Annotated in this window: 48 protein-coding genes, 2 tRNA genes and 2 rRNA genes (2 of these 52 cut by a window edge); 12 read left to right on the top strand and 40 right to left on the bottom strand. The window is 55.1% G+C overall.

What is annotated here, in order from left to right; all coding sequences use genetic code 11:
* From GRX64_RS09350 to GRX64_RS09305, 10 genes are all read right to left on the bottom strand, one after another.
* Window positions 1-2,494: ribosomal RNA gene (locus tag GRX64_RS09350) — 23S ribosomal RNA — on the bottom strand (it extends 401 nt beyond the left edge of the window).
* 338 nt (window positions 2,495-2,832) lie between these two features.
* Window positions 2,833-2,908: transfer RNA gene (locus GRX64_RS09345), tRNA-Ala, on the bottom strand.
* Between the two features lie 237 nt (window positions 2,909-3,145).
* A tRNA-Ile gene (locus GRX64_RS09340) sits at window positions 3,146-3,222 on the bottom strand.
* Window positions 3,223-3,330: 108 nt separating this feature from the next.
* Window positions 3,331-4,871: ribosomal RNA gene (locus GRX64_RS09335) — 16S ribosomal RNA — on the bottom strand.
* The 16S and 23S rRNA genes sit together here with 2 tRNA genes alongside, the layout of an rRNA operon.
* Before the next feature lie 411 nt (window positions 4,872-5,282).
* Window positions 5,283-5,807 carry a protein-methionine-sulfoxide reductase heme-binding subunit MsrQ gene (locus tag GRX64_RS09330; protein WP_235937603.1) on the bottom strand — a complete coding sequence of 175 codons (525 nt, stop codon included), beginning with the start codon at window positions 5,805-5,807 and terminating at the stop codon, window positions 5,283-5,285.
* Window positions 5,808-5,911: 104 nt separating this feature from the next.
* Window positions 5,912-6,886: a protein-methionine-sulfoxide reductase catalytic subunit MsrP gene (gene msrP, locus GRX64_RS09325; protein ID WP_166266491.1), complete on the bottom strand. Its 975-nt coding sequence runs from the start codon at window positions 6,884-6,886 to the stop codon at window positions 5,912-5,914.
* Window positions 6,887-6,985: 99 nt separating this feature from the next.
* The gene (gene pssA / locus GRX64_RS09320) at window positions 6,986-7,807 is read right to left on the bottom strand and encodes a CDP-diacylglycerol--serine O-phosphatidyltransferase (RefSeq protein ID WP_166266489.1); all 822 of its coding nucleotides are present in this window, start codon (window positions 7,805-7,807) and stop codon (window positions 6,986-6,988) included.
* A 112-nt stretch (window positions 7,808-7,919) separates the two neighbouring features.
* Entirely contained in the window at window positions 7,920-8,936 is a 1,017-nt protein-coding gene (gene ilvC / locus GRX64_RS09315) for a ketol-acid reductoisomerase (RefSeq protein ID WP_166266487.1), read from the bottom strand.
* 63 nt (window positions 8,937-8,999) lie between these two features.
* Window positions 9,000-9,491 carry an acetolactate synthase small subunit gene (gene ilvN / locus GRX64_RS09310; RefSeq protein WP_166266485.1) on the bottom strand — a complete coding sequence of 164 codons (492 nt, stop codon included), beginning with the start codon at window positions 9,489-9,491 and terminating at the stop codon, window positions 9,000-9,002.
* Between the two features lie 5 nt (window positions 9,492-9,496).
* Window positions 9,497-11,215: an acetolactate synthase 3 large subunit gene (locus GRX64_RS09305; protein ID WP_166266483.1), complete on the bottom strand. Its 1,719-nt coding sequence runs from the start codon at window positions 11,213-11,215 to the stop codon at window positions 9,497-9,499.
* 487 nt (window positions 11,216-11,702) lie between these two features.
* Here GRX64_RS09305 and GRX64_RS09300 point away from each other — a divergent pair, with 487 nt between their 5' ends.
* A complete protein-coding gene (locus GRX64_RS09300; RefSeq protein WP_166266481.1) occupies window positions 11,703-12,161 on the top strand; it encodes a DUF4124 domain-containing protein in 459 nt (152 codons plus the stop codon).
* An 86-nt stretch (window positions 12,162-12,247) separates the two neighbouring features.
* Here GRX64_RS09300 and clpB read toward each other — a convergent pair whose 3' ends face one another.
* The 3 genes from clpB to rluD all read right to left on the bottom strand — a co-directional run bounded on the left by clpB (window position 12,248) and on the right by rluD (window position 16,688).
* Complete coding sequence (gene clpB / locus GRX64_RS09295) at window positions 12,248-14,824, bottom strand: ATP-dependent chaperone ClpB (protein ID WP_166266479.1); 2,577 nt, start codon at window positions 14,822-14,824, stop codon at window positions 12,248-12,250.
* 147 nt (window positions 14,825-14,971) lie between these two features.
* Entirely contained in the window at window positions 14,972-15,724 is a 753-nt protein-coding gene (gene pgeF, locus GRX64_RS09290; protein ID WP_207308763.1) for a peptidoglycan editing factor PgeF, read from the bottom strand.
* Entirely contained in the window at window positions 15,711-16,688 is a 978-nt protein-coding gene (rluD, locus tag GRX64_RS09285; RefSeq protein WP_166266477.1) for a 23S rRNA pseudouridine(1911/1915/1917) synthase RluD, read from the bottom strand. Before rluD ends, pgeF begins: the two co-directional genes overlap by 14 nt.
* 140 nt (window positions 16,689-16,828) lie before the next feature.
* On the opposite strand from rluD, the gene GRX64_RS09280 reads away from it, so the two are divergent.
* Window positions 16,829-17,659: an outer membrane protein assembly factor BamD gene (locus GRX64_RS09280; protein ID WP_166266475.1), complete on the top strand. Its 831-nt coding sequence runs from the start codon at window positions 16,829-16,831 to the stop codon at window positions 17,657-17,659.
* 137 nt (window positions 17,660-17,796) lie between these two features.
* Here GRX64_RS09280 and GRX64_RS09275 read toward each other — a convergent pair whose 3' ends face one another.
* Entirely contained in the window at window positions 17,797-19,461 is a 1,665-nt protein-coding gene (locus GRX64_RS09275; RefSeq protein ID WP_166266473.1) for an NAD+ synthase, read from the bottom strand.
* Window positions 19,462-19,566: 105 nt separating this feature from the next.
* Here GRX64_RS09275 and GRX64_RS09270 point away from each other — a divergent pair, with 105 nt between their 5' ends.
* The 3 genes from GRX64_RS09270 to GRX64_RS09260 all read left to right on the top strand — a co-directional run bounded on the left by GRX64_RS09270 (window position 19,567) and on the right by GRX64_RS09260 (window position 23,396).
* The gene (locus GRX64_RS09270; RefSeq protein ID WP_166266471.1) at window positions 19,567-21,216 is read left to right on the top strand and encodes a sensor histidine kinase; all 1,650 of its coding nucleotides are present in this window, start codon (window positions 19,567-19,569) and stop codon (window positions 21,214-21,216) included.
* A gap of 59 nt (window positions 21,217-21,275) precedes the next feature.
* Window positions 21,276-22,646: a sigma-54-dependent transcriptional regulator gene (locus GRX64_RS09265; protein ID WP_166266469.1), complete on the top strand. Its 1,371-nt coding sequence runs from the start codon at window positions 21,276-21,278 to the stop codon at window positions 22,644-22,646.
* Window positions 22,647-22,823: 177 nt separating this feature from the next.
* Window positions 22,824-23,396, top strand: coding sequence for a GspH/FimT family pseudopilin (locus GRX64_RS09260; RefSeq protein ID WP_166266519.1), 573 nt, complete (start codon window positions 22,824-22,826; stop codon window positions 23,394-23,396).
* A gap of 2 nt (window positions 23,397-23,398) precedes the next feature.
* On the opposite strand, the gene GRX64_RS19720 is transcribed toward GRX64_RS09260, so the two are convergent.
* The 12 genes from GRX64_RS19720 to murJ all read right to left on the bottom strand — a co-directional run bounded on the left by GRX64_RS19720 (window position 23,399) and on the right by murJ (window position 38,442).
* Window positions 23,399-23,845: a type IV pilin protein gene (locus GRX64_RS19720; protein WP_166266466.1), complete on the bottom strand. Its 447-nt coding sequence runs from the start codon at window positions 23,843-23,845 to the stop codon at window positions 23,399-23,401.
* A gap of 32 nt (window positions 23,846-23,877) precedes the next feature.
* The gene (locus GRX64_RS09250) at window positions 23,878-28,182 is read right to left on the bottom strand and encodes a pilus assembly protein (protein ID WP_166266463.1); all 4,305 of its coding nucleotides are present in this window, start codon (window positions 28,180-28,182) and stop codon (window positions 23,878-23,880) included.
* Window positions 28,183-28,208: 26 nt separating this feature from the next.
* The gene (locus tag GRX64_RS09245; RefSeq protein ID WP_166266460.1) at window positions 28,209-28,763 is read right to left on the bottom strand and encodes a pilus assembly PilX family protein; all 555 of its coding nucleotides are present in this window, start codon (window positions 28,761-28,763) and stop codon (window positions 28,209-28,211) included.
* Window positions 28,764-28,766: 3 nt separating this feature from the next.
* Complete coding sequence (locus GRX64_RS09240; protein ID WP_166266458.1) at window positions 28,767-29,816, bottom strand: PilW family protein; 1,050 nt, start codon at window positions 29,814-29,816, stop codon at window positions 28,767-28,769.
* The gene (gene pilV / locus GRX64_RS09235) at window positions 29,813-30,271 is read right to left on the bottom strand and encodes a type IV pilus modification protein PilV (protein ID WP_166266455.1); all 459 of its coding nucleotides are present in this window, start codon (window positions 30,269-30,271) and stop codon (window positions 29,813-29,815) included. Before pilV ends, GRX64_RS09240 begins: the two co-directional genes overlap by 4 nt.
* Window positions 30,272-30,285: 14 nt before the next feature.
* Window positions 30,286-30,810 carry a GspH/FimT family pseudopilin gene (locus GRX64_RS09230; RefSeq protein WP_166266517.1) on the bottom strand — a complete coding sequence of 175 codons (525 nt, stop codon included), beginning with the start codon at window positions 30,808-30,810 and terminating at the stop codon, window positions 30,286-30,288.
* Between the two features lie 155 nt (window positions 30,811-30,965).
* The gene (gene ispH / locus GRX64_RS09225) at window positions 30,966-31,919 is read right to left on the bottom strand and encodes a 4-hydroxy-3-methylbut-2-enyl diphosphate reductase (RefSeq protein WP_166266452.1); all 954 of its coding nucleotides are present in this window, start codon (window positions 31,917-31,919) and stop codon (window positions 30,966-30,968) included.
* 20 nt (window positions 31,920-31,939) lie between these two features.
* Window positions 31,940-32,392 (bottom strand): FKBP-type peptidyl-prolyl cis-trans isomerase, encoded by a 453-nt coding sequence (fkpB, locus tag GRX64_RS09220; RefSeq protein ID WP_166266449.1) that lies wholly within the window; start codon window positions 32,390-32,392, stop codon window positions 31,940-31,942.
* A 14-nt stretch (window positions 32,393-32,406) separates the two neighbouring features.
* Window positions 32,407-32,916, bottom strand: a complete 510-nt coding sequence (gene lspA, locus GRX64_RS09215) for a signal peptidase II (RefSeq protein ID WP_427901653.1) — start codon at window positions 32,914-32,916, stop codon at window positions 32,407-32,409.
* Window positions 32,916-35,735, bottom strand: coding sequence for an isoleucine--tRNA ligase (gene ileS / locus GRX64_RS09210; protein WP_166266443.1), 2,820 nt, complete (start codon window positions 35,733-35,735; stop codon window positions 32,916-32,918). The genes lspA and ileS overlap by 1 nt, the downstream gene beginning before the upstream one ends.
* A gap of 71 nt (window positions 35,736-35,806) precedes the next feature.
* Complete coding sequence (gene ribF / locus GRX64_RS09205; RefSeq protein WP_166266440.1) at window positions 35,807-36,757, bottom strand: bifunctional riboflavin kinase/FAD synthetase; 951 nt, start codon at window positions 36,755-36,757, stop codon at window positions 35,807-35,809.
* Window positions 36,758-36,861: 104 nt separating this feature from the next.
* Entirely contained in the window at window positions 36,862-38,442 is a 1,581-nt protein-coding gene (gene murJ / locus GRX64_RS09200; protein ID WP_166266437.1) for a murein biosynthesis integral membrane protein MurJ, read from the bottom strand.
* Window positions 38,443-38,641: 199 nt separating this feature from the next.
* On the opposite strand from murJ, the gene rpsT reads away from it, so the two are divergent.
* Window positions 38,642-38,911 carry a 30S ribosomal protein S20 gene (rpsT, locus tag GRX64_RS09195; RefSeq protein ID WP_166266434.1) on the top strand — a complete coding sequence of 90 codons (270 nt, stop codon included), beginning with the start codon at window positions 38,642-38,644 and terminating at the stop codon, window positions 38,909-38,911.
* Window positions 38,912-39,028: 117 nt separating this feature from the next.
* Here the strand turns inward: rpsT and proB are convergent, their stop codons facing one another.
* From proB to rplU, 4 genes are all read right to left on the bottom strand, one after another.
* A complete protein-coding gene (proB, locus tag GRX64_RS09190; RefSeq protein WP_166266431.1) occupies window positions 39,029-40,153 on the bottom strand; it encodes a glutamate 5-kinase in 1,125 nt (374 codons plus the stop codon).
* Between the two features lie 11 nt (window positions 40,154-40,164).
* Window positions 40,165-41,361 carry an Obg family GTPase CgtA gene (gene cgtA, locus GRX64_RS09185; protein ID WP_166266428.1) on the bottom strand — a complete coding sequence of 399 codons (1,197 nt, stop codon included), beginning with the start codon at window positions 41,359-41,361 and terminating at the stop codon, window positions 40,165-40,167.
* A 105-nt stretch (window positions 41,362-41,466) separates the two neighbouring features.
* Window positions 41,467-41,727: a 50S ribosomal protein L27 gene (gene rpmA, locus GRX64_RS09180; RefSeq protein ID WP_166266425.1), complete on the bottom strand. Its 261-nt coding sequence runs from the start codon at window positions 41,725-41,727 to the stop codon at window positions 41,467-41,469.
* 36 nt (window positions 41,728-41,763) lie between these two features.
* Window positions 41,764-42,075 carry a 50S ribosomal protein L21 gene (rplU, locus tag GRX64_RS09175; RefSeq protein ID WP_166266422.1) on the bottom strand — a complete coding sequence of 104 codons (312 nt, stop codon included), beginning with the start codon at window positions 42,073-42,075 and terminating at the stop codon, window positions 41,764-41,766.
* Window positions 42,076-42,296: 221 nt separating this feature from the next.
* Here rplU and GRX64_RS09170 point away from each other — a divergent pair, with 221 nt between their 5' ends.
* The gene (locus GRX64_RS09170; RefSeq protein ID WP_166266419.1) at window positions 42,297-43,265 is read left to right on the top strand and encodes a polyprenyl synthetase family protein; all 969 of its coding nucleotides are present in this window, start codon (window positions 42,297-42,299) and stop codon (window positions 43,263-43,265) included.
* Window positions 43,266-43,309: 44 nt separating this feature from the next.
* On the opposite strand, the gene GRX64_RS09165 is transcribed toward GRX64_RS09170, so the two are convergent.
* On the bottom strand, window positions 43,310-44,311 hold the full coding sequence (locus GRX64_RS09165; RefSeq protein ID WP_166266416.1) for a glutathione S-transferase family protein: 1,002 nt from the start codon (window positions 44,309-44,311) through the stop codon (window positions 43,310-43,312).
* 158 nt (window positions 44,312-44,469) lie between these two features.
* Between GRX64_RS09165 and GRX64_RS09160 the strand changes: the two genes are divergently transcribed.
* Together GRX64_RS09160 and GRX64_RS09155 are read left to right on the top strand one after the other, a co-directional pair.
* Window positions 44,470-45,390 carry a LysR family transcriptional regulator gene (locus tag GRX64_RS09160; RefSeq protein WP_166266413.1) on the top strand — a complete coding sequence of 307 codons (921 nt, stop codon included), beginning with the start codon at window positions 44,470-44,472 and terminating at the stop codon, window positions 45,388-45,390.
* A 105-nt stretch (window positions 45,391-45,495) separates the two neighbouring features.
* Entirely contained in the window at window positions 45,496-47,019 is a 1,524-nt protein-coding gene (locus GRX64_RS09155) for a WS/DGAT/MGAT family O-acyltransferase (protein WP_166266410.1), read from the top strand.
* A 43-nt stretch (window positions 47,020-47,062) separates the two neighbouring features.
* On the opposite strand, the gene GRX64_RS09150 is transcribed toward GRX64_RS09155, so the two are convergent.
* The gene (locus tag GRX64_RS09150; RefSeq protein WP_235937601.1) at window positions 47,063-47,716 is read right to left on the bottom strand and encodes a DUF2057 family protein; all 654 of its coding nucleotides are present in this window, start codon (window positions 47,714-47,716) and stop codon (window positions 47,063-47,065) included.
* Window positions 47,717-47,998: 282 nt separating this feature from the next.
* Here GRX64_RS09150 and GRX64_RS09145 point away from each other — a divergent pair, with 282 nt between their 5' ends.
* Entirely contained in the window at window positions 47,999-48,202 is a 204-nt protein-coding gene (locus GRX64_RS09145; protein WP_166266407.1) for a DUF6316 family protein, read from the top strand.
* A gap of 20 nt (window positions 48,203-48,222) precedes the next feature.
* Here the strand turns inward: GRX64_RS09145 and GRX64_RS09140 are convergent, their stop codons facing one another.
* From GRX64_RS09140 to glyA, 8 genes are all read right to left on the bottom strand, one after another.
* Window positions 48,223-48,750 (bottom strand): phosphatidylglycerophosphatase A family protein, encoded by a 528-nt coding sequence (locus GRX64_RS09140; protein ID WP_166266404.1) that lies wholly within the window; start codon window positions 48,748-48,750, stop codon window positions 48,223-48,225.
* Window positions 48,747-49,706, bottom strand: coding sequence for a thiamine-phosphate kinase (gene thiL, locus GRX64_RS09135; RefSeq protein ID WP_166266401.1), 960 nt, complete (start codon window positions 49,704-49,706; stop codon window positions 48,747-48,749). Before thiL ends, GRX64_RS09140 begins: the two co-directional genes overlap by 4 nt.
* 3 nt (window positions 49,707-49,709) lie before the next feature.
* Window positions 49,710-50,195, bottom strand: coding sequence for a transcription antitermination factor NusB (gene nusB, locus GRX64_RS09130; protein ID WP_166266398.1), 486 nt, complete (start codon window positions 50,193-50,195; stop codon window positions 49,710-49,712).
* Window positions 50,195-50,671 (bottom strand): 6,7-dimethyl-8-ribityllumazine synthase, encoded by a 477-nt coding sequence (gene ribH, locus GRX64_RS09125; protein ID WP_166266395.1) that lies wholly within the window; start codon window positions 50,669-50,671, stop codon window positions 50,195-50,197. Before ribH ends, nusB begins: the two co-directional genes overlap by 1 nt.
* Before the next feature lie 38 nt (window positions 50,672-50,709).
* A complete protein-coding gene (gene ribBA / locus GRX64_RS09120) occupies window positions 50,710-51,825 on the bottom strand; it encodes a bifunctional 3,4-dihydroxy-2-butanone-4-phosphate synthase/GTP cyclohydrolase II (RefSeq protein ID WP_166266392.1) in 1,116 nt (371 codons plus the stop codon).
* 91 nt (window positions 51,826-51,916) lie between these two features.
* Entirely contained in the window at window positions 51,917-53,032 is a 1,116-nt protein-coding gene (gene ribD, locus GRX64_RS09115; protein ID WP_166266389.1) for a bifunctional diaminohydroxyphosphoribosylaminopyrimidine deaminase/5-amino-6-(5-phosphoribosylamino)uracil reductase RibD, read from the bottom strand.
* Window positions 53,029-53,553, bottom strand: coding sequence for a transcriptional regulator NrdR (nrdR, locus tag GRX64_RS09110; RefSeq protein WP_166266386.1), 525 nt, complete (start codon window positions 53,551-53,553; stop codon window positions 53,029-53,031). Before nrdR ends, ribD begins: the two co-directional genes overlap by 4 nt.
* Before the next feature lie 66 nt (window positions 53,554-53,619).
* Window positions 53,620-54,876 carry a serine hydroxymethyltransferase gene (glyA, locus tag GRX64_RS09105; protein WP_166266384.1) on the bottom strand — a complete coding sequence of 419 codons (1,257 nt, stop codon included), beginning with the start codon at window positions 54,874-54,876 and terminating at the stop codon, window positions 53,620-53,622.
* Window positions 54,877-55,091: 215 nt separating this feature from the next.
* Between glyA and ettA the strand changes: the two genes are divergently transcribed.
* Together ettA and radA are read left to right on the top strand one after the other, a co-directional pair.
* Window positions 55,092-56,753, top strand: a complete 1,662-nt coding sequence (gene ettA / locus GRX64_RS09100; RefSeq protein WP_166266381.1) for an energy-dependent translational throttle protein EttA — start codon at window positions 55,092-55,094, stop codon at window positions 56,751-56,753.
* On the top strand, window positions 56,753-57,671 hold the 5' portion of the coding sequence (radA, locus tag GRX64_RS09095) for a DNA repair protein RadA (RefSeq protein ID WP_166266378.1). 458 nt of this gene lie beyond the right edge of the window; only the first 919 of its 1,377 coding nucleotides appear in the window; it begins with the start codon at window positions 56,753-56,755; its stop codon lies beyond the right edge, outside the window. Before ettA ends, radA begins: the two co-directional genes overlap by 1 nt.

Raw genomic sequence — 57,671 nt, 5'->3', positions numbered from 1 at the left:
TCGAGGTGCCAAACACCGCCGTCGATGTGAACTCTTGGGCGGTATCAGCCTGTTATCCCCGGAGTACCTTTTATCCGTTGAGCGATGGCCCTTCCATACAGAACCACCGGATCACTATGACCTACTTTCGTACCTGCTCGACGTGTCTGTCTCGCAGTCAAGCGGGCTTGTGCCATTACACTAACCGCACGATGTCCGACCGTGCTTAGCCCACCTTTGTGCTCCTCCGTTACGCTTTAGGAGGAGACCGCCCCAGTCAAACTACCCACCACACAGTGTCCTTATCCCCGATAAGGGGACGAAGTTAGAACCTCAAACATGTCAGGCTGGTATTTCAAGGTTGGCTCCACGATGACTGGCGTCACCGCTTCAAAGCCTCCCAGCTATCCTACACAAACATGCTCAAAGTTCACTGTGAAGCTATAGTAAAGGTTCACGGGGTCTTTCCGTCTAGCCGCGGATACACCGCATCTTCACGGCGATTTCAATTTCACTGAGTCTCGGGTAGAGACAGCGCCCCCATCGTTACGCCATTCGTGCAGGTCGGAACTTACCCGACAAGGAATTTCGCTACCTTAGGACCGTTATAGTTACGGCCGCCGTTTACCGGGGCTTCGATCAAGAGCTTCGCGCAAGCGCTAACCCCATCAATTAACCTTCCGGCACCGGGCAGGCGTCACACCGTATACGTCCACTTTCGTGTTTGCACAGTGCTGTGTTTTTAATAAACAGTCGCAGGGGCCTGGTATCTTCGACCGGCGTCCGCTCCACCCGCAGGGGTTTCACGTAATACCGGCGTGCCTTCTCCCGAAGTTACGGCACCATTTTGCCTAGTTCCTTTACCCGAGTTCTCTCAAGCGCCTTGGTATTCTCTACCTGACCACCTGTGTCGGTTTGGGGTACGGTCTCTCGTGACCTGAAGCTTAGAAGATTTTCCTGGAAGCATGGCATCAATAACTTCCCGCTCTAAAAGAGCAGTCGTCATCGTGTCTCGACATTAAGGACCCGGATTTGCCTAAGTCCTCTGCCTACACACTTAAACCGGGACAACCGTCGCCCGGCTTACCTAGCCTTCTCCGTCTCTCCATCGCAGTCACGCGAGGTACGGGAATATTAACCCGTTTCCCATCGACTACACCTTTCGGTCTCGCCTTAGGGGCCGACTCACCCTGCGCCGATTAGCGTTGCGCAGGAAACCTTGGTCTTCCGGCGTGGGAGTTTTTCACTCCCATTGTCGTTACTCATGTCAGCATTCGCACTTCTGATACCTCCAGCATGCTTCTCAACACACCTTCGCAGGCTTACAGAACGCTCCCCTACCCCGTACACTTACGTGCACAGCCGCAGCTTCGGTATCCAGTTTGAGCCCCGTTACATCTTCCGCGCAGGCCGACTCGACTAGTGAGCTATTACGCTTTCTTTAAAGGATGGCTGCTTCTAAGCCAACCTCCTAGCTGTCTGAGCCTTCCCACATCGTTTCCCACTTAACTGGAATTTGGGGACCTTAGCTGGCGGTCTGGGTTGTTTCCCTCTTCACGACGGACGTTAGCACCCGCCGTGTGTCTCCCGGATAGTACTCACTGGTATTCGGAGTTTGCATCGGGTTGGTAAGTCGGGATGACCCCCTAGCCGAAACAGTGCTCTACCCCCAGTGGTATTCGTCCGAGGCGCTACCTAAATAGCTTTCGGGGAGAACCAGCTATCTCCGAGCTTGATTAGCCTTTCACTCCGATCCACAAGTCATCCCCTGGCTTTTCAACGACAGTGGGTTCGGTCCTCCAGTGCATGTTACTGCACCTTCAACCTGCTCATGGATAGATCGCTCGGTTTCGGGTCTATGTCCAGCGACTAAATCGCCCTATTCAGACTCGGTTTCCCTACGGCTCCCCTATACGGTTAACCTCGCCACTGAACATAAGTCGCTGACCCATTATACAAAAGGTACGCCGTCACAGAACAAGTCTGCTCCGACTGCTTGTACGCATACGGTTTCAGGATCTATTTCACTCCCCTCACAGGGGTTCTTTTCGCCTTTCCCTCACGGTACTGGTTCACTATCGGTCAGTCAGGAGTATTTAGCCTTGGAGGATGGTCCCCCCATGTTCAGACAGGATATCACGTGTCCCGTCCTACTCGATTTCACTAGACTCAGGTTTCGGATACGGGGCTATCACCCACTATGGCGGCACTTTCCAGAGCCTTCTCCTACCAGTTGTCCAGCTTAAGGGCTAGTCCCCGTTCGCTCGCCGCTACTTAGGGAATCTCGGTTGATTTCTTTTCCTCGGGGTACTTAGATGTTTCAGTTCCCCCGGTTCGCCCCTTACACCTATGTATTCAGTGCAAGGTACCCGACCGAAGTCGGGTGGGTTTCCCCATTCAGAGATGCCCGGATCATAGCTTGTTTGCCAGCTCCCCGAGCCTTATCGCAGGCTTCAACGTCTTTCATCGCCTCTGACTGCCAAGGCATCCACCGTATGCGCTTAGTTGCTTGACTATATAACCCCAAGACAACTGTTCTCTCATCCACCTACCCGAAGGCGCAGCAAATTCAAGATCAGTCGCAGGTGTTATACACAACACTTCAACGACAACACCGGATAACGCTTGATCGTTATCAATTGAGATGAATCCATTTCGGAGATAATGAAATGAATCCTCTCGGATGTTTCAATCTTGTCCACATTGTTAAAGAGCATGTCTGACCAGTGATCAGAAAGAAGGCCTTCAGCGGTAACAATTCACTCTGTCACACTACTGAAAATCTTGTTTCTGTACACTGACACTTCCCAGGGGGAACGTGTTCAGGTATTCGCTTGGGTGTTTCAGGCGTTTTGGTGGAGCTAAGCGGGATCGAACCGCTGACCTCCTGCGTGCAAGGCAGGCGCTCTCCCAGCTGAGCTATAGCCCCGTCTGCTTGCACAGTGCCTGTTACTCGTCGTTGCAGCGTTCGTTCGCTTCCGTCATGATCCCTCGAGGATCACGCCTTCTCTCACTCTCACTGCGCCTAGATTAACAAACCCTGTTCGGCGCATCCGCGTTCGTCTGTCAACCAGAATCGAACCCGGAAATCGTTCAGATCAAGACATCGGATGGTGCCGCATAGCCTGCTATGCAAGTCATTCGATAACGCCGAGCTGGACGATTTTGGTGGGTCTGGGTGGACTTGAACCACCGACCTCACCCTTATCAGGGGTGCGCTCTAACCACCTGAGCTACAGACCCGGTTTTGCTTGCGCAAGACAAGCCAAGTCGGGCCTGAAAGACCCTTTGCTCTCTTTTCCGCTGATCAAGTAATTCGTGTGGGCTCTGACCGAAATATTCGGCTTCGTTTAAGGAGGTGATCCAGCCGCAGGTTCCCCTACGGCTACCTTGTTACGACTTCACCCCAGTCATGAACCACACCGTGGTGATCGTCCTCCCGAAGGTTAGACTAACCACTTCTGGTGCAATCCACTCCCATGGTGTGACGGGCGGTGTGTACAAGGCCCGGGAACGTATTCACCGTGACATTCTGATTCACGATTACTAGCGATTCCGACTTCACGCAGTCGAGTTGCAGACTGCGATCCGGACTACGATGCGTTTTGTGAGATTGGCTCCCCCTCGCGGGTTTGCAGCCCTCTGTGCGCACCATTGTAGCACGTGTGTAGCCCTGGCCGTAAGGGCCATGATGACCTGACGTCATCCCCACCTTCCTCCGGTTTGTCACCGGCAGTCTCCCTAGAGTTCCCACCATTACGTGCTGGCAACTAAGGATAGGGGTTGCGCTCGTTACGGGACTTAACCCAACATCTCACGACACGAGCTGACGACGGCCATGCAGCACCTGTGTCTGAGTTCCCGAAGGCACCAATCCATCTCTGGAAAGTTCTCAGCATGTCAAGGCCAGGTAAGGTTCTTCGCGTTGCGTCGAATTAAACCACATGCTCCACCGCTTGTGCGGGCCCCCGTCAATTCATTTGAGTTTTAACCTTGCGGCCGTACTCCCCAGGCGGTCTACTTAGTGCGTTAGCTGCGCCACTAAAGATTCAAGATCTCCAACGGCTAGTAGACATCGTTTACAGCGTGGACTACCAGGGTATCTAATCCTGTTTGCTCCCCACGCTTTCGCACCTCAGTGTCAGTGTTGGTCCAGGTAGCCGCCTTCGCCACTGGTGTTCCTTCCTATATCTACGCATTTCACCGCTACACAGGAAATTCCACTACCCTCTACCACACTCTAGCCTGACAGTTCGAAATGCCGTTCCCAGGTTAAGCCCGGGGCTTTCACATCTCGCTTATCAAACCACCTACGCGCGCTTTACGCCCAGTAATTCCGATTAACGCTTGCACCCTCCGTATTACCGCGGCTGCTGGCACGGAGTTAGCCGGTGCTTCTTCTGTGAGTAACGTCAGGGCTAGCCCGTATTAAAGACTAACTTTTCCTCCTCACTGAAAGTGCTTTACAACCCGAAAGCCTTCTTCACACACGCGGCATGGCTGGATCAGGGTTGCCCCCATTGTCCAATATTCCCCACTGCTGCCTCCCGTAGGAGTTCGGGCCGTGTCTCAGTCCCGATGTGGCTGATCATCCTCTCAGACCAGCTACGGATCGTCGCCTTGGTAGGCCTTTACCCCACCAACTAGCTAATCCGACATAGGCACATCCAATAGCGCAAGGTCCGAAGATCCCCTGCTTTCCCCCGAAGGGCGTACGCGGTATTAATCCGGGTTTCCCCGGGCTATCCCCCACTACTGGGCAGTTTCCTATGCATTACTCACCCGTCCGCCGCTCGACGCCTGGGAGCAAGCTCCCATCGTTTCCGCTCGACTTGCATGTGTTAAGCCTGCCGCCAGCGTTCAATCTGAGCCATGATCAAACTCTTCAGTTTAAATCATACTGCAATCCGAAGATCGCGATTCTTGCTCAAGACAAAACTCAATGTTCGACGAGTCGCTGTCTTGATATTTCTTGCCGAAATACCTCAGCCAGCGCCCACACGAATTACTTGATCAACTTTTTAAAGAGCGGGGCGTTTGCCCAATCGAGGTGCGCATTCTACAGCGTTTCCCGACCTTGTCAACCGCTAATTTGAATCTCTTAAACATCAATCAATTCAAGCGGTTAAACATCCCCTGAGGCCGGCCCGCTGGCCCTGTCCCTCAAGCGAGATGCGCATTCTACAGACCTTGGCCGCCGTGTCAACGCGGTTTTAAAACTAATTTACAGCTGTTGCGGGTTTCCCCTATGCGCCTGCCCACTATCCGATCAACCTGGTCAAATAACCCTCAAACAAGCAGGATTATTGGACCCCGGAAACAAATCGTCGCTTAAAAGCGGAAGACCATATCACTCGGGCTACCAGCAAAAACAACAGCAAAAATCCGTACGCCAGCATTTCACCCACATCACTACGGGCCTGCCAGAGAAAATGCACCCAGGCCGACACTGCGACGATATAGACACCTCGGTGCAATACCTTCCAGCGCTTACCCAGCCTTCTCATCATTGCTTTGCTGGAGGTTGCCGCTAGAGGCACCATTATGACGAACGCAATAAGGCCAAAAATGATGTAAGGGCGCCTGGTAAAGCTGGACCACAAATCCTGCCAACCAATAATGAATTGGAAAAATGCCAAAACATGCAGTGCCGCGTAACAAAAACTGAATAACCCCAGCATGCGGCGGACTCGCAACCAACCCGGCCATCCTGTCAGTTTGCGTAAAGGTGTCAGGCAGAGCGTTGCGAGCAGCAGCTGAAAAGCGGCCATGCCGAGCGACTTGGTGACAACCTCCCCCGGGTCCGGCCCGAGTCGGCTGTAAAGCATATCTGACACCAGAATGAGGCCGGGTACACATGCAAGCACAGCTATCGACAAGTGAAAGCCAAGCGCCCTGCTTTCCGATGACGCCATTAATCGGCCCCTTGCCATCAGAAGAACCTTTTCAGGTCCATACCCCGGTAGAGCTGAGCTACCTGATCCCCATAGCCATTGAATTTTTGCGTATCCATCCAGTTAACGGAAAACAACCCTGAGGGCAGGCGTCGTTCACGCTTCTGACTCCAGCGCGGATGATCCACTTCGGGATTAACATTGGCGTAGAACCCATATTCGCTGGGCGCAATCAATTCCCAGGTAGTTTTGGGCCGGGTTTCCTGAAAGCGAATTTTGACGATTGACTTGATGCTCTTGAAACCATACTTCCACGGCACCACCAGGCGCATGGGGCCACCATTCTGATTCGGTAACGTTTTGCCATAGAGCCCAACCGCCATAAAGCTCAATTCGTTCATTGCCTCATCCATCCTCAGGCCCTCCCGGTAGGGCCAGTCGATGGTGCTGAACGCGGATCGCTGGCCCCGCATTTGCTCAGGCTCGAACAACGTTTCAAAATAGACATAACGGGCTCTTGGGGTCGGCTCAAATTGCGTCAACAAATCGGCCAGCGGCACACCGATCCAGGGCACCACCATGGACCAGGCTTCGACGCATCGAAGTCGATAAATCCGCTCCTGATAATCATGCGGCTTGAGTATGTCCTCAAGGGCATACTCCCCACCCTTGCTACACTCGCCTTCCACCGTCACCGTCCACGGCGCTGTCTTTAAGGCAGAGGCGTAGCGTTTGGGATCGCCTTTATCCGTGCCAAACTCATAGAAATTGTTGTATGACGTTGCGTCTTCGTATGGCGTCAAACCTTCATCCGTTGACCAGTCAGGCATTTTTTTGTACTTCAACATTTCGCCCGGCACCGGCAAGCTGCCGGCAGCACCGTAACCCGGCAACGCCAACGCGGCCGTCGCCGCTAGCGCTCCAGTCATAAATCTTCGTCGGTTCAGGAATACAGACTCAGGTGTCACTTGGGAGTGCGGCAAAGACCAGGCGGGTCGTTTCTTTATAATCATTGAATGACTCCGAGAGAAAGGGTTTACCCTTAGTTGACCGGAATCACTCTAACTAATTCCCGGTGCGACCAAAGCCGCCCGGGGTGCAGTAAAACCGGACTAATTTTTGGTTTCGGGCGCTGTCGTATGACGAAGTTTCCTGGTCAGCGCCCGTAGCGGTCCAGACAATGCGTAAACAAGAAATACCGTGAACAAGACTGTGCCAGGGTCAACGGCCACCACCACAAATATCAGCACGACCACCAGAATCGTCGCGAAAGGCACCCTGCCGCGCAGATCCAGGTCCTTGAAGCTGCGGTACAGAATATTGCTAACCATCAATACCCCGGCGCCACCAACCACAATAATGGTCAGTAGCGTGAGCCAGCTGGATGGCTCGTAGGCATGGAAGCACCAGACCAAACCTGCAACCGCAGCGGCTGCGGCTGGACTGGGCAAACCCACAAAGAACTTTTTGTCCACTGAGCCAATTTGCGTATTGAATCTGGCCAACCTTAAGGCCGCACCGGCGACGTATATAAAAGTGATCGCCCAGCCAAACTGATTCAAGCCATTAAGCGACCAGAAAAAGGCCACCATGCCAGGGGCAACACCAAACGCCACCATGTCCGCGAGGCTGTCATATTCCTCACCAAACTTGCTCTGGGTGTTGGTCATGCGGGCTACCCGACCATCAAGCCCATCAAGAATCATCGAGATGAAAATAGCGATGGCCGCGTTGTCGAACATGCCATTGGCCGCCGACACGATGGCGTAAAACCCTGAAAAAAGAGAGGCGGTTGTCAGCGAATTAGGCAGCAGATAAATACCCTTTCGTCTTACCGGCGCACCCCCGACCAACTCCTCCTCAATGACTTCGCCATCGGCCAGGTCATGATCCGGTGTCATCGCGCTGTTAGATGCATCTTTCTTAGCTGTCATTCCATTCTTCCCGAAAAACTTGTGGCTGCATTATAGCTGAACTTGCCAGCCCCATGTGTCCAAACGCAAAAACGCGGCCCGAAAGCCGCGTTTTTGCGATCAGCCTGGCGGCCTAGTTCTTATCTTTGTCGACGATTTTGTTGGCCGAGATCCAGGGCATCATGGAGCGCAGCTTTTCACCAACGATTTCAATAGGATGCTCTGCATTCTGGCGACGGCGGGCCGTCATTGTCGGGTAATTGGTATTACCTTCCTGAATGAACATCTTGGCGTACTCACCGCTCTGCACACGCTTTAGCGCATTGCGCATGGCTTCACGCGACTGGTCATTGATCACCTCTGGACCGGTCACATACTCGCCGTATTCAGCGTTGTTTGAGATTGAGTAGTTCATGTTGGCGATGCCACCTTCGTACATTAAGTCAACAATGAGCTTTAGCTCATGCAAACACTCAAAGTACGCCATCTCAGGCTCGTAACCGGCTTCGGTCAGGGTTTCAAAGGCAGTTTTCACCAACTCAACCGTACCACCACACAGAACTGCCTGCTCACCGAACAGGTCGGTTTCAGTTTCGTCTTTGAATGTTGTTTCGATGATACCGGTGCGGCCACCACCAATGGCGCTTGCGTAGGACAGCGCAATATTTTTGGCGTTACCGGAGGAGTCCTGGTGAACCGCAATCAAATCAGGAATACCACCGCCTTTGACAAATTCGGTACGAACCGTGTGACCAGGCGCTTTCGGGGCGATCATGATTACGTCCAGATCTTTACGAGCGACGATCTGGTTGTAATGAACGTTGAAGCCGTGAGCGAATGCAAGCACGCCGCCCTGCTTGAGATTGGGCTCGACTTCGTTCTCATAAATGGCTTTCTGGTTCTCGTCCGGGGCCAGCAACATGACGATATCGGCTTCTTTCGATGCCTCGGCTACGCCCTTGACGGTCAAGCCTGATGCCTGCGCCTTTGCCGCTGAAGAGGATCCTTCGCGCAAAGCAACAACAACGTCAACGCCTGATTCTTTCAGGTTGTTGGCGTGGGCATGCCCTTGGGAGCCATAGCCAACGATCGCCACCTTTTTGCCTTGAACAATGGAGAGATCACAATCTTTATCGTAATAAACCTGCATAACTAACCTCTATTTTCGTTATCTGGCGCGTAGGCCATAAGAAAGAATACATCGAAAAAAGCGCTACAAACTTAATACTTTTTCACCACGGGCGATGCCAGAAACACCTGTTCGCACAACCTCCAGCACACCGGACGTCCCCACAGACTGAATAAAGGCATCCAGTTTTTCGCTATTGCCCGCCAGCTGGACCGTATAAACGGTGCTAGTAACATCGACAATCTGACCGCGGAAGATATCGACCGTTCGCTTGATTTCGGCACGCTGAGACCCTGTCGCCTTCAGCTTGACCAACATCAACTCCCGCTCGATATGCGCCCCTTCAGTGAGATCAACCAGCTTGACCACTTCAATCAATTTATTGAGCTGTTTCGTGATTTGCTCAATAACCCTGTCCGAACCGGTCGTCGTGACGGTAAGCCGGGACAATGTCTCGTCTTCTGTCGGCGCCACGGTCAACGTCTCGATGTTGTAGTTCCGCTGAGAGAACAGGCCTACAACTCGCGACAACGCACCCGGTTCGTTTTCCAACAACACAGATATGATGCGACGCATGGCGATCAGACCCTCTCCGTTTTGCTGAGCCACATATCTTTCATTGAGCCACGAGCCACTTGCATGGGATACACATGCTCGTAGGGATCAACATAGATATCGAGGAACACCAGCTTGTCTTTCATGGCAAAGGCTTCCTTGAGCTTTGGTTCAAGGTCTTCCTTTTTGTCGATCCGGATACCCACATGGCCGTAGGCCTCTGCAAGTTTCACGAAATCGGGCAATGATCCCATGTAAGACTGAGAGTGACGAGACTCGTAGTTCATATCCTGCCACTGCTTAACCATGCCCAGCGCCTGGTTGTTCAGGTTGACGATCTTAACCGGCAAGTTGTATTGCTTGCAGGTGGACAGCTCCTGAATGTTCATCTGGATACTGCCCTCACCGGTGAAACAAACCACTTCGTCATCGGGAAAGTTAAGTTTGACGCCCATAGCAGCGGGCAAGCCGAACCCCATGGTGCCAAGGCCACCGGAGTTGATCCAGCGGTTGGGTTTGTCGAATTTATAGTATTGGGCGGCAAACATCTGGTGCTGACCGACATCCGAGGTGACATAGGCGTCACCGCCGGTTAAACGCCAAACCGCTTCCACCACTTCCTGGGGTTTGATGTGAGTGTCGCTGGTTTCATAACGCATGCCATGAAACGCCCGCCACTCCTCTATTTGCTTCCACCAGGCCGCCAATGCTTCCGCATCCGGTTTTTCCGCGCTTTCCTTGACCAGCCCAATCATCTCTTTCAAGACCGCATCCACCGGGCCAACAATCGGAACATCGGCGTTGATGGTTTTGGAAATAGAAGCGGGATCGATATCAATGTGAACGATTCGTGCGCCCGGACAGAACTTCTCCGTCGCATTGGTCACACGGTCATCGAAACGCGCGCCCACACACAGGATCAGATCCGAGTGGTGCATGACCATATTGGACTCGTAGGTGCCATGCATGCCCAGCCAGCCGATGTGCTGCTTGTCAGATGCGGGAAACCCGCCAATCCCCATTAGGGTATTGGTCACTGGACAACCCAGCAAATGAGCCAGGTCTGCCAGCTGTTTTGAGGCCTTACCCAACACAACACCACCGCCGGCATAGATTACCGGGCGTTTGGCTGCCACCATCATATCGACGGCTTTTTTAATCTGCCCCGCGTGGCCTCGAATGGCCGGATTGTAGGAACGCAGCTTGACCTTTTTAGGGTACAGATACTCGTAGCGCTCATTGGGCGTGGTCATATCCTTTGGGATATCCACAACAACCGGTCCGGGGCGCCCTGTCGCTGCAATATAATAGGCCTTGGCAACCACCTCTGGAATTTCTTCCGGATGACGCACGCTCAGATTGTGTTTTACTACCGGTCGGGAAACACCAATCATATCGGTTTCCTGAAACGCGTCTTCGCCAATCAGCGTCGAGGCAACCTGACCACACAAGACCACCATCGGAATGGAGTCCATGAAGGCCGTTGCAATGCCGGTAATGGTATTTGTGGCGCCAGGACCCGAGGTCACCAGTACGGTGCCCGGTTTTCCAGTTGCACGAGCGTACCCGTCTGCCATGTGGACAGCGGCCTGCTCGTGTCGGACCAGAATATGTTTGACTTTGTCCTGCCTAAACAGCGCGTCATAAATATGCAGCGCTGCGCCACCCGGATAGCCGTATATGTATTCGATGCCTTCGTCTTGAAGGGACCGAATCAGCATATCGGCGCCAGACAATAACTCCACGTTGTTTACCCTCTATTACGAGTGAATGTGCCGGAAATTCTCCCGGTTGCCTGGATACCCGGCACAAAAGCTTCTTGTGAAAGCTGGACCGGATGTTCCGCCACACCATTAGACGAGAGGTTGTCTCCTGGCCAACCGCACACTCCTGAGGGTTCCGGAGGACGGCCAATCAACGGGTTACACGCAAATGCAACCATTTTCCGCGCGGTGCACGGAGCGTTCAGTGTGGTAATCAACGGGGAATACTGCTCGGGGTTACCTGCCGTATTAGCCCCAGTTTTCAGGCAATCGGTAATTTTGACAGCGGGAAACTCCGTGTCAATAGCGGTGGCCAACATTAACGTCAGCATTCGCCAACTGGCACGTGCATTTATTAAGAGTTTTGAACTAAGCTGAAGAAATGATTCGTGCAACGTGGCACCATCATGACCCAGAGCGCTAACCGAAATGTTCGGTCGTTTTCAGCAAACGTTTTGTGAGTGTATTCATGACAACCAAAGTATTTGTAGTTGCCCTCATTCTGATGATGTCGCCTGCGCTGGCACTCAGTGCTTCTGTTTATAAGTGGACCGACGATCGTGGTGTCACCCACTTTGGCGATCGTCAACCCGTCGGACAGAACGCCGAATCCGTCAATGTCCGCACCGGTCGGCCAAACTCGGAGAACGCTTCGCCGAGTGCCCAGGAGCAGATGCAAAAACTGGACGAACGCAAACAAAGTAAAGTGGAGCGCGCCAATTTGTCTGCGGTCGAGGAAGCCCGTCAGAAACAGCGCAAGGCAAATTGTGAAACCGCCCGCAGCAATCTCAGCATTATGAATTCCAATGCCCGAATTCGCGTGGAAGAAAACGGCGAACAGCGTTATTTGTCGCCAGAGGAGATTGACGAGCAGCGCGAAAAACATCAGGACATCGCCGATAAAAACTGTGGTCCGGCTGCCGAATAAGCCCGAGCCCTGGCCGTATTAGCCAGAGAGATATAAAAACGCCCAGTCCGTTCCGGCTGGGCGTCATGTCGATCATGGGAACAGAGTTAGCCTTTGGTGAAGACCAGCTTATGATCTTCCACGGTGCTGACTATGGCATCCCCAGGCACGAACTCACCATTGAGCAATCGTTGCGCCAATGGATTTTCGATCATGCGCTGAATGGACCGTTTCAACGGTCGCGCACCGTAAACCGGGTCGTAACCAACTTTGGCCAGCAAGGCCATGGCGGACTCATCCAGCGACAAGGACATCTCCTGTTCTTTCAGCCGCTTGTTGAGCAGTTCAACCTGAACCTTGGCGATGCCTTGAATCTGGGTTTCAGCCAGGGGGTGGAATACCACCACTTCGTCAACCCGATTGATAAACTCCGGACGGAAGTGGGTTCCAACTTCTTCCATGACCGCCTGCTTCATGTTTTCGTAGTTTTCCTCGCCGGCCATCGCCTGAATAATGTCTGAGCCCAGATTTGAGGTCATCACAATAACCGTATTGCGGAAATCCACGGTTCTGCCCTGACCATCCGTCAAACGCCCGTCCTCGAGTACCTGCAGGAGAACATTAAAGACATCCGGATGAGCCTTCTCAACCTCGTCCAACAACAGCACCGAATAAGGTCTGCGACGGACCGCCTCGGTCAAATAGCCGCCCTCTTCGTAGCCCACATAGCCTGGAGGGGCACCGATCAGCCGGGCAACCGAATGCTTCTCCATAAATTCCGACATATCAATCCGCACCATGGCTTCTTCGGTATCAAACAGGAAAAAGGCCAACGCTTTACACAACTCGGTTTTACCCACACCGGTTGGGCCGAGAAACAAGAACGAACCATTGGGTCGGCTGGGATCGGACAGCCCTGCCCTTGATCGTCGTACCGCATTGGAAACCGCCTCGACAGCTTCATCCTGTCCGATAACTCGCTGGTGCAGCGCCTCTTCCATGCGCATGAGTTTATCCCGCTCACCCTCAAGCATTTTGGACACCGGGATGCCGGTCCACTTTGACACCACTTCGGCAATCTCTTCATCGGTTACCCGATTGCGCAACAGCGTCATTTCCATCATTTCAGCCTGACTTGCCATATCCAATTGGCGCTCCAACTCCGGAATGCGCCCATACTGGAGCTCCGACATTTTGCCCAGATCGCCTGCGCGGCGCGCACTCTCAAGATCGATACGCGCTTGCTCCAGCTGACTTTTGATCTTCTGTGAGCCATGCAGGGCGGCTTTTTCTGTGTTCCAGATCTCTTCCAGATCGGCAAACTCCCGCTCGACTTTCGCGATCACTTCCTTGAGTTCGGACAGCCGCTTTTTCGAATTCTCATCGGTTTCTTTCTTGAGGGCTTCGCGTTCGATCTTGAGCTGAATTAGCCTGCGCTCAAGCCGATCCAATGCTTCCGGCTTGGAATCCATTTCCATCCGGATCTGGCTGGCGGCTTCATCAACCAGGTCGATGGCTTTGTCAGGCAACTGCCGATCGGTGATGTAGCGATGGGACAATCGGGCAGCCGCAATAATAGCGCCATCGGTCACTTCAACGCCGTGGTGGACTTCATAGCGTTCCTTCAGACCCCGCAAGATTGCGATGGTGTCTTCTTCGCTGGGCTCTGACACCAGTACTTTCTGGAAACGACGCTCCAACGCCGCGTCTTTTTCTATATGCTGACGGTATTCGTCCAGCGTGGTGGCCCCGACGCAGTGCAACTCACCCCGGGCCAACGCCGGCTTGAGCATGTTGCCCGCATCCATCGAGCCCTCGGCTTTGCCGGCGCCGACCACGGTGTGTAACTCATCAATAAACAGGATGATCTGGCCTTCCTGTTTGGACAGCTCATTCAACACAGCTTTCATGCGCTCTTCAAATTCGCCGCGGAACTTGGCACCCGCGATGAGAGAGCCCATGTCCAGCGACAATACTTTTTTGTCCTTCAATCCGTCCGGTACTTCGCCATTCACAATGCGTTGCGCCAAACCCTCAACAATAGCCGTCTTGCCCACGCCCGGCTCACCAATGAGTACGGGGTTATTTTTACGGCGTCGCTGCAGTACCTGAATGGTTCGGCGAATCTCATCGTCGCGCCCAATGACCGGGTCAAGCTTACCGGCTGCGGCGCGTTCGGTCAGATCAATGGTGTATTTGGCGAGCGCCTGTCGATTTTCTTCCGCCCCTGGGTCGTCAACAGACTCACCGCCACGGACTTGCTCAATAGCCGATTCAAGTGCCTGCTTGTTGACACCCTGTTCGCGGAGCACACGGCCTAGCGTCCCCCGGTCCTCCAATGCGGCCAGCAAAAGAAGTTCGCTGGAGATGAACTGATCTTTTCGCTTTTGCGCCAGCTTATCGGCGATATTGAACAGCCGCCCCATGTCGTTCGACATGGCCACATCACCAGCCGAACCCTGCACCTCCGGCAAGTTGTCAATCTCTCGAGCAATGGCCTGGCGCAGACGACCCGCCTCAGCGCCCGCTTGGGTCAGCAAGGGCTTGATGGCACTGTTTTCCTGATCCAGCAGCACCTGCATCAGGTGAACCGGTTCGATAAAATTGTGGTCTTTACCAACCGCCAGCGATTGGGCTTCGGCGAGCGCGGTTTGCAGGCGACTGGTGAGTTTGTCGATTCTCATGATCTGGGAGTTCCTGATGTCTAATACGCATGCCACGAATGCCCTGCGAAACGTCTGCAGATCCGTGGTTCTTTGATACTTAATGTAGGGGCAGTAAGGGGGACTTCAAGCGGCAGGGCCTGGCACTGGCCAGAAACTTGATGTCGGTCAATTCAACCAGATGACGCTGGCCATGCGACCCGTCTGGCCGTCACGGCGAAACGAGAAGAACCGGGCCGGTTCTCTCACCGTGCACCAGTTACCACCATAAACGCAGGTGACACCCAACTGTTGCAAGCGTAAGCGAGCCAACTGGTAGATGTCAGCCAGATAATGGCCTGGTCGCGCACCTACCGGTGCAAATGCTTGTGCCGCCTGGCTCTGCCTGGCAACAAATGCATCTCGTACCTCTGGGCCCACTTCAAAACTGGCCGGACCGATAGCGGGACCCAGCCAGGCCATCAGGGTTGCGGGCTCACCCAAAGCGGCCACAGTTTGCTCCAGCACGCCGTTACACAAGCCTCGCCAGCCCGCATGGGCCGCAGCCACACGACTGCCTTCGGCATCACAGAACAAAACCGGCAGGCAGTCCGCTGTCAATATGGCGCACACTTGGCCACGCTCAAACGTAACACTGGCGTCGGCGCTGGGAGGCAGCGAACCAGCCAATGGAAGCTTGACCGTATGAGTGCCATGGACCTGGTTGAGCCAGCCAAAGCGTTCAGCCGGTATCCCGAGGCGATCGGCCAGGATGGTTCGATTAGCGGCAACATGACTGGGGTCATCGCCGACGTGATCCCCTAAATTGAGGGAGGCCCAGGGCTCGCCACTGGTGCCACCGAGCCGGGTCGTTGTAACGGCTCTGACCGAAACCGGCGCCGGCCATTCAGGCCGGATCAATGTCAGTTCAGACGACGTCATTCTTGAGGTCCAGAACATGCTGCCGCAACGCGGCCAGCAAACGGGTCATATCATCGGGCAGCGCCACCTCCCAAGTAAGGGATTCGCCGGTTACCGGATGGTCCAGCGTCAACTGACGTGCATGCAAGGCCTGGCGCTGAAACCCGGTTAACGTCGCCCGCAGTGACTCGGTGCTGCCTTTTGGCAGACGTGGACGACCGCCATACTGCTGGTCACCCACCAACGGGTGACGCACATGTGCCATGTGCACTCGAATTTGGTGGGTGCGGCCACTTTCCAGCTTACAGCGGACATGGGTATGAGCCGAAAACCGTTCCAGGACACGATAATGCGTGACCGCCGGTTTGCCAGAAGGCACCACTGCCATTTTTTTGCGCTCCCGGGGATGCCGGCCGATCGGCGCATCAACGGTAGCGCCCCCAGTCATAGTGCCAATGGCCACCGCCTCGTACTCGCGCCCCATGCTTCGAGATTGGAGCTGATCCACCAATGACGTGTGTGCAATCAGGCTCCGGGCGACCACCATAATCCCAGAGGTGTCTTTGTCCAGACGGTGAACAATACCGGCGCGCGGTAAATTTTCGACTTCCGGGGCATGATGCAGCAAGGCGTTGACCAGAGTCCCGTCAGCGTGGCCCGCCGCTGGATGCACCACCAAACCGGCGGGCTTGTTGATCACCAGCAGATGTTCATCTTCATAAACGATGTCAAGCGTGATCGACTCGGCCTGCCAGGAGACCTGGGATTCGGGCTCGGCATCGAGGTGCAGACGATCACCAAGCATCACTTTGTCTTTGGGCCTGCACTGCTTGCCATTCACTGTCAGGGCACCGCTTTTTATCCAGGTTTGCAAACGCGACCGCGAATGCTCTGGCATTAACTCGGCAGCCGCTTGGTCCAGCCGGTGATCGCTAAACTCGGGTGGAATGGAAAAATCAGCAAGTATCCGGTTATCGGAAGTCATTCAAGGCCTAAACATTTGGATGAGTGTTACGCATGTGACAGAAATGCGCACCGAATGCCAATCGCCCCTGCACATCGAGCGTTATCCTCGTTACAATGACGATCCATTCGGTTATTGGCTTCATTATACGGGATTCCGGCATGAGATCAGGTTTTCGATTACTACTATTGTCCGTTTTTATACTGATCAGCGCCTGTGCAACAAACCAGGAAGAAGAGGTACTGCCGGAAGAAATCTATTATGAGCAGGCCCGGGACGCAATGAAGTCGGGCAATTTTAACGAGGCGGAACGCAACCTGGACTTCCTTGAAACCTACTATCCGTTTGGCCGCTACGCGGAGCAAGCTCAGCTCGACTTGATCTATTCACGTTACCAGAATCTTGACCTGGAAGGAGCCCGTGCAGCCGCCGATCGTTTTCTGCGCCTGCACCCCCAAAGCCAACACGCAGACTATGCACTATACATGCGTGGACTGGCATCCTATAACCTCGATGTCAGCCTTGCCGCCCGTTATTTTCCCATTGACCCCACCGAACGCTCACCGGGGGAGCAACGTCAGTCATTCCGGGATTTTTCAGAGTTGTTAAACCGCTACCCCGACAGCGAGTACGCCCCCGATGCCCGCCAGCGCATGATTGCCATTCGTAACCGGCTGGCAGAACTGGAAATTCATGCAGCGCGCTATTACATCAAACGCGAAGCCTATGTTGCCGCCAACAATCGCGCCCGCTTCGTGGTCGAAAACTATTCGACCACGCCATCGGTGGAAACGGCGCTCATTATTCTGGCCGAAACCTACCAGTTTCTAGATCTCAAAAAAGCCGCCAACGATGCCATTAAACTGTTGGCCCTGAACTACCCCAACAGTGATGCCTTCAATGAAGACAAGGAATTCCAGGGCACCATGCTAAAACGGGAAGACCGCTCGCTGACCAGTGTTGTAACGTTTGGACTGATGGGCGACGAGTAATTTTCCTGACACGTTCTCAAAATTTATCGCCAGACTAGGAGCGGCTTTGGCCACTATGAGGGGGCTGGATCCAGGTAAGGTGCCCCGACGTCAATTTCGGGAGCACGGGGCAAGGCGACCAGACACACCGGATCCTATCAATTCCCGATTTTCCAGCCATTGGTGATCGGGTACCGGCGATCTTTGCCAAAACCGCGTTCCGTAATCCTCACGCCAATTGGTGCCTGCCGGCGCTTGTACTCGTTGATGTCCACAAGGCGGACGACCCGTTCAACATCCACCCGGTCAAAGCCTTCTGCCACAATGGCGTCGGCACTGAAATCCCGCTCCACATACAGGTTGAGAATCTGGTCGAGCACGTCGTAGCCTGGCAGGCTGTCTTCGTCTTTCTGGTCGGGTGCCAATTCGGCCGAAGGCGGCCGGGTAATCACGCGTTCGGGGATGACGGCCGATACCGTATTGCGATACCTGGACAGCTGAAACACCATCGTTTTCGGAACATCCTTCAGAACGTCAAAACCGCCGGCCATGTCGCCGTAGAGGGTCGAATAACCCACCGCCATCTCACTCTTATTGCCCGTTGTCAGTACCAGAGAGCGAAACTTGTTCGACAGTGACATCAACAGCACACCCCGCAAGCGTGCCTGAAGGTTTTCCTCGGTGGTATCCGGCTGCCGTCCTTCAAATGGCGCTGCCAGCGTCGCCATAAACGCGTCGTACATAGGTTCAATGGAAAACACATCGTACTGAACACCCAGTGTTCGTGCTTCGGCCGCGGCGTCCTCCAGACTGATGTCCGACGTATACCGAAATGGCATCATCACCGCACGCACACGGTCCGGACCCAGCGCATCCACCGCCACTGCCAGCGTCAATGCCGAATCTATGCCGCCAGAGAGGCCTAACACCACCGATTTAAAGCCATTCTTGTTGACGTAATCCTTAACACCCAGCACTAATGCATTGTAGACATTCTGTTCCAGGGAAGGCTCGGGAGGTATCGCCTGGGATAGGGGCTGACAGTGATATTCAAAGAGGAAATCCACTGGATAGAGGCCTTCCTGGAATTGTGGCGCTTCAACCGCCAACGCCCCCGAGTGGTCGAACACCATGGAGCCCCCGTCGAAAACCAGCTCATCCTGGCCGCCAACCAGGTTGGTATAAACAATACTGACTTGATTATCCCGGGCCTTGCGCTCAAGCAGGGCCTTTCGGCGCGCCTGTTTGCCTATATCGTAGGGGGAGGCATTCAGGTTGAGGATCAACCGCGCGCCCGCTGCCGAGGCCGCTTCAACCGGACCATCACTCCAGAGATCCTCACAGACAGTCAAGCCAACAGGCACCCCCCGCAGCTCAACCACACACGACTCATGACCAGCTGCGAAGTATCGCTTTTCGTCAAAAACCTGATAGTTTGGCGGAAATTGCTTGAAATAATGGCAAACAACCTCGCCCGCCTGAATGACTACGGCGGCATTATACAGCAGGCCATGATGGCGAACCGGCAGACCAAGCACCAGGGCGGCGGAAAACCGCTCGGCCGCCAACACCTCCATGGCCTCACGAACACGGACATCCAGACTGGGACGAAGCAACAAGTCTTCCGGGGGGTAACCGGTCAAACACAACTCAGGGAACACCACCACATCGGCCTGATGGTCCTGCTCCGCACGACGTGCAGCGGCAATCACCGTTTTGGTGTTGCCAGGGATATCGCCAACCAGGAAGTCCAGTTGGGCCATAATTACCCGAAGTTTTACGGGTGAGGCGAGGCTGGACGGGTCGTCGAACCGCTGTGACATACTGAGCTCCTGTAACTTATTGCCATTTAAAGGCTATTATAACCCTGTCCCGAAACAGATTTCTCGCGTTGAACCCACTGTTTGCAACTGGAAAGACCGACACCCATGGCTGATTCCGCCCCTTCCAATAGCGCCGTCTGGCAGGCCTCCCCCAAACAGGATCAGCGCGCGAGATTGTTCCGCATCTACAATCATTATCGTTTGGTGGTGAGCTTCATTCTCGCCGCGTTGCTCTTCGTGAGCTTCGGAGAAATCAACCTCCGGTTTAAAATGCCAGACCTTTATCAGGCCAGTGTACTTTCCTACCTCGCGCTCAATGTTTTCCTGGCCTTACTCATGATGGCCGGATTTCGACCGCAGCAGCGCCATATAACACTCTCCATTCTCATCGACGTATTGGCCATGCACGGGTTTCTGCTGTTCAGCACTGGCATTACCGGTGGTCTTGCTAATCTGGTGATCGTGTCGGTGGCGGCGGGCAATATACTCACGCCCAGCCGTATGGGCATATTTTACGCTGCCCTGGCGGCCCTATGCTCGTTGGGGGTCGCCGGATGGTCCGTCGTTACCTTGAATCACAACCCCGATGAAATCGTCAGGGCTGGTTCTCTGGGCATCCTATATTTTGCGGCCGCGTTCCTGCTGCAAAATATCACCCACAGAATGGTGCGCAGCGAAGAACTGGCAAGCTCACGCGCGCTCAGCATCATTGAGCTTGAGCAGATCAATCGGCAGATCATTCAGCGAATGCGAACCGGCATCCTTGTGACGGATCGGTTCGGCCTTGTTCGGCTGGCCAATGCCGCAGCAGATGAACTGCTGTCCGGCGGTGCCAGCATCAAAGGCCAAGATCCAGCGTCACCCCGCTACCCACTGCCGGCTCCTCTGAAGCAGGGTTTGGAGCAATGGTTGAAAACGCCTGCACTCCGGACAGAACCGTTTCAGGCTGGCCCCTTATCGCCTTTACTGCAGGCGAACTTTACTCGCCTTCATCAGGAGCGCGGTGACCAGATTCTGGTTTTCATTGAAGATATGAGCAAGGTAACCCAGCAGGCGCAACAAATGAAATTAGCGTCTTTGGGGCGATTGACCGCAGGCATTGCCCACGAAATTCGCAATCCCCTGGGCGCGATCAGCCACGCGGCCCAACTGATGGCGGAATCGGAGCACCTCGATACCGGTGATCGCAAGATGCTGGAAATTATTCAGCGCCATTCGAGGCGTGTGAATGGCATTGTCGAGAATGTGCTGGACCTTTCCCGGCGACAAGCCGCCGACACTGAGCTGGTCGATCTAGCTGAGTGGCTTACGGAATTTTGCGAGGACTATAAACAAACAGCTGGCGCGGCCCGGGGACAACCCATCGAGATTGAACTATCTCTGGCCCAAACCATACCTCCTGCTCGTTTTGACCGCAGCCAACTTGAGCAGGTATTGGTCAATCTCTGTGACAACGGTTTACGCTTCAGCCTCTTGCAGAGTGACACGCTGTGCATTTTGATGACCGCAGGAGCATCCGCCGACGGTGAGCGTGCGTTTTTGGATATTCGGGATGAGGGCCCTGGCATTGATGTTGAACATCGTAGCTCGGTTTTCGAACCGTTTTTTACCACCGATAAAAGCGGCACCGGGCTCGGCCTTTATTTGGCGCGGGAACTGTGCGAGGCTAACCAAGCTCACCTGTCGCTGCTTGAAGATGACCAGCCAGGTTGCTGCTTCCGCATCACTTTTGCCCATCATGGGCGGCACATCTAGCACGGCAAAACGCCAAGCGTGCTAAAACAGCAAAAATAACTCGAACGAGACCTGATTTCATGACCACCCATACCGCGCTGATAGTTGACGATGAGCCGGATATCCGGGAACTGTTGGACATCACTCTGACCCGAATGGGCATTACGACCCTCCTGGCACCAGACATTACTACGGCAAAAAGTCTGCTGCAGGGTGCCACGGTCGATCTCTGCCTGACGGACATGAACCTGCCGGACGGTAATGGCATTGAGCTTGTCCAGTGGATTCAACAGCAAAGTCCGAATACACCGGCGGCCGTTATCACCGCTTATGGCAGTATGGATACAGCAATTGAAGCCCTGAAAGCGGGCGCTTTTGACTTTGTGTCAAAACCCGTTGAGTTACCTCGACTGCGGGACCTGGTCAACAGCGCGTTAAAATTATCAGAACCGGCTTCTACTCACAGTATCGAAGGCGATGAGCCGGGGCTGTTACTGGGGCAGTCGCCCGAGATCAAGCGCTTGCGCAATCAAACCCGTAAGCTCGCCAGGAGCCAGGCACCGGTATTTATCAGCGGTGAATCCGGCAGCGGCAAAGAGCTGGTGGCGCGGATGGTCCACCTACAGGGCCCAAGAGCCGATGGTCCTTTTATAGCGGTGAACTGTGGTGCCATACCGTCAGAATTGATGGAAAGTGAATTTTTCGGTCACAAAAAAGGCAGCTTTACGGGCGCCACCGACAACAAGGATGGGCTCTTCCGATCCGCAAACGGCGGTACGCTGTTCCTGGATGAGGTTGCGGACTTGCCGCTGGCTATGCAGGTCAAGCTGTTGCGGGCCATTCAGGAAAAAGCCGTGCGACCGGTTGGCGAGCCAAAAGAATTCGCAGTGGATATCCGGGTGCTGAGTGCCACGCATAAAAACCTTCCGGAGCTGGTGCAATCTGGCCAATTCCGCCAGGACCTATTCTACCGGATCAACGTTATTGAACTGATGGTGCCGCCCTTACGAGCGCGACCCGACGATATTCCTCTGCTCGCCCATCACATACTGACGCGCATTGCCAAGGAATACGAATGTGCGCCCGCGATACTGACCAAAGAAGCCATTGACCGCTTAAAAAGCTACGGCTTCCCAGGCAACGTGAGAGAACTGGAAAACATTCTTGAGCGCGCCTTTACGCTGTGCGATGCCGATAACATCGATGCCGATGAGCTCCAGCTTGGCAGCACACCGAAGACGCCCGATCAGGTGGAACAAGCGCCCAAAGGTGAAGGCGTGCCCTTGCCGGAAGGGGAGCTCGACTTGGAAAACTACCTTGAAACGATAGAACGTCAGGCCATTGAGAGGGCACTGGAGGCGACCCGATGGAATAAAACGGCGGCGGCTAAACGCTTGGGGATCAGTTTTCGTGCGCTGAGATACAAGTTGAAGAAATTGGGAATGGAATAACAATCGTTCGGACAGATGCAGCAGCGTAGAAGGCCAATCACTCACACCTTGTCACTGATATCGCTTGCAGCAACTACAAACCCAAAACAGCTATCATCCCCCGCCCGGACATGACGTCTGAAAGGGTGATGGATATCGATTAGAACCCTTTAACTCTAAATACAGGACGTATAAGAGATGAATTCCAGTATGGACACGCCAGGATACACCTTACTTGAAGTTCTGATAGTTATGGCCCTGATGGCCATAGCCTCGGGCATTGCCCTTCCCGGCATTTTAAATCTTGTTGAAAGCTCCCACAAACGAACCACAATAACCAATCTGATATCCGGATTTAATTTAGCCAGAACTATCGCTATTCAGGAAGGCACCTCAGTCACTATCTGCCCGCTCGACATCCATGGACTATGTAGCCGTGATTGGTCAAAACCCATCATTCTGTTTCGCGACCCAGACAGAACACGGCAGCTAAGACAACAAAATCAGATCTTACGCACCATCGGACCACCATCAACTGGCCGGCTCACAATCAATACCGCAAATCGTCGCTACTTTGGGTACCGAGCCACTGGCATGGCGCGCTCGGCCATCGGAAACATCATTTGGTGTCCAGACAACAACATGGACACCAACGCAATTCAGCTTCGCATCAACATGGGAGGCCGCCTGGGACACGCGCAGGACAGGGACGGGGATGGTATTGTCGAAGGTTCCGACGGCCAGGCCATTACCTGCACGAATGATCCCTAGCTCTACTCCCAGTCTATCCGCTGGCCGGTCGAGAGTAAGGCAAATGTATTGCCACCTTGGCCGTTTTTTGGCTGCGCCTCAATTCGAAAGCTGGTGGCATTTGTGTTCGCCGCAACGATCACCAGATCGTAATATTTTGGAGTGCCTTCTATCGGGGCTTCGGCAGGAAATATCCCTCCAGCGCCCAGCACAGCCCCAGTGTATGTTGAATTCTGGGTGTGAAACCGCTCAAGACGACTCGCAAGAGCCATAAGCGCGCCTTTCGCATCTGTTGCCCGAGCGTCCCTCACATATTGTTCATACCTAGGTACGGCAATCGCCGCCAGTATGCCGATAACGGCAACCACAACCATCAACTCAAGTAACGTAAAACCTGTTTGCCCACCTACCTTTCGAAACATCTTGATCACCAATTTAGAGTCCAATTGACCAATACTTAATAAGTGCATTTAGCCCACTACAGGGCAGTGGGCTAAATGACTTATGGCTCCAACAGTTCCTGCCAACCAAGGCGCCCTGTACGTTGCCCGGATTCGCCGACCTCAACTTCACGTTTCTCTGGCTTTTCTGGCGTATTGAGGTACTGGTAGTCGTCAAGAAAAGCGGTTCCACCCGTGCCTTGATTATTGCTCTTTTCACCAACGTACAGACCGTCATTACTATCAATCAATCCATCACCGTTGGTATCAAATATCGGCTTTTCGGGATTCGAACCATCCTGGTCCACTGACATTAACCAAGAGGACCCACCGCCTTCACAGGCGGATTGAGATGGTGTGAATGTTTCAAAAAAAACAATTTCACCGCGGAGTTGAGCAGGATTGATGACTCGCTCACCTGATTCAGGCAAATCCATGCGCCAGCCATACTCTCGCCCGTTACCACTGGAGTTGTCCCAATCAATCAGGCTGCTGCTGCTCTTTCTAAGCCGTTTTGTAGCGGTGACAACCTCACTGAGGGTCTGGTCTACCAAGTTTGTCCTGACAAGTGCTGGATCGCCACGATCCCAAACACCATAAAATGTCTGTAAGGACGTGTCACTTGCATCGCCTTGAGTGAAGTAACGACCGGTGCCAAAGTACACCATGTAGTTCTCGCCATTGCTGCCTTCGCTACCCGCCGGTGCATTGACGTTTCGGATCACCAAAGGGCGTGTGGATATTGGCTGAGGATTGCCCACGCTGTCTGTGGCCGTATAGAGCGGCACAGGTAAAGCACCAGCGCTGTTTCCATCCTTGAAGGCAGATTCCCACTGACCAGAATTCGAAGAACTCACATCCACGACCCACATATTTCCAGACTGGTCGCCGCCGTACACACGATCAATGATTGAGTCGCCATCGGTGTCTATTGGCTGCACCGCAGATAAACCACCAGTATCGGCCAATTCGATGAACTCATAGTCCGCCCCCTCAGTCCAGGATCCCGATAGGCCACCATCCATGTAGACGATGAAAACACCGGTCTTTTCATCCAGAGGATCTGTACCGTTTGACAGTCCATTCCCCAGTATCAAGGCCCAACGACCGTTAGGCATAAGCCCCACCGAGGGCTCGCTCAAAGCGTAATTTAATCGTCGGTCGTGATTCTCGTTGAATTCCCACAAAACCAGATCGTCCGCGTTCGCTTCAGAAAAAGTACTGGGATCGGTTACGTCCAAGGCGAAAAACCCAACGCCACCGTTCCGCAAACCGCCAATTAACGCAGTCCTCCAGGCGGCACTGCCTGTGGGTGATGCCTTGGTGTATATGTCAACGGCCTGGGGTGTGAGGTCAACGTAATATCGATGCCCGTAATCTGGCTGTGTTAGATAACTGAGACCGGCACCGGAATCAGTTGAGAATACAGAGCGTGGAACATAACCAAGAATTTCCTGGCCACCGCCATCGGTCGTCAACGCCTTGCCGTTAAAGCCGTGAAGCATACCATCGTTGGAGCCCACGTAAATGACAGGCGTGCGGCCTCTCGCGGTAATATTCTTAAATCTCGAGTAACGATCACCAGCCACACCAAAATTACCAGCATCCGGCCAATCCAATTTCGGATCCCCTACAAATAGGGGGGTTGAGTGGACAATATCGCCGAGCACATTGGCGCGATTCCGAAACGCCTGACCTTCGCCAGTCCTGGTGCCGCGAAGGTAATTCAAACGGCGTTCGGCCAACGTCAAATCTGGCAGGCCCAGCGGCAAATTTGAGCGAGCCAGATCGGCAATCTGACCGGTATCAAGAACCAAGGGATCCCAGCGGAAAGGCACACCATCGGCACTGTCATTGGAATAGGTCACGATCACCCGGTTTCCCGGAGCCTGGTTGTCGAGTTGTGTGGCGGCACTCCACGATGCAGTCGTGGCAACGTCGCCGGTATTGGCATCCAGCGCTCGGGCGGACAAATCACCGCTCCAGGCGGTAGAATTGAATGAAGCGCTGAACACAAGACTGTCTGAATTCAAGGTACCCGTGTTAAATGATACGCTCGATGCATTGCCGATCGAGGCAATAATATCCCGGAGTGCGGAGGCCAACTCACGGCGCAAATCAGCTGGCGTGGATGCATTGAACATTTCGCCGCGGCCGTTTACCGACGCATGGTAAAGATCGTCAATCATTCTCCTGTCACGTGTCCCTGTATCCGGCCAGGTTGGTGGATTTGAATACGCGTCGGCAACATTGTTGTGCGTAACACCAAACACTTGTCCCTGTGCGCCCAAGCCAGCCGTATAAGTATTCATGTGAATATTGGCATTGCAATCAAGACTCGCATCGGGCGTTGCCAAATTACACCCGGAGGGAACTCTAACCTTACCCACGGTCAGATCCGGCCTCAGGTTTTCCAGGTAATATTTGTACGCAATATCTCCCAGCGAACTGCTGTAAGCATCCTGATACGGCGAGCCTGCACTTCCATCTGCGTTGTTAATGCCGCCAACCGTGCTGTTATCGGAAAAACCATCCGTAAACAGTAGCGTGAAGTTTTTTTGACATTCCTGAGCAATAGGGGCGTCAGTGTCGGTTCTTTTCAACTGCAACGCTGCATGGTTGAGGGCTTCACGATTGGGTGTTCCCCCACTGCTGACGTAATTGTACTGCTCAGTAAGAAAGGCCGTAACGTCCGTCGAACTGTCCATATCATACATGGACACATCCCGACGGTTGTTGATCCAAAACAACCCAACCTGAATGCCCCCGAGGCCCTGGAATGCGCTGGCCAGACCGCCACGGATGGATTGGTGTCTCCGGCGGTAATAGGTAAACCAGTTGGCAAAATTGGTAATTTCCTCCGCGTAAGTTCGCGACTGGCTAGCGCCAGTGTCATCAGTATAGGAATAGGATGAAGTGATAGGTTTTATGTCCACTCGCGTCAAACACTCCCCTCCTGGACCGATCGCGTCTACCCCAGAAAACTGCGAGGTATCGGCCACAAACTGACCGTAATGAGAGGGGTCGGGATCGGTAGTACAGTTACGGGTAACACTTGCCCGCGGTGTTGACGTTGTTGATACCGCTCCAACAGGTTCGGCCAATTCCGGCGTAATTAATACTTGGTCAAGGTAAACGTTCGCTTCACGGTGGCGAATTCTTAAACTTTCGCTGGAAAACGCACTCGAAAAGTTCAATTTGGCCCAAGGTTCCCAGACCCAACTTTCGCTTGCAGTATGTCCCTGCCACCATTGGTTCCAGTCTTCACCGGCGGAAGTTACCCAGGTCTCATTCCCAGGCGTGATTTCAGTGAAGTCTCCCTGAACTTTTCCAACCATGTTTAACCAGAATGAGTCGGAATTCCCATCAGGCATGCGGCGTCGAAGCCAAATAACGTGATCCCCGGCCTGCTTGGGCTCAAAACTGAAATCCAACTGACTGACACTGGCCAAAGGCGGTGTATCGAGTGAGCTGACAACTGTAGCGTCAACACCCGCGTAGTCATTCACGGATGCTGAATCAATAAGCGTCAGATTCGAAATGGTGCTGGTTGGCGACGAGGCCTTTTGAAACGCACCCATTACTGTGGCGTCTTCGGCTTCTAGAAGAACAGACTTGGTTGCGTCATAGACAGAGCCGCCCAAGGTTGGCGTGTAAGTATATTCCCCAGAGGTGCGAACCACGTAATAATGGGCGGGGAAATAAGTATAGTCCTTCGTGCCCGTTGAACCGCAGCGACCTCCCGCGTCAGTGCATGGCATATCAGCATCACTAACCGTAAAACCCCAGTCGGCCTTACCCGCAGTATTAATATTTGCGGTGAGATCCAAGTTTGTTTGACTTGAGCGTCTGGCATCAAATGGTGCTGACGTGGGCTCAATGTCATTAAACGTTAATCCGCCATAAGATGGCCATGGGTCATACTGAACATTTGGGTCATAGTAGGATTTGTTGAATGCACCGCTCCTTGCGAACGCGAACGGTTTGATCGGCGGCACGGCATAATGACCCGATAGAATTTTTCTCCCGTCATAGGTGCCATTCCGTCCATTAGGGATAATGTACGTGTATTTCCCACCATTGCTCTGTGAGAGAACCCCTGTCTCGCCAGCATCATTGAGGGTGCCATCTGATTTAACGAACGAACCGTTCTCATCCAACCAGAGGGCGCCGTCGTTTGCGCTAAATAGGGTCTCGAAGTCCATGCTGCCTGAGTCATCTATCGCCAGCATTACATTGTGTTTAACAGTGCCGGAGAGAAACAGTGGTTCATCAGCCGGCTCGACCAGCGCCGAGTAACCAGCGGCTGGCAGGGTAAATACCAATCCGGCTAGAACGTTTAAAGTGTGCCGATAGCGTGTGTTCATAAACAGAACTCCGATGCTGAAAAAGGCTAACCGCCCTTCCCGTAATAAACCTCAATGATTCGACGCGACTGACCGGTCCGACCTGAACTCCAAGCGACAATGCGGAAACCTTCTGGAGGAGCGGCAGACCCTGCGCCGCCATAATTACCAACGGCAAGGTCGTTAATTTGCTCCTGATTCGTCACTTGACCAACATGTTCAATCAGATAACGGGGCACTTCGGCTAACTCCGTGGTTGGGAATCCTGTGGCAGCAACCGAAGGTGACCCGCTGCCGCTAGCCCACGTGGTTGCAGCGTATATATTGGGCGCGGTTGCTTGATTGTACAGCCCACTCAGAACACCAAAATTGCCCAATGTAACTGTGTTGTTTTCCAGCACCCGCTCTGCCTCGCGGGCGGCGTATTCTGCAGCCTCCAATGCAATCTGGCCATCCCGTATTGCCGACACCATGCGTTCCTGTAATGAGACACGCTGCATAGAAGCAATTGCCAAAAGTGAAAGCACTAACAGAATTAAAAGGCTGGTTAATAAGGCTGCCCCAGTTTGCTTGCAGACAACCGACAAACGGAAATGAGTCACGGCTTACATCCTGTTTCTGATGGTCGATGTCATGGTGTAGACGCGGCGCAAACGTAGGTCACTGCCATCGACAGCGGCTCCGTTAAATGTTACGGCCTGCGCACTATCGAAGACATTATCTTGTGCAGACTGAATCAGCAGGCTGATACGAACCGCAATCACATCCTCCATGTCGGCAACAGCAGCGGCGGTTCTGTATGCATTGGTGTTTCCGTCGCCATTGGTATCCTCTCCATACAATATTTGCATATCCTGAACGCCATCAATCAATTCTATGTCTTGCGTGCCTCCGGCTGTACCACCGGTCAACACTCCCCGCCGCATGAACAGCGCCGGACGTCCGTCTGCACCAGTGCCAATAAAATAAGTTTCGGTATAGGGCAACAAGACCGAAGCACCTGCATCATAAAGTTGAGACAAGCAATTGGCACCCCCACCGCCACCGGCGCAAGTCCCGCTATTCTTGCCATTGCCGGGAGTGACCGTTGCACCGGAGTTATGCTGAATTTTGTCTCCGCCAGTCGGAAGTTGGGTTACCTGAAAAATATCCCCGCCGCGGCAGTTGCTAATGAGGAGAATGTCGGACACGCTTAAAAGGCTGGTTGATGTCACATCTAGTATGGCGGAGGAATTCGGCATCGGTGCATCGATCTGTATGCCCGCAGAGCCACGGGTGCCGCGAACGGTAACGGTGTCAGTGCCGTCGACGATATTATCTGTACCGTCGGTATTATTGTCGGTGCCATCGAGCCCCGAACCAAATCCCAAGACGTTGGCGTCATAACCGGCGCCAGTGTCATCAAGGTTATTGAACACAGCGCCACCGGTCACACACCCCCAATAATCCGCATTGCGAATCGCCTTTGTAACAATTTCAGTGCCAACCCTCGCCGTCTCTTGCACATTTGCACTGGCGGCGGTCGTATCAAAGGCCTGACGGTTACTGACGAAGATTTGCACCAGCCCAACCGTGAGTATTAGTCCCACAGCCCCTGCCACCATAAACTCAATCAGGGACACGCCAGACTGCCTACTAAGATTCGTTCCAGTCATTGATCGATCCTCGCACGCAGAGTATACGTCTGAGCTTCGGCGTCGTTGCCAAGTCCTCGCTCTGTCCAGTTGATTGTCACTGCCGCAATACCACCCGCGTAATTCACGGATCCCGTTGCACCGGGAATATCCGCCTGGAGGTTCTGAAGCCACTCATCAGCGTCCCACGCTGCCAAGTTGGTAGGTGTACAACTTGGCAAGCAGTTGGTTGCGCCGGAGATAGCAGTAACACTGTTGTACTGCCCGGTCTCGACCGCACCCATATTCGCGCGCATGCGCTCAACTATCTCGTAGGCGTGAATGTTAACCAAAGATCGGACATTCGAATTGTTGGTTGATTTCAGTGCAAGGCTCTGCATGCCGGCCACGCCAAGCAAGCCAATGGCAAAAATCAGCATCGCAATCAACACTTCAATCATGCTCAAGCCACGTTGTGCGGACTTCGTAATTATCATGAGGCTCGTTCCTACTAATTACAGGCAGAGTTATCGGTTCTTATGCGACCAGAGAAACCTACGCACACGAAACTGCTTCCAGTTATATTTGGGCTGCTCACACTAAGCTCAAATTCCGACGTCGTAGCTGGTGAAGGCGTAAGAAAACCATTTCCTCGAAAGCCGATCTGCGATAGTGCTCCTGCCGTCGCCAGAGTTAGACTGTCGTCAAAGTCCTCGTAACGCCGCAACTCTTCTGCACCAGCAAAAATGTTGTCTCCATTCGCGTCCAGCCAAACCATAACGCCGCTGTCCCAACTCGCACCATCGGCGGGTCTCACGTTAACCGTTCGTCCCGCTTTGACTGCCTCGCTTCTGGCAAAATTGAGCGTTCCAACCAAACCATTGACCGTAGACGACACCCGGTTATTGGCAATCAACTGAGTGAAAGATGGCACCGCATAAGCGGCAGCAATACCGATCAAGACAATCACGACCATCAATTCGATGAGCGTGAAACCCGATTGAGATTTTCTTCGCGAAGTTAAGGCTAGAGACATAAATCACTTCCATTCAGACGTAGTTGAACATTAAACATTGGTCAGCGGGCGTACCACGACTTAACGACGAACGGCCATTCAGGGGGGACAATCGGTAGGTTGGTCAGCAACACTGTGACCATGGTCCATTTTGCGGGCCTTGTCAGGCAAACAAACTAAGACACCTCTACTGCATCAATACGCAACTCACGCGGCATAGAGAACACGATGTTCTCCTCACGGCCCGCCACTTCCTCAGGCACTTCGCCGCCCAGCGCGCGCAAGCGCTCGATCACTTCGTTCACCAGCACTTCCGGCGCCGACGCGCCAGCGGTAACACCGACAACTTGCTTGCCGTCGATCCATTTGGGGTCAATTTGTCCGGCTTCGTCGATCAGATGCGCGGGGGTGCCCATTCGTTCGGCTAGCTCGCGTAGGCGGTTGGAGTTGGAACTGTTGGGTGAGCCGACCACCAACATCAGGTCGCAATCGGCGGCAAGCTGCTTGACGGCATCCTGGCGATTTTGGGTGGCGTAGCAGATGTCGTCCTTGCGGGGCCCCTGTATCCTGGGGAACCTTGCTCGCAACGAATCGATGACCTTGGCCGTATCGTCCATCGACAAGGTCGTTTGGGTCACGTACGCCAATTTCGAGGGATCTTTTACGGCCAGACCCGCCACGTCGCTTTCGTCTTCAACCAGATAAATAGCCCCACCTTTACTGTGGTCATACTGCCCCATGGTGCCTTCCACTTCCGGGTGGCCATGATGACCGATCAGGACACACTCGTGGCCATCACGGCTATAACGCATGACTTCCATATGTACCTTGGTGACCAGCGGACAGGTGGCATCAAACACTTTCAGCCCTCGACGGGCGGCTTCGTGCTGGACCGCCTGAGACACACCATGAGCGCTGAAAATGACCAAGCGATCATCGGGCACCTCGTGCAGTTCGTCGACAAAAACCGCGCCTCGATCCCGCAGGTTGTTAACCACAAATTTATTGTGGACGACCTCATGACGCACATAGATCGGTGCACCAAACACATCCAACGCCCGGTTTACAATCTCAATGGCGCGATCGACGCCGGCACAGAAGCCGCGCGGATTGGCGAGTCGGATTTGCATGGTGGAATTCAACCTTTTGGTCAGTGGCTGGCTTGCGCCGGCTCCACATCAATGATTTCAACGTCAAAGATCAGTGTACGCCCGGCGAGGGGGTGATTAAAGTCGACGGTCACCTGATCACCTTCAACGTGCTGCACAACACCCGGAAGCTCGCTTTGGCGGGCATCCGCAAAGGAAATCATCACCCCCGGCTCCAGCACCATGTCGGCGTTAAAATCCGAGCGCTTAAACATTTGGACATTGCTGGGATTGTGCTGGCCAAAGGCATTTTCCGGTGGCACGTCGTAAGTGGCCCGGTCACCCGCTTTCATCCCCAACAGGTAAGCCTCAAAATTCTCTGGCAGGTTGTCGTCGCCAATTTCAAGTGTCGCCGGGGTCTTATCGAACGTGCTGTCGATAATCTGGCCATCGGTGAATTTCAGCGCAAAATTCAACGTTACTCGTGTGCCTTTGTCCACCGGCAATTCATTCATCAGGCAAACCCTCTTTAATCCGATTTCGCTGACGGTTTTCGAAACATGTCGATCACCATCATAACGGCACCGATGCTGATGGCGGTATCGGCCAGATTAAACGCCGGAAAATGATAGCCGCCCCAGTAGAAGTGCAAGAAATCAACCACGTAACCATGAACCACGCGATCATACACATTGCCCAGAGCCCCACCAAGGAGGAGCACAATGGCAATCGCCATCCAGGTTTCATGGCGCTTAAGCGTCAGCAACCACCGCACCAACACAACACTGACCCCCAATGCCAGGATGACAAAAAACCAGCGTTGCCAGCCATCCGCGCCCGCGAGAAAACTGAAAGCGGCGCCGGTGTTGTGCAACAGCGTCAAGTTAAACAGTGGCGCTACCGGCAACGGCTGGCCATAGGTCAGCCAGGCAGTCGCCAGGGCCTTGGTTCCCAGGTCCGCCGCCACCACCAAGACCGCCAGCCAGAGCCAGCGAATCATGGAGTGAGGACGATGGTCAGCGGTCATGACGTGCTCCATCAGGCGAATGCCCGGGCTTCACCCTGGCCTTCCACGTTGTCGATGCACCGACCACAGAGATCGGGATGATTGGCGTGCTGCCCCACATCGGCCCGGTGGTGCCAGCAGCGTTCACATTTTGTGTATTGCGCCGGCGTAATTTTTACGCGCAAACCTTCAAAACTGGTCGGTAGCGCCTCCCCTGCCTCACTCAGAGGACGCACTGAAGCCTCAGAGGTGATCAGCACAAAACGGAGTTCTTCTCCCAAACGCTCAAGTTTCTCGCCCAGCTCACGCTCACAATACAACGTCACCTCAGCGGTCAAGGCACCTTTGATCTCGCCCCGTCCGCGCGCCTCTTCCAGGCACTTATTGACGGCTTCCTTGATATTGTAAAGTTCCGCCCAGTAGTCACGACCCAGCTTCGCATCTTCAGGCAACGCTGCAAGGTTGTCGTACCAGGTTTCAAAGAACACGCTCTCTCCCCGCTCACCGGGCAGATGCTGCCAAATCTCGTCCGCCGTAAAGCTCAAAATCGGCGCGATCCAACGCACCAGCGCTTCCACGACGTGGAACAAAGCTGTCTGACAGGACCGTCGCGCCAAGCTGTCGGCCTGGGTGGTGTACTGGCGATCTTTGATGATATCGAGGTAGAAACCACCCAGCGTGGCTTCACAGAAGTTATAAATTTTCTGGTAGATCTTCAGGAAGCTGTAGTTCTGGTAGTCTTCATGGAGCTCATTCTGCAACGCTCGTGTGCGGTCCACCATCCAGCGGTCAAGTGCCAGCATGTCGGCGGGCGCCACTGTGTGCTGCGCAGGATCAAAACCAGTCAGGTTACTCAGCAAAAAGCGCGAGGTGTTGCGAATGCGGCGATAGCCATCGGCCGTCTGGCGCAAAATGTCTTTCGATACCGTCATCTCACCACTGTAATCCGTGGCGGCGACCCAGAGTCGCAATATGTCAGCCCCCAGCTCGTTCATCACTTCCTGGGGTGCAATGACATTGCCCACCGACTTCGACATCTTGCGACCCTGGCCATCCACGGTAAACCCGTGGGTCAGTACTTGCTTGTAGGGTGCGGTGCCGTTAATCGCGATGGAGGTTTTCAGTGACGACTGGAACCAGCCTCGATGCTGATCCGATCCTTCCAGGTACATGTCGGCTGGAAATTGCCCCAATTCGGCACGCTTACGCAGCACCGAAGCGTGAGTGACGCCTGAGTCAAACCACACGTCCAGGGTGTCCGTGACCTTTTCATACTGACTGGCATCCGCGCCCAGCAGGGTTTCCGCATCCAGCTCGTACCAGGCATCAATACCGCCTTCCTCGACCTGCTTGGCAACCGCTTCAATCAGTCGCCCCGTATCAGGGTGCAGTTCTTGGGTTTCTCTATGGATGAACAACGTAATGGGCACACCCCATGTGCGCTGACGGGAAATACACCAGTCTGGAGACTGTTCGATCATCGCCTCAATACGGTTCTGGCCCCAGCCTGGCACCCAACGGACGCCCTTAATCGCTTCCAGAGCATCACGGCGCAAATGATTCTTGTCCATGCTGATAAACCATTGCGGCGTCGCCCGATAGATGAGGGGGGTTTTGGTTCGCCAGCAGTGAGGGTAGCTATGCCGGAATTTTTCACTGCGCACCAGTTTACCCTCCCGAATCAACGCCTGGCACACAGGCTCATCGGCCTTGTAGACATGGATACCCGCGAATTCCCCGGCTGCCTGGGTGTAGGTGCCGTCAGCCTGGACCAGATTCAGCGTCTCGATGCCATAATCTTTGCCTACAACAAAATCTTCCACACCATGATCCGGTGCTGTATGCACGGCGCCTGTCCCCGCATCCGTGGACACGTGTTCGCCAAGAATAATCGGCACTTGCTTGTCGTAGATCGGATGGTGCAGCAACTGCTGTTCCAGCGCTTGTCCTTTGCACGTGGCAAGCGTTCGGGCGCCGGCCACTTCCCACCGTGCCATGATCTCATCCACCATGTCGGCCGCCAGGATCATGCGCTCCGGACCGTTGCCCACATCGACTTGCACCAGCGCGTAATCGAAGTTCGCGTTCAGCGATACCGCCTGATTAGCGGGGATGGTCCAGGGGGTCGTGGTCCAGATCACCACCGAAATATCGCCTTCACCCTCACGGGTGCTGAACAATGCCTGCACTTTCTGCGGATCCGCCACCGTAAATCGCACATCAATCTGGGTAGAAGTTTTATCCTGGTACTCCACCTCGGCTTCCGCCAGCGCGGACTGGCCGACAACACTCCAATACACCGGTTTGAAACCACGAACCAAATGGCCTTTACCGGCAATATCACCCAGGGCCCGGATGATGTCCGCTTCCACTTTGGGGTCCATGGTCAGGTAGGGTTTGTCCCACTCACCCATCACACCGAGGCGAACAAAATCGTCTCTTTGGCCGGCAACCTGTTTCTCGGCATAGTCCCGACAGGCTTGTCGAAACGTTTTGTAGTCTACCTTGACGCCCGCCTTGCCAATCTCCTGCTCGACTTTGTGCTCGATGGGCAACCCGTGACAGTCCCAGCCTGGCACGTATGGCGCGTCATACCCCATAAATCCACGAGACTTGACAATCATGTCCTTCAGAATCTTATTAACCGCGTGACCAATGTGGATACTGCCGTTGGCGTAGGGAGGACCGTCGTGGAGAATGAACTTTTCACGACCGGCCCTGGCCTGGCGCAGTTTTCCGTAGACATCAATATCCTGCCAGTGTTTGAGCATTTCCGGCTCGCGTTTGGCTAGATTGCCGCGCATTGGAAACGCGGTCTCGGGCAGGTTCAGGGTATGCTTATAGTCGCTCATGAGTCTCTGTTAATGCTCTGTCGTCAGTCTTTAATGAGTAGATATCGGCCAGCAAATCTAGACGCACCAGCTCAGCGGCTGGCCAACCATTGCCGTGCGTCACGCATATCCTGTGCAATCTGGGTTTTTAATGCGTCCACCGAGTCAAAACGCACTTCATCCCGTAATGGGTGCAAGAATGTCACCCGCAAGCGTTGACCATACAGTGTGCCAGCAAAGTCAAACAGGTGCACTTCGAGTGACGGTCCCCGGCCATCCACCGTAGGCCGCAAGCCAATATTGGCAACGCCGTCATAGGCGGCCCCATCGGCGCATTCGACCCCAACCACATACACCCCGCGCAGGGCTGGCATGTGTTTCAGTCGTATGTTCGCCGTCGGTGCCCCGATTTCGCGACCCAGCTGGCGACCATAGACCACGCGCCCCTCAATGGCATAGGGGCCGCCCAGCAACTCTGACGCCAATGCCAGCTCATTCTGAATCAGGCTGTTGCGCACCCGAGTGCTGCTGATGCGCTCACCACCTGCCGTCACGGTCCGGGTATTTTCAACGGTATAGCCGGCGGTCCTACCAACTTGTTCCAACAGCGCAAAATCACCTGAACGATCACAGCCAAACCGGAAGTCGTCACCCACAACCAAGTGACGAACCAGGAGGCCCTCAATCAGCAACTGCTGGATGAACGCCATCCCCGAATACTGACGAAGCTGCTCGTTGAACGGCAGGCATACCACACCATCCACGCCCTGACTGGCCAATGCTTCCAATTTCTGACGAAATTCGGTTAACCGCGGAGGCGCACCCCAGCCCTGAAAAAATTCCCGTGGCTGGGGCTCAAAAATCATTACCACACTCGGCAAGCCCAGGGTTTCGGCTCTTTCCCGAACCTGATCAATGATGGTCTGATGTCCCAGATGGACGCCATCGAAATTACCAATGGTGGCCACGCAGCCTTGGTCGAGCACAGACGCTGCGTGCCCGGAACGCGATAACAGGTTAGTCAGGCCTCGTATCAGCCACATGAAAAGCGCACCTTAATCCAGGTGTTGGTGAGAAAACACGCGATTATAACCTATCTGCCGAGCACCGATAAGACTTGCATCCCGGCCCTGACAACATTCGCTAACTAGCGCAGCTTGAACTGCCGTATCCGAACACCCACCAGCAACAGTGCTGCAAAGTAAACGGCACCGCCCGCCGCCACCAGAATACCCATATCCCAGGCGCGCTCGGCCCCCGAGGCCGCCAACCACTGGCCAACCGGCACGTTCAAATACAGGATCAAAGCCGCAAGAGCACCATTGGCAATCAGCAACTGACTGGCAAACCTTAGCCAGCCTGGCTGACTCACCCAGGCACCCTCACGCTTAAGGCCTCTCCATAGCAGGCCGGCGTTAAGCCACGCCGATATCGATGTGGCCAAAGCCAGTCCGGCATGGGCAAGCGGAAAAATAAGCACCAGATTGAAAACCATATTGGCACCCATTGCGATGATGCCGATTTTTACCGGGGTACGAGTATTCTGTCGGGCAAAATAGCCAGGCGCCAGGACCTTGATCAGCATGAACGCCATCAGTCCGGCCGAGTACGCCCTCAGGCTCTGGGCCGACATGCCAACATCTCTGGCGGTGACTTCACCATAGTAAAACAGCGTGGCAAGCAGTGGTTCTGCGAGCAACAACAGCGCCAGCGCTGCCGGCAGACCAATCAACAGAACCGCTCGCACCGCCCAGTCAAGCGTCGCGGTGAATTGATCCAACGATTCCGCCGCGTGTTTTCTGGATAAATTAGGCAAAATGACCGTTGCAATGGCGATACCGAACACACCCAGCGGCAGCTCGGAGAGCCTGTCCGAGTAATACAGCCAGGATACACTGCCGGTCTGCAAAAACGACGCCAGCACGGTGTCGAGCAACAGGTTGATCTGACTCACCGACACCCCGAACAGCGCGGGCGCCATCAGCACCAGGATTCGCCGCACCCCCTCGTGCCGGTAATCCACCTTTGGCCGCGGCAACAATCCCAGACTCATCAAAAAGGGTAACTGGAAGAACAGCTGCAGGGCGCCGGCAATCATCACCCCCCAGGCCAACGCCATGATCGGCGTCTCCATCAGCGGCGATAGAAAGACTGCAGCACCAATCATGGTCAGATTCAGTAAAACGGGCGTGAAGGCCGGGATGGCGAAACGATCGTAGCTATTGAGGATAGAGCCCGCAAACGCCGTGAGCGACACCAGCAATAGATACGGAAAGGTAATCCGCAACATGTCGCTGGCCAGGGAAAACTTTTCCGCCTCATCCATAAAGCCCGGTGCAAACACCGCTGTCAGCACTGGCGCGCCCAACATCGCAATCAGAGTGACGCCCAGGAGCACTACACCTAACGACCCGGCTACCGCATTGACCAGGCGCTGCACTTCCGAGACAGCATGCTGTTGCCGGTACGAGGACAAGACGGGCACGAACGCCTGGGCAAAAGCACCTTCGGCAAATAACCGGCGCAGAAAGTTGGGAATCTTGAAGGCTACAAAAAATGCATCGGCACCGGCTCCGGCCCCGAAATAGCGGGCGATCACCATATCCCGAACCAATCCCAGAACACGGGACAGCAGAGTCATAACACCAACCACTCCGGATGAACGGAGCAGCCCCGGTGCCTTTGGTGGTTCTGTCACGGCGGGATCAGACTGATTTTGACGGGTCATGGCGATGGTCGTCCTGGGTCATCGGTAACAAGCGGGCGGGAGTTTAACACACCCCTTTAATAGCGCCGATAGCTGCGTCTACACTTGACATTACAGGCCTGAAGCGGCATGATCTCGCGTCATTTAATTCGAGGCGCTGGATGTTCGCGCGCCCGCGATTGAGTCAGAAACGCATTCAGTATTTTTCAGGAGTTACACGGTGGCAAATTCCCCGCAAGCGAAGAAGCGCGCACGTCAGAACGAGAAGAACCGCAAGCACAATGCCAGCCTGCGTTCCATGTCGCGCACGTACATGAAAAAAGTTCACGCCAGCATTGAAGCCGGCAATTACGAAGACGCCCAGGCTGCATTCCAGAAATTTCAGCCAATTGTTGACAGCATGGTCAACAAAGGCATCTTTGCGAAAAACAAAGTGGCTCGCCAAAAGAGTCGCCTGGTTGCCAAGATTAAAGACCTGAAAAGCGCCTAAGCGATATCAGGACTTAAAAAAACCGGCCCTTGGCCGGTTTTTTTGTGCCTTACTTCATTCCCCTGAACCAAACCCAATGAGCACGCCGTGCTCAGACCAGAGGCCTCTCGCTGGTGTTCACGACACCACTAGGTTATCGCGGTGAATCATTTCTTCGTCTGAAATATAGCCCAGCACCTCGGCAATCCGATCACTGGAGCGACCCGCAATGGCCCTGGCCTCATCCGCATCGTAATTGACCAGACCGCGAGCAACTTCCACACCAGCCTCGTCAGTACAGGACACCATCTCCCCGCGACGAAATTTGCCCGACACCGCCTTAACACCGACTGGCAACAAGCTGCGACCGCCCTGACACAGCACCCGGACCGCACCGGCATCAAGCATCAACTGACCACGAGTCTGAAGATGACTTGCCAGCCACTGCTTTCGCGCTGCCAGCCGGCCCTGCTCGGGCAACAGTAAGGTACCGAGCGAGTCGCCGCGCCGTAACCGAGAAATCACCGTTTCCATGCGCCCACCCACAATGATGGTAAAAGCGCCCGACCTTGCCGCCAGCCGCGCAGCACGCACCTTGGTCTGCATACCGCCACGACCAAGCACCCCCGCGCCACCGGCAGCCATTACGTCCAGCTCCGTGTCGCCGGCCTGGCGCTGATCAATCAATTGGGCATCTGAGTGCTTGCGAGGGTCTTTGTTATACAAGCCCACCTGATCCGTGAGAATGATAAGCCCATCGGCTTCGACCAGATTCGCCACCAGGGCGCCTAGCGTATCGTTATCACCGAAGCGAATTTCATCCGTCACCACCGTGTCATTTTCATTGACGATGGGCACGACACCGAAATCCAGCAACGCCCTCAGTGTACTGCGGGCGTTCAGGTAGCGCTTACGATCGGAAAGATCATCGTGAGTCAGTAGGATCTGGGCTGAGGGTAAATTGTGGCGCTTGAATTGCGCTTCCCAGATCTGCACCAACCCCATTTGACCAACCGCAGCGGCCGCCTGCAGCTCATGGAGCTGCTCGGGGCGCACCGTCCAGCCGAGCCGACTCATTCCCTCGGCCACCGCGCCGGAGGACACCACCACCACCTCAACCCCATCACGGATCAATCCCACGATCTGGTCGACCCATCCCGCCAAGGCATCAATGTCGAGGCCCTTGCCGTCGTTGGTCAACAAGGCACTACCGATTTTCACCACCAACCGGCGGGCGCGGGCTACCTGAGATCGCTCACTCATGTCAGGCTCTTTTACTCCGGGGCATAAACGACGTCGACATCGTGATCGTCATCGTCATCAAAATCGTCATCACTGTCGTTCTTACGCGCTGCACGGCGAGCCTGCTTCTCAGCTTCAATCTGAGCTCGCGCTTCCTCGTCCATACGACGGCGCCGCTCGGCTTCCTTTTCGGCCGCCTCCGGGTTTTCCGCCTCTTCTTCGGCGCGCAACTCAATCCAGCGCATAATGGCCTGAACCAGCGGCTTTGTGCCTTCGCCACTCAGCGCTGAAATCTGAAACACCGGCCCCTGCCAATTCAACTCATCCACAATGGCCTGACACCGGGCGTCCCGCTCATCTTCTGACACCATGTCGACCTTGTTCAGTACCAGCCAACGGTCACGCGTTGCCAAGGTTTCGCTGAACTTTTCCAGCTCGTGGTCAATGGCACGTACATTGGCCGCCGGCGAAGAGTCGTCAAATGGCGCGACATCGACCAGGTGCAGGAGCAACCGGGTGCGAACCAAGTGCTTCAGGAACCGGATGCCAAGACCCGCGCCTTCCGCGGCCCCTTCTATCAGTCCAGGAATATCGGCCACCACAAAGCTTTGATGAGCCTGAACACTCACCACACCCAGGTTAGGCACCAGCGTCGTAAAGGGGTAATTGGCCACTTTCGGGCGGGCCGCAGACACGGAACGGATAAAGGTGGACTTCCCTGCATTCGGCAGCCCCAGCAAGCCAACATCGGCCACGACCTTCAGCTCAAGACGAAGATTACGGAATTCGCCCTCCGAGCCTTTACTGGTCTGGCGTGGCGCCCGGTTGACCGATGACTTGAAGCGCGTGTTACCCAGGCCATGAAAACCACCCTGAGCCACCTTGAGGCGATCCCCCGGGTGCGTCAGGTCACCCAGCACTTCGTGGGTATCCACATCAACCACTGTGGTACCAACAGGCACCGGCAACACCAGGTCTTCACCCTTGCTGCCAGAACAATTGCGACCACTGCCACCTTCACCGGTTTCAGCTTTGTGTTTACGCTGAAACCGGTAGTCGACCAGCGTATTCAAGGCCTCGGCCGCTTCAAGGTAGACCGAGCCACCATCACCGCCGTCGCCACCATCAGGGCCACCACGGGGAACATATTTCTCACGGCGAAAGCTCAAGCAGCCATGACCGCCCTTGCCAGCTTCCACCTGAATGGTGGCCTCATCAACGAATTTCATCAGCTACACTTCCACAAAAAATCATGATCAAAAACCAAAAAAGCCCCGCGAGCCTCAGAGAAGCACTGCGGGGCTTTCGGTTCGCAAGAACCGGAGATCGTCAGCTTATGCAGCCGGTACGATGCTCACAAACTTACGGCCTTGCGGACCTTTTACGTCAAACTTGACCTGACCATCTGCCTTTGCAAACAGAGTGTGGTCACGGCCCAGGCCCACATTGGCGCCGGCGTGGAAACGGGTGCCACGCTGACGAACAATGATGCTGCCTGCCGGAACGGTTTCACCGCCATAGCGCTTCACACCAAGTCTTTTCGACTCGGAATCGCGACCGTTACGGGTACTACCTGCTGCTTTTTTATGAGCCATTGCTAGCCTCCTTCAGTTCTGGGAAAAACGAGCGTTTTAGCCCTTGATACCCGTGATCTTGACTTCAGTAAACCACTGACGGTGGCCCTGACGCTTCATAGAATGCTTCCGGCGACGAAACTTGATGATCTGAATCTTATCCGCACGACCGTGGCTAACTACTTCAGCAGTCACCTTGGCACCATCGACTACAGGGGCGCCAACCTGAATTTTATCCCCGTCTGCCAGCAGCAGTACGCGATCAAACTCGATGGTTCCACCGGTTTCAACTTCCAGCTTTTCCAGTTTCAGGGTTTCACCTTCCACTACACGGTGCTGCTTGCCGCCGCTTACAATTACTGCGTACATGTTTACTCTCCGCTAATGACCCATCCCTGCTCTTATCCACCTGGTTCTAAGGGAAGCGCTTTGGCAACCCTATAGCAGGGAGCGCAGGTTGGGATGAGTTTGGGCGCGTGATTGTACGAAAACCCAACCATAAATACAAGCCAAGTTGACACCGATGAGATCAGTACCTAGCATTGCCGCCGTCCTGCCCACTTTAATAACCAACTGACCGGATCAGCCGCATGACAGCGCAGCGCATCTATGACACCGTCGCGGACGATTTCGACCGCGTAAACGACTTGATCACCCGCAGGCTTTCATCCGATGTCCCGCTGGTGGAAAAGATTGCCCAGCACATTATCCAAAGCGGTGGAAAACGCTTGCGGCCCCTGCTTGTACTTCTGAGCGCCAAGTCGCTGAACTATAAAGAAAATGATCACCTGAAGCTGGCCGCGGTCATTGAGTTTTTGCACACCGCAACGCTGTTGCACGATGACGTCGTGGACACGTCAGATCTCCGGCGTGGCAAAACCACTGCCAATGCGCGCTGGGGCAATGCCCCCAGCGTTCTGGTGGGCGACTTCCTGTACTCCCGCGCCTTTCAGATGATGGTAGAGCTTGGCAGCATGCCGATAATGGATGTGCTGTCCAACGCCACCGCGGTCATCGCGGAAGGCGAAGTTCTGCAATTAATGAACGTAAAGAATCCGGATGTAACCGAAGCCCAGTACATGACGGTTATTCACAATAAAACGGCCATGCTGTTCGAGGCCGCATCCCATGCCGGCGCCCTCCTCGCCCAAGCGCAACCGGAACAGGTTGTTGCCATGAAATACTACGGCATGCATCTTGGGCTCGCTTTCCAGCTTGTGGACGACGTGCTTGACTATCGCGGCGATGCCACCGCGATGGGCAAAAATGTCGGCGATGATTTGGCGGAGGGCAAACCTACCCTGCCACTGATCCGTGCAATGAGCCACAGCAATGAGAGCGACCGAACGCTTATCCGTCGGGCTATCCGGCAGGGCGGCCTCGACGACTTGCCTGGCATACTCGCCATCGTTGAACAATCCGGGGCACTGGATTACACACTTGCCGTTGCCCGCGACCAAGCCCAAAAAGCCTTGGGATGCCTTGACACACTGCCCGAGTCCGAGCACAAGGCCGCGCTGGCAAGGCTCACCGACATTGCAGTTGCTCGCATCGCCTAAGGGCCACCCGATCCTTATGGCGGAGCATTAGAATGCCTTCAGGGCTATAGCGTCAGGCTTGGCCCCAACGCTTCACGCTCTGGCGCAGAGTCAAAGTTCAACAGGGGCCCAACCGGCACAATTTGAGTGGGATTGATCGTTCGCTGGCTGACGTAATAATGACGCTTGATCTGATCGATATCGACCGTGCCCGCAACACCCGGCACTTGATACAAGTCCCTGACATACCCCGACAAATGGGGGTAATCCGCCACCCTCAGGCGATTGCACTTGAAGTGACTGAAGTAGACCGCATCAAACCGAACCAGCGTCGTGAACAATCGCCAATCCGCTTCCGTGGGCCGGTTACCCACCAGGTAGCGGCGATTTGCCAACCGATCATCCAGCCAGTCCAGTGTTTCGAACAAGGCATCGAAGGCGTTCTCGTATGCCACCTGGTCCGTCGCAAACCCGGCTTTGTAGACGCCATTATTAACAGTGTCGTAGACACGACTGTTAACCGCATCAATATCCGAACGTAGCTCTCTTGGGTAAAAATCGAGAGACTCTCGCACCCCCGGCAGCGCATCAAAAGCCGAATTAAACATGCGGATTATGTCTGCCGACTCATTGCTGACGATTACGCCCTGGTGCCTGTCCCACAAAACTGGAACGGTCACGCGGCCGGTGTAGTCGGGAGCTACTTTTGAATAAAGTTCGTGCAGATAACGCGCACCGTTGACGGCATCGCTGTGAGCACTCTCCCCTGGCCGGAACTCCCAGCCATTCTCCAGCATATCCGGGTGCACAATCGATACGCCGATATGGGATTCGAGCCCCTTCAACGTTCGGAGCACGAGCGTTCGGTGCGCCCAGGGACACGCCAGCGAAACATACAAATGATAACGCCCGGATTCGGCTTCAAAGCCTCGATCGCCTGAAGGTCCCGCACTGCCGTCAGCCGTGACCCAATGGCGGAACCGGGCACTTTCGCGCTCAAACTTGCCGCCGGTCTTCTTGGTGTCGTACCACTGATCATGCCACCGGCCATCTATTAAAAGACCCATAACTGCCTCCGAGCCGAAGTGCGAACCTCAAACTTTGCCTACACTTGGCATGTAAATTTGACCAATACAGTTGTATTGAATGATGTCGAAAGGGTAACGTCTGAGTTTCAAGACGCTCAAACGATGTTTTTTGGCCATCACCTTCAGATTATTCGAACATGCACACAGCGATCACCATAGATGCCCTTAAGGTCCTTGACGCAATCGAGCGGAGGGGAAGCTTCGCCGGCGCGGCCAACGAGCTTTTCCGGGTGCCCTCGGCCATTAGCTACACCGTGCAAAAGCTCGAAGAAGACCTTGGTATCTCTATTTTTGATCGCGGCGGCCATCGGGCCACGCTGACGCCGGCCGGGCGCTATCTGCTGACTGAGGGCCGGGCGCTTCTGGAAGCCACCGATGCGCTAGCACACACCGCACGCCAGGTCGCACAGGGCTGGGAGACCCGCCTGAAAATCGCCCTGAACACGTTGCTGCCTGTCGACGCCCTGTTTACCACCATCCGGGAATTTTACGCTCTTGGTGTGCCGGTCGAGGTCCAGTTGATTGAAGAGGTATTCGCGGGTGCCTGGGATGCCTTGCAAAGCCGGCGGGTTGACCTGGTCTTTGGTGCCGATCAGTTCAGCAAACCCGCCGGTCCTTTTGCGACGCGGGTGCTCGGCGAAGTCCTTTTTGTGTATGCAGTGGCCCCGGACCACCCTTTGACAAAGGCAACACAACCGTTATCTGAAGCCGATATTGCCCAGTACCCAGCTGCCGTCGCGGCCGACAGCACCCGAGGCTTACCACCTGGTTCCGCTGGCATTTTCAGGCGCCAGCACACGTTGACGGTATCCAACATTGATCAGAAGATCGCTATCCAGGCGGCCGGTTTGGCCGTCGGCTGGCTGCCGCAATCCCGAATTCGGTCAGCACTGGCCAACGGCCAATTGGTGGCACTTGAGGTACAAGAGCCTCGCCCCCCGGTCATTCTCCATATTGCCCGCCACACCGATGATGTCGGCAAAGCCTTAATGTGGTTCTGGAACAAGCTGAGCGAGCCAGAACGGTTTCAGGCCTGGATCAATCCGTCACCAACCTGAGCCCGGAAACGCGAATTGAGCGGCGATATAGTCAAGTTCAGCCACTGACAATCAGGGTATACTCAGCCAACATCACTACCGGAAAGCACAATCAGGGAGCCCCGAATGCGGCAGTTATCCGAGCTGGATGCCTCGTTTCTTTACCTCGAATCGGATACCGCCCCCATGCACATTGGGGGCATCTACCTGTTCGATGGCCGTGAACGCGAAACACCCCTAGCGTTCAGTACATTTGTGTCCTATTTGCGCAGCAGACTTCACGTCGTGCCCTTTTTCCGGCAGAAGCTTAAACAAATACCGTTGCGACTCGGTCGTCCCTATTGGATTGACGACACGGAATTCAGTATTGAGCGGCATCTCGCCTACGTCAATCTCGGAGAGCATGGCCGGGTCAGCAGCCTCATGGGATTGGCATCCCGCATTCTTGAGGAGCCTTTGAAGCGTGATCGCCCGTTGTGGCATATCACCTTTGTGGACGGCTTCAAGCACGACAACGACGCCAGTGGTCGCGAATTTGCCCTGATTGTTCGGCTGCACCATGCCGCCATCGACGCCTTCAGTGGTGAAGAAATCATGGGGAAGCTTCTCGAATACACCCCTGAAGCTCGCCGCATCGGCCCACCCCAGCCCTGGCATGCAAGACCCGCACCCTCTGACGAGCGTGTCGCGTTGCAAGCGAGCGCTAACTTGCTGCGCAAACCCTTTCAGGTTGCGTCGCTGGCATCCAGCGCCCTGGAGGCGACGGCACGGGGCGTCATCCACAAACAGCTGCGCCGACTGCCGCTGCCGTTTCCCTTGTTTCAAGCGCCGCACAGCCCTTTCAACCGCCAGATCACCGCCAACCGGCGCATTGTTGCAGCTACGGTCGAACTCTCCAGACTGAAGGCAATAAAGGCCAGTCTGGGCGACGTAACGTTGAACGATGTCGTCCTGGGTCTGTGCGCCGAAACGCTCCGACGCTATATGGAGGCGCATGCCTCTGACACCAAGCGGTCACTGGTTGCCATGACGCCGGTCTCGGTAAGATCGAAGAGTTTGCGGCGGGCGACGGGCAACCAGATGTCAGCGATGCTGCTTAATCTGGCGACCGATGAAACCAATCCTGCTCGCCGCATCCGAAGAATTCACTGGAACGCCGTGGCGTCCGAGCCCTATCAGGAAGCAATATCCGCCGACCGGCTCACAGAGCTGGTGCCCTCCACCATGCTCGCATTGTCGGCACGACTGTACTCAGAGTTACAGATCGCGCAGCGCTACCAGCCAGTATTTAACGTGCCTATCACCAATGTGCCAGGTCCACAGGTGCCACTGTATCTGCAAGGCGCACGACTGATCCGGCAGTACAACACCGCACCGTTATTTGACAGCATGGGGCTAGTCATTGTCGCGGTCAGCTATCAGGGCACCCTGACATTGAATTTTACACTGTGCCCGGATGTGGTACCCGATGGAGAAAAACTCCAACCATTGGTCATTGACAGCCTTGCCTGCATTGAAGACGCCTCCTTGCAACTGCCCTCCGAGCCGGAGAGCAGTAACCACCCGGAAGGCCGGGTGACGTTAACCGACGAGGCGCTCACTTTTGTGGAAGGCATGATACGAAAAACGGTTCAGCGACTTCGAGGCTAGCAACACAGACTGCAAAGCCTCGATCAGTTTGCACCCAATGGCTCTATTCGAAGGCCCAGCGCAAGAAAGCGCGCCGCTCCTCCGCGGTGGCCTGCCCCCAAATTTGCTTGAGCTCTTGCAGTGTGTTCCCCGGCGGTTCAGACCCTTCATCGCCGGTGCCGGTATTGTCACCAACTTGCTCGTCCGAGGAACTGCGCGGCAACACCGGCAACACTGCAGGTTTTGACTGATAGCTTCGCGCTTCAGCGACGACCTTGCCCTGTTGGTCGACTACCCGCCCCGTAAAATTCTTCGCGAAGGCTTTTGCCTCTGCCCGAGTAGACAGTTCCGGGAGATCGAAGCGATATACGTCGCCCGCCTCGGCCATGATGACAAATTGCTGCGGCTCCGATGCGATGGTATCCACTTTGGCTTCACCATTATCAACCACGCCGCTTTTTGCCCAAATAGTTTGGTGGGTGGCGATGACAGTGTTGCGCCCTGGCAGCAGCTCGTAATCCAATGCCAGATCCTCCATCAGGAAATTACCCACCCGACGGCCATTCACCTCAATCACGTTGACACTTCCCGGTGCCTTCAGGGTGGCCACTTGCGCCTCGCTCGCCGCAGGCCCTTCCCACGTCTGAACACGCGTAATGGCGCCGCTACAACCAGCCAGGACGGCACCTGCAAATGACATCAAAATCAGCTTCTTCATGGTATTAGCATGCCAGTTTAACCATCGCAAATTCATAACAAGCCTCACAGATGTAAATAAAGAATCTGCTGCATTCTGACGACTGCCTTGACCAAGCGCAAGATAACCGCCGTCTTTGAGATCCAGTCAGATCAACGAGTTAAGACCTCTGGTGTCCAAACAAGACATAAATTGTAAAAAAATGTTGAATTTGGCTGAAATTCAATTAATTTTAAAGAAATGTATCTGTATTAAATTTCGGCCCTTTGAGAAACACCAGGCGTCAGGGCTCAGGAGGTCTTCATGGATACCCAAATTCGTACCGGCGAGGCGGGCCCGGTCCCGTTTCGTAGTAGTCGATTTTTCTGCGTTGGCGGGAAATGGTATTTCACCACGCGCGAGGGTTTTGACAGCGGACCCTTTGCATCCAGAGACCGCGCGCAGATTGGCTTGCGGCGTTTTTTGCACGTAGTCAGCCTGCTGCCGGAGGAAGAACGCTTACACTGATTTGTTAAGCGTCAAAGCGTTTAGATCATAGCCGGCAACAGCCACTGCTCTATCAATAACAGACTCAACAACGCCATAATCCCAGCCAATACGTCATCAAACATGATGCCCAACCCCCCTGGCATTTTTTCATCGAACCAGTTGATAGGCCAAGGCTTCAGCACATCGAAAAAACGGAACAGTAGAAACGCCACCAGCACGCCCTGAAACGTCTCTGGATGAAAGCCCAGGACAATCCACATGCCAACAAACTCATCCCAAACGATACCGCCGTGGTCATGCACCTTTAGATCGCGTGCTGTGCTACCACACAGCCAAATACCCGCCAGAAACGCCACAGCCACGATTGCCCAATAGACCAACGGGGTCGTCCAGAAAAACATAAAATACAACGGAATGGCTGCCAGACTGCCCCAAGTGCCTGGTGCTCTGGGTGCAGCCCCACTACCAAACCCAAAGGCGAGGAGGTGAACCGGATGGCGTAAAAAGCCTGGTGGTAAAACTGCGTGCGGTGAATGAGCCTCATCCACATCCTGGTGATCGGTCATTCAATCCCTCCGAAGTGGTCGTAACCAGTCAAAATGGCTTTTTGATCGCGCTCTCCATCATTCAACAATAGCCCGGGCTGCGCCAAAACCTCACCAATAACCGTCAATGCGACGCCCTCGTTATGCCTGCGGATCAGTGCCCAATCTTCTTTGGCAATGGTAAAGCACAACTCATAATCGTCCCCACTGTTCAACGCCAAAGCCAGCGCCTGTTCAGGGTGCAACGATTGCAAGGCCGTGGACTGAGGAATCGCCGAGGCATAAATGCGCGCTCCGACACCTGACGCCTCTAACAAATGCTGGAGATCGACCAATAACCCGTCCGACACGTCGATGGCAGCCGTGGCTTTGCCCCGGAGTGCGCGGCCCAGGGCCAATCTCGGGGTCGGATAATGATAGCGCTGCAGTAACGCCGACACCTCTTCGGACACCGCGCCTTGATCAAGCCACTGCAGCGCCGCACCCGCATCACCGAGGCTGCCGGACACACACACCAGATCACCACTGCAAGCACCCGACCGCAGCAGGGCCTGCCCTTGGGGGACTGTACCATGGACTTGCAGGGAAAGAGCCAGCGGGCCTCGGGTGGTGTCTCCCCCCGCCAACGCCAAACCAAAGGCCCTGGCGGCCGACTCCAGGCCCTCAGCAAACGCTTGCAACCAGTGCGAACTGGCGTTGGGTAGGGTCAGGGCAAGGGTAAAGCACACCGGGTCAGCGCCCATGGCCGCGAGGTCGCTTGCAGCGGTTGCCAGGCTGCGCCACCCCAGACATTCCGGGGCGTAGCCCTTGGGGAAGTGGACTCCTTCAACCAGGGTATCCACAGAGAAGACAAGATCGCTCTCAGGTGGGAGTCGCTGAATGGCGCAATCGTCTCCCGGCCCGAGCTGAACCGCGGATGTCGCGGTGGCATTAGCCAACGGCATAAACACCTGTCGGATCAGCTCAAATTCACCCATGATTCAGCGCGGGCGAGTTTCTGCCAGCCGAAGCCGGCGACTGAGCTTGTCCAGAATGCTGTTCACAAACCGGTGCCCCTCGGTACCGCCAAACCGTTTGGCCATTTCAATGCCTTCGTTGATCACCACTTTGTAGGGCACGTCAATGCGATGCTTGAGCTCATAGGCGCCGAGTCTGACAATCGCCAACTCAACGGCGTCAACTTCCCCTAGCGGGCGGTCAAGAAATGGCTCCAGCGTTCGGTCCAGGTCAGCCTGTTCTCGATGCACGCCGCGAAGCAAATCTCGAAAATACGCGGTATCGACATTGCCCATATCGTTGTCGACCATGAACTCCGCTTCAATATCAGCAATGGCACTCTTGCTGAAGTGACGTTGATACAGGCCCTGCATCGCCAGAATACGTGCACGACGGCGCTCTCCGGCTTTGGGCCGACCCTCTGGCTTGTCGCCGCCGGCGGGTAAGACTGTTTCGTCGGATTCACTCATCACTCACCCAGCTTCTTAAAGAGGCTGACCATCTCAAGCGCAGTAATGGCGGCTTCAGCGCCTTTGTTACCCGCTTTGGTGCCTGATCGCTCGATAGCCTGTTCGATGGAATCAACGGTTAAAACACCGAACGTCACCGGCACGTCGGTTTCCAGACTCACAGCACCCAAACCGCTCGACGCCTCGCCTGCGACATATTCAAAATGCGGCGTACCACCACGAATCACAGCCCCCAGCGCAATGATAGCGTCGTGATTGCCGGATTCCGCTACCCGTTTGACCGCCAGCGGCATCTCGTAGGCACCTGGCACCCGTACAATGGTGATCTGACTGTCCGGGATACCATGACGACGCAGTGTATCGACTGCGCCGGATACCAGGCTTTCAACGACAAACCCGTTAAAGCGCCCAACCACAAGTGCGTAGCGACCGGAACATTGGGTGAAATCGCCTTCAATTACATTAATACCTTGCATTCTTTGGCTCCTGTATAGACTCGACATGCGAGCCAGATTTATTCGGGGTTATAGGGGACGTACTCAACCACTTCCAGATCGAATCCAGAGATGGCCGAGAACTTGATCGGAGCACTCAAAAGCCGCATTTTGCTGACACCAAGATCGCGCAAAATCTGAGAGCCGGTGCCGACAGTGAAATACACGCCGGAGCTGCCCTTGCTCGCGGACGCTCGTCCCTCGTCAAAAAATTCGTGGATCCGATCTTCCAGGTTATAGCTGTCCGCCGCACTGTTCAGCAGCACCACAACGCCTGCACCGGCTTCCCCGATGGTTCGAAGGGCATGGTGAAGAGGCCAGCTACTGGACCCTTCTCGCCGTGCACCCAGCAGATCCCGCAGGGTATCGGTTATGTGCACGCGCACCAAGACCGGTTCGTCCGCTTTGACTTCTCCCATCACCAAGGCCAGATGGGTTGCACCTTGAATACTGTCGCGATAAGTCCGTAGGCTGAATACACCGTGCTCAGTATCGAGGTCGTACTCTTCCACGCATTCAATTGTGCGCTCGTTGAGCGTGCGATAGTGGATGAGATCTGCAATGGTGCCGATTTTGAGGTCGTGAGTCTGAGCGAAGGCTTCCAGGTCTTCACGGCGTGCCATCGAGCCGTCGTCATTCATGATTTCACAGATCACACCTGCCGGCTCGCAGCCTGCCATCGCAGCCAGGTCACAGGACGCTTCCGTATGGCCGGCGCGACTTAGCACGCCGCCTGGATCCGCCATTAGCGGGAAAATATGGCCGGGCTGAACCAGATCCTCTGGCTTGGCACCTTTGGCGACGGCGGCCTGCACGGTGCGGGCGCGATCGGCGGCGGAAATCCCCGTGGTGACACCCACGGTTGCCTCAATCGACAGGGTAAACTTGGTGCCAAATCCGGACGCATTGCGATGCACCATCAGCGGCAAGTCCAATTGCTCACAGCGCTGTCTGGTCATAGGCATACAGATCAGTCCGCGACCAAATCGGGCCATAAAGTTGATTGCTTCCGCTGTGCAGAACTCCGCGGCCATCACCAGATCGCCTTCATTCTCCCGGTCTTCATCGTCCATCAGGATGACCATCTTGCCCTGACGGATATCTTCAACAATGTCTTCAATACTGTTCAATGCCATAAGGCTTCATACCCTTGCGTCACGCCATGGCGTAACCATTCATTGGAATTCACAAAGCGTTGGCGCCGGTATCCCGGACCAAACCAACGCCCTATTGAAGCGTCAATACCCAGCGCAGATCATCACCCAGCTGACGGCGTTCCTTGACCCGCCATTGCACTTTATCGGCCATTTTTACTAGCGGTAAGGTCACGGTGGGACGGCCCTCGCTGCCCAGGAACACTGGCGCCTGATACAGCCACAATTCATCGACGAGACGACCAGCAACAAATGCGCCCGCAAGCCGTGGCCCGGCCTCTACCAAAAGCTCATTGATCCCGATGTCGCCAAGGGCGTCCAGCAACTGACTCAAATCCACGCCGTCATCCCGCCAGCCAATACCTGTCATGCCCACACCCAGCGCAGCGAGATCCTGTGCCGGCGCCGTACCCAGCGCCTCCGACGAACAAAACACCTGTACATTGCCGCCATGAAGAATCTGCGCGCCTGGCGGCGTCCGGGCATCCCGGTCCGCAATGACGCGTAACGGCTGTCGAGCCGGCTCGGTGGCCAAGCCAATCTCGCCGAGGTCACTGCGACGCACGGTGAGAGAAGGATCGTCTGCCAGCACAGTACCGACCCCGGTCAGAATGGCATCGCTCATGGCGCGCAATCGCTGCACATCCTGCCGGGCGTCTGCTCCGGTGATCCACTGGCTTTCACCGGAGGCCATCGCGGTTCGGCCATCCAGGCTCGAGGCGACTTTCACTCTCACATGCGGCCGCCCTGTTTGCATCCGCTTCATGAAGCCTGGATTAAGCTTTGTGGCCTCATCCGCAAGCAATCCCTCGGTAACCCGAATGCCGGCATCCCGCAGTTGCTGAAGCCCGCGACCGGACACCGTGGGATTGGGATCCTTGGTGGCGGCAAACACGTGCGCAACGCCGGCGTCTATCAATGCCCGCGCACAAGGCGGCGTGCGGCCAAAATGACTGCACGGCTCGAGTGTCACGTAAGCGGTTGCGCCCCGCGCGTCAGGCCCCGCCTGACTAATCGCCAGCGCTTCCGCGTGGGCTTCACCCGCCCGTTCATGCCAGCCTTCCCCAAGAATCTGGCCGTCTCTCGCGATGACGCAGCCCACCCGGGGGTTCGGGTGGGTGGAATAACGCCCTCGCCAGGCAAGCTGGATCGCCTTGGCCATGAAGGCGGCGTCCTGGGCATCAATCATTGCTTGCCTTCGCCAGCGTCGTTATCCGCAAGCACCTTGGCAACATCCACCGGGTCGGCGCCCTCTCCCATGTGGACAGACAAGCGTTCAATCTCTTCTTTGAATTCGTTGATGTCCTGGAAACTCCGGTAGACAGAGGCAAACCGAACATACGCCACCTTGTCGAGCTGGCGGAGTTCGGTCATGACCTCTTCCCCCAACTGCATGGACTTCACTTCGCGTTCCCCAGTGGCTCGCAACCGGAACCGGATACGATTGAGCGACGCCTCAATTTCTTCAATGCTGACAGGCCGTTTCTCCAGCGCTTTCATGATGCCGTCACGAAGCTTATCTTCGTCAAACGGCTGTCGCGTGCCGTCCTGCTTCACCACCCGCGGCATCACCAATTCGGCAGACTCGAAGGTGGTAAAGCGCTCGCGGCAAGACAAACATTCCCTTCTGCGGCGCACCTGATCGCCTTCAGCAACCAGGCGCGAATCAATCACCTTGGTATCGGCTTCACCACAGAATGGACAATGCATACTCACCGCTCCTGAAGGACACCCGGGACACCGTTAACCGGTGCCCCGGCAATTTGCTTTGAATGCTCAGGATACGTAGACCGGGAAGCGTGCGCACAACGCCTCGACCTGACTTTGAACCTGGGCATTCACCTCGTCACTCTCAATGTTATCCAGTATATCGCACATCCAGCCAGCCAGATCACGACACTCAGATTCACCAAATCCACGTGTTGTTACTGCCGGGGTGCCGATACGCAGACCAGACGTCACAAAAGGAGAGCGCGGGTCGTTGGGGACTGCGTTCTTATTGACGGTGATGTGGGCCTTACCCAATGCCGCATCCGCGTCTTTGCCGGTGATGTCCTGTTTGATCAGGCTAACCAGGAACAGGTGATTGGTGGTGCCACCTGAAACAACGTCGTAGCCACGCTCGATAAACACTTCTGCCATTGCTTTGGCATTCTTCACGACTTGCTGCTGGTAGGTTTTGAACTCGTCGCTCATGGCTTCTTTGAAGCAGATCGCTTTGGCCGCGATCACGTGCATCAGGGGGCCGCCCTGGCCACCGGGGAAGACTGCAGAGTTTAGCTTCTTCTGAATATCGGCATCATCACACGCCAAAATCAGACCGCCCCGCGGGCCTCTCAACGTTTTATGGGTTGTGGTCGCCACCACATGAGCATGGGGAATTGGGTCGGGGTAAACGCCGGCCGCCACCAGCCCCGCTACGTGGGCCATATCGACAAACAGGTAAGCGCCCACCTTGTCGGCTATCGCTCTGAAGCGGGCAAAGTCCAATGCCTGGGAATACGCTGAAAAACCGGCAATGATCATTTTTGGCTTGTGCTCAACCGCCAGACGCTCGACTTCGTCGTAGTCGATCAGACCGGTTTCCGGATTCAGGCCATACTGGATCGCATGGTAGATTTTACCGGAGAAGTTAACAGAGGCGCCGTGGGTCAAATGGCCACCATGAGCCAGGCTCATGCCAAGCACGGTGTCGCCCGGCTTCAACAACGCCATGAACACGGCGGAGTTGGCCTGGGAGCCAGAGTGCGGCTGAACGTTTGCATACGCGGCGCCAAACAGCGTCTTGGCGCGTTCGATCGCCAGACTTTCCACAACGTCCACGTGCTCGCAACCACCATAGTAACGCTTGCCAGGGTAACCTTCGGCGTACTTATTGGTCAGCACAGAGCCCTGTGCCTCCATGACTCGCGGGCTGGTATAGTTTTCAGATGCGATGAGTTCGATATGCGCTTCCTGGCGCGAGGACTCTGCCTGCATGGCGTTCCAGATCTCGTCGTCAAATCCGGCGATCTTCATATCACGGTTAAACATGGATGCGCTGCCTCTGGGTGCTGCGTCTGCCGAGCAGACTGTCTGAATTCGGGTGTGAAAAAGAGGGCCGCTATTCTAGCGTATTACGGACCCAAAAATCATCTTTTCGGCCGGTTACCTGCGACCGCAACTGCAACGGACGTGGATTGCTATAAAGCAGCGGTTTCGCTACCGTTACAGGCCTCCCGATATCAATTGAAAGGATCCTGCCAACTATGGCCCAGTACGTATTTTCCATGAACCGGGTGGGCAAGGTCGTCCCCCCGAAGCGCGAAATTCTCAAGGATATCTCCCTGAGCTTCTTTCCCGGTGCCAAAATTGGCGTACTGGGCCTGAATGGCTCGGGTAAATCCACCCTGCTACGGATTATGGCGGGCATTGATCAGGATTACATTGGCGAAGCCCGACCCCAGCCCGGGATCAATGTGGGCTATTTACCCCAGGAACCGGAGCTGGATGACAGCAAAACCGTGAAAGAGATCGTGGATGAAGCGGCCGCCAACGTGCATAACGCCTTGGCTGAGCTGGACCAGGTTTACGCCGCGTACGCTGAACCGGATGCGGACTTTGATGCCTTGGCCAAGAAACAGGGCGAACTGGAAAGCTTTATCCAGGCGGTTGATGGCCATGACATTGAACGCAAACTGGAAGTTGCCGCCGATGCCTTGCGGCTGCCGGCCTGGGATGCCAGTGTCGCTAATCTCTCCGGTGGCGAACGGCGCCGGGTGGCCCTGTGCCGCCTGCTGTTGTCCGGGCCCGACATGTTGCTGCTCGATGAGCCGACGAACCACCTGGATGCGGAATCGGTCGCCTGGCTGGAACGTTTTCTGCACGACTATTCCGGTACCGTGGTTGCCATTACGCACGATCGCTACTTTCTCGACAATGTCGCCGGCTGGATACTGGAGCTGGATCGCGGTCAGGGTATCCCGTTTGAAGGCAATTACAGCCAGTGGCTGGAAGCCAAGGAAAAGCGCCTGGAAATTGAGGGCAAACAGGAAGATGCCCGGCAAAAGACCATCAAGCACGAGCTCGAGTGGGTTCGCAGCAATGCAAAAGGCCGGCAATCCAAGAGCAAAGCCCGACTGGCGCGCTTTGACGAGCTCAGTTCGCAAGACTTCCAGAAGCGCAATGAAACCAATGAGCTCTATATTCCGCCCGGACCTCGCCTTGGTGACAAAGTGATTGACGTCGAGAGCGTCAGCAAGTCCTTTGACGGCACGCTGCTTTACGAAAAGCTCAATTTTAGCATTCCACCGGGCTCCATTGTGGGCATCATTGGCGGCAACGGTGCCGGTAAGTCGACCCTGTTTCGAATGATTGCAGCGCAGGACACACCCGACGACGGCGCCATTACCGTTGGCGAGTCGGTCAAGCTCGCGTATGTCGATCAGATTCGCGATCTGAACGGCGAAAACACCGTCTGGGAAGAGTTGAGCGGAGGCCAGGACATAATCCAGGTCGGTAACTATCAAACACCGTCCCGGGCCTACGTCGGCCGCTTCAACTTCAAGGGCAGCGACCAGCAAAAACGGGTCGGCGACCTGTCGGGCGGTGAGCGCAATCGTCTTCATCTGGCCAAGCTGCTGAAAGAGGGTGGCAATGTGCTGCTGCTGGACGAGCCGACCAACGATCTTGACGTGGAAACCCTGCGGGCGCTGGAGGAAGCACTGCTAAACTTCCCCGGATCGGCACTGGTCATTTCGCACGACCGCTGGTTCCTGGACCGGGTAGCGACACACATTCTGGCGTTTGAAGGCGACAGCGAAGTGGTGTTCTTTGAAGGCAACTTCACCGAATACGATGAAGATCACAAGAAGCGCAAAGGTGACTCGGCGCTCGTGCCACAGCGCATGAAATACAAGAAGCTGGCCTGATGGCAAAAACCAAAACCGCCTATGTCTGCACCGACTGCGGTGCCGACTATTCCAAATGGCAAGGCCAATGCACGGCGTGTCAGACTTGGAACACGATCAGTGAAGTCCGCGGAGTTAACGGCACAGCGGGTGGCAGCCGTGGCGCACGCTTTGAAGGCTTTGCGGGCAGTTTGTCCGCGGTACAGACCCTGGGCTCGGTCAATCTCAGCGAGCAGTCCCGTATCAGCTCCGGCATGCAGGAGCTGGACCGGGTGCTCGGGGGCGGACTGGTCGAAGGCTCGGCGGTGCTGATGGGCGGGCATCCGGGAGCTGGCAAAAGCACGCTGCTGCTGCAAGCCGTGTGTCATCTCGCCGGCTCGGTGTCCGCACTGTATGTCACCGGGGAGGAGTCACTGCAACAGGTGGCTCTTCGGGCCCAACGCCTGAACCTCCCCACCCACGATCTGAAAATGCTGTCGGAGACCAGCGTCGAGCGCATTATTCAAATCGCGGAAATCGAGAAACCCCGCATTCTGGTGGTGGACAGCATTCAGGTTATGCACGTGAGTGACGTTGAGTCGGCGCCAGGCAGTGTATCCCAGGTGCGTGAGAGTGCCGCCTACCTGACCCGTTTTGCGAAACAAACCGGCACCATCCTGTTTTTGGTTGGCCACGTTACCAAAGACGGTAGCCTGGCAGGCCCCAAGGTGCTGGAACATATGATTGACTGCTCGATTCTGCTGGAAGGCTCCAGTGACAGCCGCTATCGCACCTTGCGGGGCATCAAGAATCGTTTTGGCGCGGTCAACGAACTGGGCGTGTTCGCAATGCTGGAACAAGGCCTCAAAGAGGTAAAAAACCCCAGCGCCATTTTCCTGAATCGAGGCGAGGACGCCGCGCCCGGCAGTGTGGTCATGGTGGTCTGGGAAGGCACTCGGC

The sequence above is a fragment of the Marinobacter caseinilyticus genome, assembly GCF_011074955.1.
GTDB lineage: Bacteria > Pseudomonadota > Gammaproteobacteria > Pseudomonadales > Oleiphilaceae > Marinobacter > Marinobacter caseinilyticus.
Note: the sequence above shows the minus strand (reverse complement) of the source record. Positions and strands in the feature narration are given on the sequence as shown.

Coding starts and splice junctions, on each gene's coding strand:
- GRX64_RS19720 (WP_166266466.1), bottom strand. CDS start 23,845: ATGCACTTATTAAGTATTGGTCAATTGGACTCTAAATTGGTGATCAAG.
- ileS (WP_166266443.1), bottom strand. CDS start 35,735: ATGAGCGACTATAAGCATACCCTGAACCTGCCCGAGACCGCGTTTCCA.
- nusB (WP_166266398.1), bottom strand. CDS start 50,195: ATGAGTGAATCCGACGAAACAGTCTTACCCGCCGGCGGCGACAAGCCA.
- GRX64_RS09165 (WP_166266416.1), bottom strand. CDS start 44,311: ATGGGTCTTTTAATAGATGGCCGGTGGCATGATCAGTGGTACGACACC.
- GRX64_RS09150 (WP_235937601.1), bottom strand. CDS start 47,716: ATGAAGAAGCTGATTTTGATGTCATTTGCAGGTGCCGTCCTGGCTGGT.
- GRX64_RS09280 (WP_166266475.1), top strand. CDS start 16,829: ATGAGATCAGGTTTTCGATTACTACTATTGTCCGTTTTTATACTGATC.
- GRX64_RS09330 (WP_235937603.1), bottom strand. CDS start 5,807: ATGCTTTACAGCCGACTCGGGCCGGACCCGGGGGAGGTTGTCACCAAG.
- ilvN (WP_166266485.1), bottom strand. CDS start 9,491: ATGCGTCGCATCATATCTGTGTTGTTGGAAAACGAACCGGGTGCGTTG.
- GRX64_RS09140 (WP_166266404.1), bottom strand. CDS start 48,750: ATGACCGATCACCAGGATGTGGATGAGGCTCATTCACCGCACGCAGTT.
- GRX64_RS09275 (WP_166266473.1), bottom strand. CDS start 19,461: ATGTCACAGCGGTTCGACGACCCGTCCAGCCTCGCCTCACCCGTAAAA.
- lspA (WP_427901653.1), bottom strand. CDS start 32,916: ATGGAGCACGTCATGACCGCTGACCATCGTCCTCACTCCATGATTCGC.
- GRX64_RS09270 (WP_166266471.1), top strand. CDS start 19,567: ATGGCTGATTCCGCCCCTTCCAATAGCGCCGTCTGGCAGGCCTCCCCC.
- ribH (WP_166266395.1), bottom strand. CDS start 50,671: ATGCAAGGTATTAATGTAATTGAAGGCGATTTCACCCAATGTTCCGGT.
- glyA (WP_166266384.1), bottom strand. CDS start 54,876: ATGTTTAACCGTGATATGAAGATCGCCGGATTTGACGACGAGATCTGG.
- pgeF (WP_207308763.1), bottom strand. CDS start 15,724: ATGACGTCGTCTGAACTGACATTGATCCGGCCTGAATGGCCGGCGCCG.
- rpmA (WP_166266425.1), bottom strand. CDS start 41,727: ATGGCTCATAAAAAAGCAGCAGGTAGTACCCGTAACGGTCGCGATTCC.
- GRX64_RS09250 (WP_166266463.1), bottom strand. CDS start 28,182: ATGAACACACGCTATCGGCACACTTTAAACGTTCTAGCCGGATTGGTA.
- clpB (WP_166266479.1), bottom strand. CDS start 14,824: ATGAGAATCGACAAACTCACCAGTCGCCTGCAAACCGCGCTCGCCGAA.
- GRX64_RS09260 (WP_166266519.1), top strand. CDS start 22,824: ATGAATTCCAGTATGGACACGCCAGGATACACCTTACTTGAAGTTCTG.
- GRX64_RS09265 (WP_166266469.1), top strand. CDS start 21,276: ATGACCACCCATACCGCGCTGATAGTTGACGATGAGCCGGATATCCGG.
- msrP (WP_166266491.1), bottom strand. CDS start 6,886: ATGATTATAAAGAAACGACCCGCCTGGTCTTTGCCGCACTCCCAAGTG.
- ribBA (WP_166266392.1), bottom strand. CDS start 51,825: ATGGCATTGAACAGTATTGAAGACATTGTTGAAGATATCCGTCAGGGC.
- GRX64_RS09145 (WP_166266407.1), top strand. CDS start 47,999: ATGGATACCCAAATTCGTACCGGCGAGGCGGGCCCGGTCCCGTTTCGT.
- thiL (WP_166266401.1), bottom strand. CDS start 49,706: ATGGGTGAATTTGAGCTGATCCGACAGGTGTTTATGCCGTTGGCTAAT.
- rplU (WP_166266422.1), bottom strand. CDS start 42,075: ATGTACGCAGTAATTGTAAGCGGCGGCAAGCAGCACCGTGTAGTGGAA.
- ribD (WP_166266389.1), bottom strand. CDS start 53,032: ATGATTGATGCCCAGGACGCCGCCTTCATGGCCAAGGCGATCCAGCTT.
- GRX64_RS09155 (WP_166266410.1), top strand. CDS start 45,496: ATGCGGCAGTTATCCGAGCTGGATGCCTCGTTTCTTTACCTCGAATCG.
- pilV (WP_166266455.1), bottom strand. CDS start 30,271: ATGATAATTACGAAGTCCGCACAACGTGGCTTGAGCATGATTGAAGTG.
- ilvC (WP_166266487.1), bottom strand. CDS start 8,936: ATGCAGGTTTATTACGATAAAGATTGTGATCTCTCCATTGTTCAAGGC.
- GRX64_RS09160 (WP_166266413.1), top strand. CDS start 44,470: ATGCACACAGCGATCACCATAGATGCCCTTAAGGTCCTTGACGCAATC.
- fkpB (WP_166266449.1), bottom strand. CDS start 32,392: ATGAATGAATTGCCGGTGGACAAAGGCACACGAGTAACGTTGAATTTT.
- murJ (WP_166266437.1), bottom strand. CDS start 38,442: ATGACCCGTCAAAATCAGTCTGATCCCGCCGTGACAGAACCACCAAAG.
- ribF (WP_166266440.1), bottom strand. CDS start 36,757: ATGTGGCTGATACGAGGCCTGACTAACCTGTTATCGCGTTCCGGGCAC.
- GRX64_RS09230 (WP_166266517.1), bottom strand. CDS start 30,810: ATGTCTCTAGCCTTAACTTCGCGAAGAAAATCTCAATCGGGTTTCACG.
- GRX64_RS09240 (WP_166266458.1), bottom strand. CDS start 29,816: ATGACTGGAACGAATCTTAGTAGGCAGTCTGGCGTGTCCCTGATTGAG.
- rluD (WP_166266477.1), bottom strand. CDS start 16,688: ATGACTTCCGATAACCGGATACTTGCTGATTTTTCCATTCCACCCGAG.
- pssA (WP_166266489.1), bottom strand. CDS start 7,807: ATGACAGCTAAGAAAGATGCATCTAACAGCGCGATGACACCGGATCAT.
- ettA (WP_166266381.1), top strand. CDS start 55,092: ATGGCCCAGTACGTATTTTCCATGAACCGGGTGGGCAAGGTCGTCCCC.
- nrdR (WP_166266386.1), bottom strand. CDS start 53,553: ATGCATTGTCCATTCTGTGGTGAAGCCGATACCAAGGTGATTGATTCG.
- GRX64_RS09300 (WP_166266481.1), top strand. CDS start 11,703: ATGACAACCAAAGTATTTGTAGTTGCCCTCATTCTGATGATGTCGCCT.
- proB (WP_166266431.1), bottom strand. CDS start 40,153: ATGAGTGAGCGATCTCAGGTAGCCCGCGCCCGCCGGTTGGTGGTGAAA.
- ispH (WP_166266452.1), bottom strand. CDS start 31,919: ATGCAAATCCGACTCGCCAATCCGCGCGGCTTCTGTGCCGGCGTCGAT.
- cgtA (WP_166266428.1), bottom strand. CDS start 41,361: ATGAAATTCGTTGATGAGGCCACCATTCAGGTGGAAGCTGGCAAGGGC.
- GRX64_RS09170 (WP_166266419.1), top strand. CDS start 42,297: ATGACAGCGCAGCGCATCTATGACACCGTCGCGGACGATTTCGACCGC.